The sequence below is a fragment of the Streptomyces sp. 3211.6 genome (assembly GCF_003634815.1).
Lineage (GTDB): Bacteria > Actinomycetota > Actinomycetes > Streptomycetales > Streptomycetaceae > Streptomyces > Streptomyces katrae_A.
On sequence record NZ_RBXC01000001.1, the window covers coordinates 778078 to 835184 of the forward strand.

At 73.9% G+C, this 57107-nt stretch carries 47 protein-coding genes and 2 pseudogenes (2 of these 49 only partly in view); 26 read left to right on the forward strand and 23 right to left on the reverse strand.

Annotation, left to right across the window (positions count from 1 at the left end):
* The 7 genes from BX286_RS03865 to BX286_RS03895 all read right to left on the reverse strand — a co-directional run.
* Positions 1-623: the 5' portion of a GDP-mannose 4,6-dehydratase gene (locus BX286_RS03865; protein WP_079430900.1), read on the reverse strand. The gene continues 379 nt to the left of window position 1, outside the view; only the first 623 of its 1002 coding nucleotides appear in the window; the start codon lies at positions 621-623; the stop codon falls past the left edge of the window.
* Positions 624-680: 57 nt separating this feature from the next.
* Positions 681-2087, reverse strand: a complete 1407-nt coding sequence (locus BX286_RS03870) for a hypothetical protein (protein WP_121014518.1) — start codon at positions 2085-2087, stop codon at positions 681-683.
* Positions 2084-3748 carry a GT4 family glycosyltransferase PelF gene (pelF, locus tag BX286_RS03875; protein ID WP_261993336.1) on the reverse strand — a complete coding sequence of 555 codons (1665 nt, stop codon included), beginning with the start codon at positions 3746-3748 and terminating at the stop codon, positions 2084-2086. Before pelF ends, BX286_RS03870 begins: the two co-directional genes overlap by 4 nt.
* A gap of 82 nt (positions 3749-3830) precedes the next feature.
* Positions 3831-6014 carry a hypothetical protein gene (locus BX286_RS03880; protein WP_121014519.1) on the reverse strand — a complete coding sequence of 728 codons (2184 nt, stop codon included), beginning with the start codon at positions 6012-6014 and terminating at the stop codon, positions 3831-3833.
* 407 nt (positions 6015-6421) lie between these two features.
* Positions 6422-6946, reverse strand: coding sequence for a hypothetical protein (locus BX286_RS03885; RefSeq protein WP_121014520.1), 525 nt, complete (start codon positions 6944-6946; stop codon positions 6422-6424).
* 555 nt (positions 6947-7501) lie between these two features.
* Positions 7502-8617: a DUF5954 family protein gene (locus tag BX286_RS03890; protein WP_187344076.1), complete on the reverse strand. Its 1116-nt coding sequence runs from the start codon at positions 8615-8617 to the stop codon at positions 7502-7504.
* 121 nt (positions 8618-8738) lie between these two features.
* Complete coding sequence (locus BX286_RS03895) at positions 8739-10577, reverse strand: glycoside hydrolase family 15 protein (RefSeq protein ID WP_079430895.1); 1839 nt, start codon at positions 10575-10577, stop codon at positions 8739-8741.
* Positions 10578-10728: 151 nt separating this feature from the next.
* Between BX286_RS03895 and BX286_RS03900 the strand changes: the two genes are divergently transcribed.
* The gene (locus BX286_RS03900; RefSeq protein WP_261993337.1) at positions 10729-11352 is read left to right on the forward strand and encodes a TetR/AcrR family transcriptional regulator; all 624 of its coding nucleotides are present in this window, start codon (positions 10729-10731) and stop codon (positions 11350-11352) included.
* A 190-nt stretch (positions 11353-11542) separates the two neighbouring features.
* Here the strand turns inward: BX286_RS03900 and BX286_RS03905 are convergent, their stop codons facing one another.
* Together BX286_RS03905 and BX286_RS03910 are read right to left on the reverse strand one after the other, a co-directional pair.
* Positions 11543-12655, reverse strand: a complete 1113-nt coding sequence (locus BX286_RS03905; protein ID WP_100862306.1) for an ABC transporter substrate-binding protein — start codon at positions 12653-12655, stop codon at positions 11543-11545.
* A 202-nt stretch (positions 12656-12857) separates the two neighbouring features.
* Complete coding sequence (locus BX286_RS03910; RefSeq protein ID WP_121014521.1) at positions 12858-14039, reverse strand: copper resistance D family protein; 1182 nt, start codon at positions 14037-14039, stop codon at positions 12858-12860.
* Positions 14040-14217: 178 nt separating this feature from the next.
* On the opposite strand from BX286_RS03910, the gene BX286_RS03915 reads away from it, so the two are divergent.
* The 3 genes from BX286_RS03915 to BX286_RS03925 all read left to right on the forward strand — a co-directional run bounded on the left by BX286_RS03915 (position 14218) and on the right by BX286_RS03925 (position 16143).
* Positions 14218-14586 carry a BlaI/MecI/CopY family transcriptional regulator gene (locus tag BX286_RS03915; RefSeq protein WP_079430891.1) on the forward strand — a complete coding sequence of 123 codons (369 nt, stop codon included), beginning with the start codon at positions 14218-14220 and terminating at the stop codon, positions 14584-14586.
* On the forward strand, positions 14583-15524 hold the full coding sequence (locus tag BX286_RS03920; protein ID WP_121014522.1) for a M48 family metalloprotease: 942 nt from the start codon (positions 14583-14585) through the stop codon (positions 15522-15524). Before BX286_RS03915 ends, BX286_RS03920 begins: the two co-directional genes overlap by 4 nt.
* Before the next feature lie 244 nt (positions 15525-15768).
* Positions 15769-16143 (forward strand): nuclear transport factor 2 family protein, encoded by a 375-nt coding sequence (locus tag BX286_RS03925; RefSeq protein ID WP_079430890.1) that lies wholly within the window; start codon positions 15769-15771, stop codon positions 16141-16143.
* A gap of 307 nt (positions 16144-16450) precedes the next feature.
* On the opposite strand, the gene BX286_RS03935 is transcribed toward BX286_RS03925, so the two are convergent.
* Positions 16451-17413 (reverse strand): GlxA family transcriptional regulator, encoded by a 963-nt coding sequence (locus BX286_RS03935; protein WP_100862311.1) that lies wholly within the window; start codon positions 17411-17413, stop codon positions 16451-16453.
* Positions 17414-17484: 71 nt separating this feature from the next.
* Here BX286_RS03935 and BX286_RS03940 point away from each other — a divergent pair, with 71 nt between their 5' ends.
* The 7 genes and pseudogenes from BX286_RS03940 to BX286_RS03970 all read left to right on the forward strand — a co-directional run bounded on the left by BX286_RS03940 (position 17485) and on the right by BX286_RS03970 (position 22081).
* Positions 17485-18132: an HD domain-containing protein gene (locus BX286_RS03940; RefSeq protein WP_100862312.1), complete on the forward strand. Its 648-nt coding sequence runs from the start codon at positions 17485-17487 to the stop codon at positions 18130-18132.
* Positions 18133-18270: 138 nt separating this feature from the next.
* A complete protein-coding gene (locus BX286_RS03945; RefSeq protein WP_121014523.1) occupies positions 18271-18951 on the forward strand; it encodes a TetR family transcriptional regulator in 681 nt (226 codons plus the stop codon).
* Between the two features lie 182 nt (positions 18952-19133).
* Positions 19134-19799, forward strand: a complete 666-nt coding sequence (locus tag BX286_RS03950; protein WP_121014524.1) for a DedA family protein — start codon at positions 19134-19136, stop codon at positions 19797-19799.
* Positions 19796-20401 carry a phosphatase PAP2 family protein gene (locus BX286_RS03955; protein ID WP_121014525.1) on the forward strand — a complete coding sequence of 202 codons (606 nt, stop codon included), beginning with the start codon at positions 19796-19798 and terminating at the stop codon, positions 20399-20401. The genes BX286_RS03950 and BX286_RS03955 overlap by 4 nt, the downstream gene beginning before the upstream one ends.
* 9 nt (positions 20402-20410) lie before the next feature.
* Positions 20411-20611: pseudogene (gene rpsN, locus BX286_RS03960) on the forward strand (30S ribosomal protein S14); the annotation flags it as partial.
* A 113-nt stretch (positions 20612-20724) separates the two neighbouring features.
* Positions 20725-20895 carry a 50S ribosomal protein L32 gene (rpmF, locus tag BX286_RS03965; protein WP_037929589.1) on the forward strand — a complete coding sequence of 57 codons (171 nt, stop codon included), beginning with the start codon at positions 20725-20727 and terminating at the stop codon, positions 20893-20895.
* A gap of 4 nt (positions 20896-20899) precedes the next feature.
* A complete protein-coding gene (locus BX286_RS03970; protein WP_100862316.1) occupies positions 20900-22081 on the forward strand; it encodes a GTP-binding protein in 1182 nt (393 codons plus the stop codon).
* A gap of 109 nt (positions 22082-22190) precedes the next feature.
* Here BX286_RS03970 and BX286_RS03975 read toward each other — a convergent pair whose 3' ends face one another.
* Positions 22191-22406 (reverse strand): hypothetical protein, encoded by a 216-nt coding sequence (locus BX286_RS03975; RefSeq protein ID WP_079430883.1) that lies wholly within the window; start codon positions 22404-22406, stop codon positions 22191-22193.
* Positions 22407-22577: 171 nt separating this feature from the next.
* Between BX286_RS03975 and BX286_RS03980 the strand changes: the two are divergent.
* Positions 22578-22888, forward strand: a pseudogene (locus BX286_RS03980) (ABC transporter ATP-binding protein); the annotation flags it as partial.
* Positions 22889-23119: 231 nt separating this feature from the next.
* Here the strand turns inward: BX286_RS03980 and BX286_RS03985 are convergent.
* The 5 genes from BX286_RS03985 to BX286_RS04005 form a co-directional block, all read right to left on the reverse strand.
* Complete coding sequence (locus tag BX286_RS03985) at positions 23120-24004, reverse strand: metal ABC transporter permease (protein ID WP_100862317.1); 885 nt, start codon at positions 24002-24004, stop codon at positions 23120-23122.
* Positions 24001-24864 carry a metal ABC transporter permease gene (locus BX286_RS03990; protein ID WP_261993338.1) on the reverse strand — a complete coding sequence of 288 codons (864 nt, stop codon included), beginning with the start codon at positions 24862-24864 and terminating at the stop codon, positions 24001-24003. The genes BX286_RS03985 and BX286_RS03990 overlap by 4 nt, the downstream gene beginning before the upstream one ends.
* On the reverse strand, positions 24861-25658 hold the full coding sequence (locus tag BX286_RS03995) for a metal ABC transporter ATP-binding protein (protein WP_187344077.1): 798 nt from the start codon (positions 25656-25658) through the stop codon (positions 24861-24863). Before BX286_RS03995 ends, BX286_RS03990 begins: the two co-directional genes overlap by 4 nt.
* On the reverse strand, positions 25655-26608 hold the full coding sequence (locus BX286_RS04000) for a metal ABC transporter substrate-binding protein (protein WP_121014526.1): 954 nt from the start codon (positions 26606-26608) through the stop codon (positions 25655-25657). Before BX286_RS04000 ends, BX286_RS03995 begins: the two co-directional genes overlap by 4 nt.
* Before the next feature lie 127 nt (positions 26609-26735).
* A complete protein-coding gene (locus BX286_RS04005; RefSeq protein WP_121014527.1) occupies positions 26736-27554 on the reverse strand; it encodes a TrmB family transcriptional regulator in 819 nt (272 codons plus the stop codon).
* A 240-nt stretch (positions 27555-27794) separates the two neighbouring features.
* Here BX286_RS04005 and BX286_RS04010 point away from each other — a divergent pair, with 240 nt between their 5' ends.
* Complete coding sequence (locus tag BX286_RS04010; protein ID WP_185117145.1) at positions 27795-29816, forward strand: putative Ig domain-containing protein; 2022 nt, start codon at positions 27795-27797, stop codon at positions 29814-29816.
* A 352-nt stretch (positions 29817-30168) separates the two neighbouring features.
* Here BX286_RS04010 and BX286_RS04015 read toward each other — a convergent pair whose 3' ends face one another.
* The 6 genes from BX286_RS04015 to BX286_RS04040 all read right to left on the reverse strand — a co-directional run bounded on the left by BX286_RS04015 (position 30169) and on the right by BX286_RS04040 (position 39597).
* Positions 30169-32070 carry an ABC transporter ATP-binding protein gene (locus tag BX286_RS04015; RefSeq protein ID WP_121014528.1) on the reverse strand — a complete coding sequence of 634 codons (1902 nt, stop codon included), beginning with the start codon at positions 32068-32070 and terminating at the stop codon, positions 30169-30171.
* Positions 32067-33758 carry an ABC transporter ATP-binding protein gene (locus BX286_RS04020; protein WP_121014529.1) on the reverse strand — a complete coding sequence of 564 codons (1692 nt, stop codon included), beginning with the start codon at positions 33756-33758 and terminating at the stop codon, positions 32067-32069. Before BX286_RS04020 ends, BX286_RS04015 begins: the two co-directional genes overlap by 4 nt.
* Positions 33755-35263, reverse strand: a complete 1509-nt coding sequence (locus tag BX286_RS04025) for an AMP-binding protein (RefSeq protein ID WP_121014530.1) — start codon at positions 35261-35263, stop codon at positions 33755-33757. The genes BX286_RS04020 and BX286_RS04025 overlap by 4 nt, the downstream gene beginning before the upstream one ends.
* A 32-nt stretch (positions 35264-35295) precedes the next feature.
* Positions 35296-37095, reverse strand: a complete 1800-nt coding sequence (locus tag BX286_RS04030) for a condensation domain-containing protein (protein ID WP_261993339.1) — start codon at positions 37093-37095, stop codon at positions 35296-35298.
* On the reverse strand, positions 37092-38825 hold the full coding sequence (locus BX286_RS04035) for a carbamoyltransferase C-terminal domain-containing protein (protein WP_121014531.1): 1734 nt from the start codon (positions 38823-38825) through the stop codon (positions 37092-37094). The genes BX286_RS04030 and BX286_RS04035 overlap by 4 nt, the downstream gene beginning before the upstream one ends.
* Before the next feature lie 70 nt (positions 38826-38895).
* Positions 38896-39597, reverse strand: a complete 702-nt coding sequence (locus BX286_RS04040; RefSeq protein WP_261993340.1) for a helix-turn-helix domain-containing protein — start codon at positions 39595-39597, stop codon at positions 38896-38898.
* 516 nt (positions 39598-40113) lie between these two features.
* On the opposite strand from BX286_RS04040, the gene BX286_RS04045 reads away from it, so the two are divergent.
* The 9 genes from BX286_RS04045 (at position 40114) to BX286_RS04085 (ending at position 51594) form a co-directional block, all read left to right on the forward strand.
* Positions 40114-41505, forward strand: a complete 1392-nt coding sequence (locus BX286_RS04045; RefSeq protein WP_079430872.1) for a KamA family radical SAM protein — start codon at positions 40114-40116, stop codon at positions 41503-41505.
* A 22-nt stretch (positions 41506-41527) separates the two neighbouring features.
* A complete protein-coding gene (gene vioD, locus BX286_RS04050) occupies positions 41528-42688 on the forward strand; it encodes a capreomycidine synthase (RefSeq protein ID WP_079430871.1) in 1161 nt (386 codons plus the stop codon).
* A gap of 5 nt (positions 42689-42693) precedes the next feature.
* Positions 42694-44547 (forward strand): amino acid adenylation domain-containing protein, encoded by a 1854-nt coding sequence (locus BX286_RS04055; RefSeq protein ID WP_261993341.1) that lies wholly within the window; start codon positions 42694-42696, stop codon positions 44545-44547.
* Between the two features lie 95 nt (positions 44548-44642).
* A complete protein-coding gene (vioC, locus tag BX286_RS04060; protein WP_100862325.1) occupies positions 44643-45677 on the forward strand; it encodes an arginine beta-hydroxylase, Fe(II)/alpha-ketoglutarate-dependent in 1035 nt (344 codons plus the stop codon).
* Between the two features lie 7 nt (positions 45678-45684).
* The gene (locus tag BX286_RS04065; protein ID WP_079430868.1) at positions 45685-46434 is read left to right on the forward strand and encodes a hypothetical protein; all 750 of its coding nucleotides are present in this window, start codon (positions 45685-45687) and stop codon (positions 46432-46434) included.
* 70 nt (positions 46435-46504) lie between these two features.
* Positions 46505-48535 (forward strand): NAD-dependent epimerase/dehydratase family protein, encoded by a 2031-nt coding sequence (locus BX286_RS04070; RefSeq protein ID WP_121014533.1) that lies wholly within the window; start codon positions 46505-46507, stop codon positions 48533-48535.
* Positions 48532-49233, forward strand: coding sequence for a PIG-L deacetylase family protein (locus BX286_RS04075; protein WP_079432093.1), 702 nt, complete (start codon positions 48532-48534; stop codon positions 49231-49233). The genes BX286_RS04070 and BX286_RS04075 overlap by 4 nt, the downstream gene beginning before the upstream one ends.
* On the forward strand, positions 49226-50458 hold the full coding sequence (locus BX286_RS04080; protein ID WP_079432092.1) for an ATP-grasp domain-containing protein: 1233 nt from the start codon (positions 49226-49228) through the stop codon (positions 50456-50458). Before BX286_RS04075 ends, BX286_RS04080 begins: the two co-directional genes overlap by 8 nt.
* 56 nt (positions 50459-50514) lie before the next feature.
* Positions 50515-51594 carry a glycosyltransferase family 2 protein gene (locus BX286_RS04085; RefSeq protein WP_079430866.1) on the forward strand — a complete coding sequence of 360 codons (1080 nt, stop codon included), beginning with the start codon at positions 50515-50517 and terminating at the stop codon, positions 51592-51594.
* Here the strand turns inward: BX286_RS04085 and BX286_RS04090 are convergent.
* Positions 51559-53175 carry a CocE/NonD family hydrolase gene (locus tag BX286_RS04090; RefSeq protein ID WP_237293181.1) on the reverse strand — a complete coding sequence of 539 codons (1617 nt, stop codon included), beginning with the start codon at positions 53173-53175 and terminating at the stop codon, positions 51559-51561. The genes BX286_RS04085 and BX286_RS04090 overlap by 36 nt on opposite strands.
* 34 nt (positions 53176-53209) lie before the next feature.
* On the opposite strand from BX286_RS04090, the gene BX286_RS04095 reads away from it, so the two are divergent.
* The 4 genes in view from BX286_RS04095 to BX286_RS04110 are tightly spaced (each overlapping or abutting the next) and all read left to right on the forward strand, a layout consistent with a single transcriptional unit that may run on beyond the window.
* Positions 53210-54730, forward strand: a complete 1521-nt coding sequence (locus tag BX286_RS04095; protein ID WP_121014534.1) for an AMP-binding protein — start codon at positions 53210-53212, stop codon at positions 54728-54730.
* Positions 54727-55761 (forward strand): macrolide 2'-phosphotransferase, encoded by a 1035-nt coding sequence (locus BX286_RS04100; protein ID WP_261993342.1) that lies wholly within the window; start codon positions 54727-54729, stop codon positions 55759-55761. The genes BX286_RS04095 and BX286_RS04100 overlap by 4 nt, the downstream gene beginning before the upstream one ends.
* Positions 55758-56645 carry an alpha/beta fold hydrolase gene (locus BX286_RS04105; protein ID WP_121014535.1) on the forward strand — a complete coding sequence of 296 codons (888 nt, stop codon included), beginning with the start codon at positions 55758-55760 and terminating at the stop codon, positions 56643-56645. Before BX286_RS04100 ends, BX286_RS04105 begins: the two co-directional genes overlap by 4 nt.
* A protein-coding gene (locus BX286_RS04110; RefSeq protein WP_261993343.1) for a nucleoside 2-deoxyribosyltransferase domain-containing protein crosses the window boundary here: on the forward strand, positions 56635-57107 show its 5' portion. It continues 325 nt past the right edge of the window; only the first 473 of its 798 coding nucleotides appear in the window; the start codon lies at positions 56635-56637; its stop codon lies beyond the right edge, outside the window. The genes BX286_RS04105 and BX286_RS04110 overlap by 11 nt, the downstream gene beginning before the upstream one ends.

Below are 57107 nucleotides of genomic sequence, written 5' to 3' on the forward strand. Positions count from 1 at the left end.
AGGGTGATGACGCGTTCCCCGGCGGCGACCTGGCCGATGACGGTGGGGATCACCGCGCGCATCGACTGGCGGGGTCCGTAGGTGTTGAACGGGCGCAGCGTGACCACCGGGGTCTCGAAGCTGGCGTGGTAGCTGTCGGCCAGCCGGTCGCCGCCGGCCTTGGAAGCGGCGTACGGGGACTGGGTGTTGATGGGGTGGTCCTCGGTGATCGGCACGGTCTGCGCGGTGCCGTACGTCTCGCTGGTGGAGGTGTGCACGAGGCGGGGGGTGCCCAGGGCCCGTACGGCTTCGAGGACGTTGAGGGTGCCGGTCACGTTGGTGTCGACGTAGCTGTGCGGGGCCCGGTAGGAGTACGGGATTGCGATGAGGGCGGCCAGGTGGTAGGCGGCTTCGGCGCCTTCGAGGAGACCGCGGACGGATCCGGGGTCGCGTACGTCGCCGAGGACGATCTCCACCTGGTCGAGGACGTCCGGGGCCAGGGTCTCCAGCCACCCGTACGAGGAGAAGGAGTTGTACTGGGCCATGGCGCGGACCCGGTGGCCGGCGGCGACGAGGGCCTCGGTGAGGTGGGAGCCGATGAAGCCCTCGGCTCCGGTGACGGCGGCGAGCGGTGCGGTGGTCAACTGGTGGACCTTTCAGGTGGGTCGGCTGGCGTACGGGGGTGAGCGGGCGTGCGGTGGTCAGGCGTGGCGGGCCGGGCGGCCGAGGATCCGCAGGGTGCAGACGGCCAGGGCCGCCGCGGCGAGGCCGCAGGCCAGGGTCAGGGCGGGCGGTCCCTGGGCCCGCCCCAGGAAGGTGGCGGTTCCCGCTCCGGCGGCCGCGGCCGTGCAGAGGGCGGCCGGGGGCCAGGCGACCCCGAAGGCCTGGAGCAGCAGGGCGGTCCACAGCGTGGCGGCGAGCAGCAGCAGGGCGGCCGGGGCGGCGCCGGTCAGCAGCGCCACGGGCAGCAGGAGCAGCAGGTAGCCCGCCAGGCACAGGCCCAGGACCCCGGTGGACCTCAGCAGGAACCCCGCGGGGGTGGAGGCCGAGCCGAGGGCGGTGACGGACAGCCCCCGGAAGCGGTAGAGCAGCCATTCGGCCGGGCCCATGCTGACGGTCAGCGCGATCACCGCGTACGGCTGGGACCGCCCTTCCAGCAGGACCAGTACGGCCGCCGCGAGGCCGAACAGCCCGTACGGCAGGGAGCGGAGCAGCGGGGGCCGGGCTCCGCCGCCGGGGGCGGCCGGGGCGGCGAACGCGCCGCGCAGCACCCGGGCGACCGCGGCCAGCGTCGCGAGGAGCGCGAGCGCCGGGAGCGCCGTGCGGACCAGGGGGCCGGGCTCCCACCAGGGCAGGACGGCGGCTCCCGCGACCAGCGGGGTGAGGGCCGCCAGCAGCAGCCGCTCACGGCCGAGGACGAGCAGGATCCCGGCGGCGGCCAGGTAGAGGGACTGCGCGGCCACCGCCCAGGTGACGGCGGAACCTCCGGCCGCCGCGGCCCCCGCCGCCGTGGCGGCGGCCGCGCCGAGGGGTGCCCCGGCCAGCAGGGTCCGGGCCGCCTCGCGCCGCCCGGCCACCATGCGCAGGTAGGCGCGGTGTCCGAGGGCCTGCCCCCACGCCCACGAGACGATCCCGGCGACGACCGGTCCGGCGGCGTGCCGGCCGGGGTGCCACAGCGGGGCCGTGAGCAGGTAGGCCAGCCCGGGAAGGGCGAAGAGCACCCCGCGCAGCAGGCACCGTACGGTGTCCGGGCGCCAGGGGTCCGGTGCCCGGGCGGGCTCCGGGAAGACGCGGGGCACCCGTTCGTAGAGGGCGGCGGCGAGGGCGAAGATGTCGGGGTGTCCGTACCGTTCCCGGATCACCTCGGCGGAGAGTCCCTCCGCCTCCAGCAGGGCGGCCACCTCGTACGGGTGGACGGCGGGCCCGACGCGGTCGGCCAGTTCGGCGGCGAGCCGGCTGACTTCCTCCTCGTTCGGGCCGGGGAGTCTGAGGGTGAGCGTGGTCTCGGTCCACGCCCGGCGGGGCGGGCGGGCGGCGGTGTCCGCCAGCCGCAGGGCCAGGGTGTCCTGGTGCGCCCCGCCGGGTTCGAGTGACATGGGGCCGCTCATCCGGCGAGGCTCCCCGTGCCGGTGGCCGCGGGGGCCTCGCTCTCGCGCGGCCGGCGCCCGTCGGCCGTGAGGGGCCGGACGGGCGCGGGCGGCCGGGCCCGCTCCTGTCTGCGGGCCCGCCCGGCGGCGACGGCCACGGGGGTGAGGCCTGCGGGGGCGGGGACGGGGGCGGCCTGCGCCGGGACCGGGGTCCGGCACGCTCCGGTGCGCGGGGTGCGGCCGAGGCCGGGCAGTTCCAGGTAGATGGACCGGAAGGTGTCGATGGTCTGGCGGAGGGTGAACTGCTCGATGACCCGCAGCCGGGCCGCCTCCCCCATCGCGGCGCGGCGGGGGGCGTCTCCGAGGAGTTCCAGGGCCGCTTCGGCCATGGCCCGCGGATCGCGGGGCGGCACGACGAGGCCGGCTTCGCCGACCGCCTCCCGTACCCCGCCCACGTCGGTGGAGACGGTGGCCCGCCCGCAGGACATGGCCTCGATCAGGGTGAAGGGGAAGCCCTCGCTGATGCTGGAGAGCATCACGACGTTCCCGGCCGCGTAGGCGTCCTTGATGTCGTCGACCCGGCCCTCGAAGGTGACCGCGTCGGCGTGGCCGAGGTCGCGGGCCAGGGCCTCGCAGCGTTCGCGGTAGGCCTCTCCGCCGCGCGGGGTGCCGCCGAACAGGCGCAGCCGGGCTTCGGGGACCCGTTCGCGGACCAGGGCGAAGGCCCGGATCAGGGTCTCCAGGTCCTTGATGGGGTCGACCCGGCCGGCCCAGCTGAGGGTGGGTGCGTCCGGCTCCGGCCCGGCGGGCGGGAAGGCGGCGGGGTCGACGCCGTTGTAGACGGTGCGGATGGCCTGCGGGTCGGCGCCGCCCTCTTCCTCCCACAGCCGGTTGTAGCGGTTGCCGGGGGTGACCAGGGCGGCCCGCCGGTAGCTCTCCTCGGCCAGCAGCCGGAAGAAGCCGAGGACGACGGCCTTGACGGGCCAGCGGTAGGGGGCCGTGCGGTAGCCGAGGTAGCGTTCGCGCAGGTAGACGCCGTGTTCGGTGAGTAGCAGCGGGACGCCGTGCCGTTCCAGTGCGGCCAGTCCGGGGAGTACGGCGACGCCGCCGCTGACGGCATGGGCGACGCCGTGTTGCGGGGGTGGGGCGGCGAGCGGGCGCAGGGCGTGCTCCAGCAGGGAGGTCGCGGTCAGGGCGTCGTGCAGGGTCGGCCGGGCCTCGCGCACGGTGAGCCCGGGGCGGTTCCAGACCGCCGCGAGCACCGCGATGGCGTGGTCTCCGCGCAGGTAGGGGCTCAGGGCGCCGTCGGAGGCCGCCCGGGCCATCGTGGAGAGGGCGGGGGCGAACCCGGCCTCGGCGCGGGGGTCGAGGAGTGCGGTGAGGAACTGTTCGTAGGCGCCGGAGAGCCTGCGGTGGCCGCGGCCGCGCGGGGCGCGGCCCTCGGGGGGAGCGCCCCACATGGGCACCGACCGGACTCCGAGGACATGGCCGGGCAGGTCCCAGGCCAGGGGTTCCCGGCCGGTTCCGGTGACGGCGATCACCTCGAAGTCGATGTCGGGCATGCCCTGGACGAGCTGGTCGCACCAGACGCTGACCCCGCCGTGACTGTGCGGATAGGTGCCTTCGGTGAGCAGGGTGACGTGCGGCGCGCCGGGGCGCCGCACGCCGGCTTGAGCGTGCATGGGTGTGCTCCACGGCCGGTGTGTGGGGGTGGTCGGGCCGGTCCGGGCCGCGCTGGGCGGCCCGGACCGGCGGGACGCCGGTTCAGCGCCGGTCGGTGCCCTTCGCGCCCTCGCGCACGGCGGGCGGGACGTTCGCTGCGGGTGCCGGTGCGGTGGCGGGCACCGGCCGGGGTACGGCTGCGGCGGACGGCGCGGCGGGCGCCGACGGGGGCAGGGTCAGCTCCAGGGCGGTGCCGTTCGAGGGGGTCCAGCCGGAGACCCGGCCCGCGTAGGGGCTGCCGAAGGCGGCGGTGCCCAGCCGGGTGCCGGAGGGCAGGGTCGCGGTGACGTCGAGCCCGGCGGGCGCCACGACGGTGACGGCGGTGCCGACGCGGTAGGCGGTGACCCGGCCGGCCTGGAGGGCGCTCTTCCAGGCGCCGCGGCGCCTCAGTTCGGTGCCGATGTCCTTCATCCGCTCGTTCACCAGCGGGGTGTTGGCGTCGAACAGGGCGTCGTAGCCGTCGATGACGCCGTTCAGCACCGGGTAGGCCAGGCGCTCCTCGGCCAGGTTCGACTGGTGGATGAAGTGCGGCTTGGGGTCGTTGGACAGCACGTGCCCGAGCGCGGTGCGGGTCTCGGCCGGCACGATCTTCTGCGCGTACCCGGTGGCGGTGTCCAGGGGTGCGGGCAGGCAGGTCGTGGTGTCCGCGTGGTCCTCGCAGATGCCGCTGCCGCCCTGGGCGCGGGAGGTGTAGATCCAGTTGTACTCGTCGGCCGCCTCGGTGGCCTTGCCGACGTTGTAGTAGACGTTCATCGGGTAGCGGGCGACGGTGGAGGCGGAGCCGACCTGGCGCAGTTCGGGGTCGCGGGAGTTGTCCGAGGCGACCCAGGTGACGCCGTTGCCCGTGAGGGAGGCGGCCAGGTTGGGGTTGTCCTGCGGCTGCTGGGGCAGGACGGCCATTCCGGAGTGCTCGCCGGTGACCAGTTCGCCGTTCTCCAGTGGCAGGCCGAAGCCCTGGCCCCACAGCCGGTTGAGGACGATCTCGTTGTCGATGGTGCTCCGGCTGACCCACTTGGTGCTGCCGTCGGGGTTGGTGGCGCACCGCCAGGGGACCACGCTGACGTCCTGTTCGCAGCCCAGGAAGGCGTGCGTGTAGGTGTGGTTGACCCAGCGGAACCGGGCGCGGTCGGCCTGGAGCTTGTCGGCGAGCAGGTCGACGCCGTTGTTGTCCTCGCGCTGGTCGAGGCTGCCGGCGCCGTTGTAGACCATGTCGAGGGTGAAGTTGCGGCCCACCTGCCAGTTCTTGGCGTACTCGGCGTCGTCGGCGGTCATGCGGATGGGGGTGGGCGTGCCCCCGCCGCCTCCGGCGCAGTCGACGTCGCCGGGCGTGCAGTTGAGCCGGGTGTCCCAGCGGTCGTCGGCGGCGAAGACGTCGTCCACGTGGACGGAGAAGTAGTTGCGGGAGGCGCCCAGGTGCACGCCGCCGGTCATCCACTCCACGATCCCGCGGGCGAGCAGCCGGTACTGCTGCTGGTAGCGGTTGTACACGAAGGTCACGACGAGTTCGCGGCGGCCGTCGTGCTTGTACTCGCCGACGAGCGACCCGCGGCGGGCGGTGCCGGGGATGGGCGCGTCGACGTAGGTGGTGAAGTCCGCGCCGGGGGCGGGCTGGGCCAGGTAGGCGTAACTCTCGCCGACGGTGGGCGAGTTGTCCTCGAACGGGACGGTGCCCTCGAGGTAGCCGAAGGGGCCGGAGCGGCCGGCGGCGGTCACGGCCCCCTGGGCGCCGTCGACACTGCCCGCGTAGCCGCCGGCGACGAAGTACTGGAGGCCGACCTGGGGGCGCGCGTAGGTGTAGGCGTCGACCTGGGGTATCTCGTAGGTCTGCTCATAGGCCGCGAGGGCGGCCATCTCGGCGGAACCCGCGGCGAACGGGTTGTCGTTGGGCAGGACGACCGCCTGGAACTTGGCGCGCGGCCGGCCGCCGGCGGTATCGGCGAGGAAGGCGGCGTCGATGGTGGGCCGGTCCGGCCGTGTGAGGTCCACCTGGGTGTAAGGCGTCCCCGCCGAGTCCAGCTCCGCCGTGATGGCCTGGACGGCCGGGCCTCCGTCGGCCACGACCAGCACCCGCAGGTCCACGCGGGGTGTGGTGGCGTCGGCGTGGGCCGCGCCGGCCGGCAGTCCGGCGGCCGCGATGAGCGCGCCCACCGATAAGACGGCGGTACGTATGCCGCGCCCGCCTCGACTGCTCCGCCGGCTACGCCTACTTCGCTCGCTTCGCTTCATGCGGTGAAATTCCCCTCCCCGGGCAGGGGTGAGCGAAGCGCGCACGAAGCGGCCGACGCCCCCCTTGCGCGACGCCGGTCTCCCCCTCAGAAACCGGTCGTCGCACATCCGTCGCGTCACATGGTGGTGCCTGTGTGTAGCTTTCGTGGGGGCGTTGCGAAAACCGACGGAAAAACGCAGGCGACCAACTGGGCGTGGTGTGGGGCGAGTTGCCCGGCCTGACGCCTTCGGGCCGTTTCCGGAACCCGGCGGGCGGGCGCGTCCGGCCGCCATGAGGGCCGGTCCGGAGCCGAGCGGGGTGCCGCCGGACCGGGTGGGTCCGGCGGCACTAGACCCTGGTGGTCTGGACCACTAGGGGTGGCGGGCGGGGGGCGATTTCAGGCCACCCCCGGCCGGGACGGGGGTCCTCAGGCGCAGAGGACGCGGGTCTCGGGCGTGTAGACCGGGCCGCCGCTGGTGTTCGTGCTGTCGCTGAACTCGGCGTAGTAGTACGAGTAGAAGCCGATGTTGCCGTTGCACCCGGAGTCGGCGGCGACCTGGAGGGTGAGCGTCACCGTGCGGCTCTGACCGGGGGGTATGGTCGCGCCGTAGTTGCCGCCGAGGTCGGAGGGGCCGACGCCGGAGCAGGCGGCGGCACCGGTCGGGGTGGCCACGCTGCAGCCGGTGAAGCTGTACTTGAGGTCGGCGCGCTGGGTGGTGAGCCAGGTCGGGGAGATGGTCTGGTAGACGAACCAGACGTCGTCGGTCTTGTTGTTGGTGAGCGTCATCGTGAGGTTCACCGTGCCGCCGGGGGTGACGGTGGCGGCGTTCGTGGCGAACGTCAGGGCGGCCGGGGCGGGGGCGGCCTGGGCCGCGGGGGCGAGACCGAACAGGGCCAGGACGAAGGCGAGGAACGCGGTGAGGCCGAGTCGGCTCTTCAGAGGTGATCGCATGGCCCGGGAGGCTAGGACGAGGCCTCGCGCGGCGTCTGCCCCCCCGGGGGAGCGCAGGGGCGCAGAGCGGCCGGAAGTGTGCGCCCCGTGAAGGCGCCCCGGCGCCCCGGGGGCGGATGATCACCCACCGTATAGGGGCAGTCCACGGAGGGTTCCCTGCCATCCGCCCCGAACCCCGCGGCCCGGACGGCCCCCGGACCCGCGAATGGCGCGTACCCGCCGCGCCCCAGCCCCGGAACCCCGTACCCCGCTTCCGGCCCTGCCCCGCCGCCGGCCACAAACGGAACCGCTTTCCGGACGACCGGCGGGCAGCGGTCACGCAAACGCGAGGCCAACACCGGCCGGACTCCCGAGGCTCCCCCGACCGCCCCCCGGCCCGAGACGGCCCGCGCGCCTCGGTGAGACCCCCCGAAGAACTCACTCAGCGTCACCCGCCCTCGCCCCTCAGGCGGCGGCCACCGCGGTGGATTCCGTGTTCATGCGGGCCACCGTGGCACCTCCAGCGCGGTCGAGGTCAAGGGCCGGCATCCCCTCGGGTGCCGGAGCCTGAAACGATCAGTCGGTCTCTTCGCCTGCGCCTGCGCGTTCTCCTTCGTCCCTCTCGGGCAGGACGTTGCCGTCTTCGTCGAGCCCGAGGTGGATGCGGCCGGGCTCGTGGCCGTTGACGTCGCTGGGGCGTGGCCCCTCGGGGCCGTCGGGCCCCCAGCGCACCAGGCGACGGGTGCGGGCGATCAGGTAGAGGGTGTCGTCGACTTCGAGGCGGTTGACGCGGCCGGCCCGCAGCCTGTCGGCGGCCGCGGCGTACTCGGCCAGCTGCTCGGCCTCGCTGCCGGAGCCGCCGGCCGCGGTGAGGGTGCGGGCGTCGGCGGTGGGGTCGGACTCGATGGGGATCAGGCCGTACATCCGGGGCCACGCCCAGGTGAGGGTGAAGTCCAGGGACCGGCGGGCGGCGTGTGCGCTGACGTGCGGGCCGCTCACCGGCTTCCAGCCGGTGCCGGTCCTCTCCATCACGGTGAACGCCGCGGGCAGGAGCAGGACGTCCGGGTGGGTCTGCAGGGCCCGCCGCGAGTCGGCGAGGACCGCGGCGGGGTAGCGGGCACCGGCGTAGGACAGCCCGCGCAGCGCCAGCCGTTCCGCGGCCTGCATCGGTGTGACCGGCGCGTCGGGATGCAGCACCAGACCGTCATCGATCTCCGGGTGCCGGGAGCTGTGCGTCCAGTCGGGAACGGCCGGCTCCGGGTCCGTCGGCCGGGGCTCCTCGATGCCGGCGGGGCCCGTGGCGGCGTATTCCTCGGCGCGCACGACGCGGTACCGGGTGCAGCCCACGGTGAGATCGTCGACGCACTCGCTCTCCAGCCGGGCGACCGCCGCCAGCAGCTCGCGCCGCTCCGCCCGGTCGCGCGCGTCGTCCTTCGCCCGGTACCACAGCAGCGAGTTGAGGCTGTCCCGTGCCTGCTGCGGGCAGCCGAGCGTCACGGCGCTCACCACGGACCAGGCCGGTCCGCCGCGGTCGTCCTGCGCGGCCACTCCGAACAGCGGCCCCCTCACGGCCACCTTGGCCAGCTGCTTGGCAGCATCGGCGGCATCCGCCTCCACGACGGCCTCCACCGGATCCACCGGCACCCGTACCACCATCGGCCGGGCGGTGCCCGGTCCCGGTCCCGATCCCATGTCCCGCTGCTCCATGGCCACATCCTGCCGACCGGCCGGCACCGCCGCGACGCGTTCGGGGATTTCCAACCCCCAGGGGTTGTTCCTGCCCCTTCCTGCCGGCCGGGAGGGGGCGACGGGGTCAGCCCAGCGCGCGGTCGAGGTTGAAGGCGGCGCTGATCAGCGAGAGGTGGGTGAAGGCCTGCGGGAAGTTGCCCAGTTGTTCGCCGGTCGGGCCGATCTCCTCCGCGAACAGACCGACGTGGTTGGCGTAGGTGAGCATCTTCTCGAAGGCGAGCCGGGCCTCCTCCAGCCGGCCCGCGCGGGCCAGCGCCTCCACGTACCAGAAGGAGCAGATCGAGAAGGTGCCCTCGCGGCCGTGCAGGCCGTCCGGACTGGCGGTCGGGTCGTAGCGGTACACCAGCGAGTCGGAGACCAGGTCCGCGGTGAGCGCGTCCAGGGTGGAGAGCCACTTGGGGTCGGTCGGCGAGACGAACTTCGCCATCGGCATCATCAGCAGCGAGGCGTCCAGCACGTGGCCGTCCAGCCCCTGGACGAACGCCCCCCGTTCGGCCGACCAGCCGCGCCGCATGATCTGCCGGTAGATCGCGTCCCGGGACTCCCGCCAGCGGAGCAGGTCCGCCGGCAGACCGCGGCGGTTCGCCATGCGTATCGCGCGCTCCAGCGCCACCCAGCACATCAGCCTCGAGTACACGAAGTTCCGCCGGCCGCCCCGCGTCTCCCACACCCCCTCGTCGGGCTGGTCCCAGTGCTCGCACAGCCAGTCCACCACACCGCCGACCTCGTCCCAGCGGTCGCTGCTGATCGGCTGCCCCCACTTGTCGTAGAGGTAGATCGAGTCGATCAGCGCACCGTAGATGTCCAGCTGGAGCTGGCCGGTGGCGGCGTTGCCCACCCGTACCGGTGCGGAGCCGAGGTATCCCTCCAGGTGCGGAAGCTCGTATTCGGGCAGGTCGACGCGGCCGTCGATGCCGTACATGATCTGCAACGGACCGCTGTCCCCCTTGGCCCGCAGGATGCCCCGCTCGGAGAGGAAGCCCATGAACGCCTCGGCCTCCGAGGTGAACCCCAGGCGCAGCATCGCGTAGACGCAGAAGGCGGCGTCGCGGACCCAGACGTAGCGGTAGTCCCAGTTGCGCTCGCCGCCGATCTGTTCGGGCAGGCTGGTGGTGGGTGCGGCGACGATCGCACCGGTCGGCGCGTACGTGAGCAGCTTCAGCAACAGCGCCGAGCGGTTCACCATCTCGCGCCACCGCCCGTGGTAGCGCGAGCCGGCCAGCCAGTGGCGCCAGAACCGGACCGTTGCGTCGGCCTGCTCCTGCGCTTCGGCGCGCGGGCACGACCGGGGCGGGACGTCGTCACCGATCTGGTCGAGGGCGAACACGTTGGACTCGCCCTCGAGGAGCTTGAAGTGCGACCACACGTCCCGGCCGTCGGTCTCCAGGGGTGCGGTGGCGGTGAGTGCGAGCGTCAGTGACGGGGAGCGGAACACGGCCGTGTGGCCTTCGAGCTGCGTGGTGTGCGCTTCGGTGCCGTAGCCGAAGCGGGGGGCGATCCGCGCCCTGAAGGGCAGCGCTCCGCGGACGCAGACCACCCGCCGGATCAGCCGGTGGCGGGTGGCCTCGCGCGACTCGTCGACCACGGGCATGAAGTCCTGGATCTCCGCCACACCGTCCGCGGCGAAGAACCGCGTGATCAGGACGTTCGTGTCGGGGAAGTAGAACTGCCTGGTGCGCGTCGGGAGCTCGGCGGCCAACTCGAACGACCCTCCCCGGTCGGCGTCGAGGATGGCCCCGAAGACGCTGGGTGCGTCGAAGCGCGGGCAGCAGTACCAGTCGATGGTGCCGTTCGTGCCGACCAGTGCGGCCGTACGAAGATCTCCGATCAGGCCGTGATCGGAGATCGGGATGTACCGGCTGCCGTCAGCCTGCCCGAAACCAGTCGTATCGAACGCCGCCATACCGGCCTCCGGCCTCCCTGGCGCTGCGGCCCGGGCCTGGGGATGAAACCTCGCATTTCATGCTAGACCGCTACGGGAGGCGGCGTTGTGACGGAGCCGCGCGGACAGGGCCGCCTTGACAATGAAGTCAAGCAGTCGCTTGATTTCTAGCGTGAGGCCAGAGAAGACGGACCTTCGCCGCGAGGCCGGTCAGCGAACACGGGACGACCTGCTGTCGGCCGCTCTCGAGCTGCTCGCGCAACGGGGGCAGGAAGGGGTGACCCTCCGCGAGATCACCCAGAACGCCGGAGCCAACGTCGCCGCGGTGAGTTACCACTTCGGCTCGCTGAAGGCACTGTGCGAGGTGGCGATCGAGCACGCGCTGGAGCGATACCTGGACGCGCAGATCCGGGAGCTGGACGCTCTGGCGGGGGACGCGACGCTGAGCGAGCTGGCCGAGGCCTTCGCGCGGCCGATGGTGAACGCCCTCGTGGCCGGCGGGCGGGAGCTGGCCGTGATGCGGACCGTGGCGCGGGTGGGGATCGATCCGCCCGAAGGGTGGGAGAGGCTGGCGGGGAAGTTCGAGCAGGCCCGACGGCAGGCGGTGCGGGTGCTGGCGGCGAACCTTCCCGGGGTCGACGAGCGGGAGCTGGTCTTCCGTGTCCGCTGTGCGGCCGGGATGCTGAACTGGCTCGCGGTGGCACCCATCGGGTCCGAGCTGGGCGCGGAGCCCGCCGAGCGGGTGGAGCGGATGCTCGTCCCCGTGGTGGCCGGGGCCTTCCGGGGAGCCCGGTAAGCGGCGGCCAGCGGTGAAACGAATGCACGCAGTGACGCACTCGGCCGGGGGCCCGGGCGCCCTACGAACAGCCTCCGCAGGCGGATGGCGGGCTCCAGCGGCACGGGCCGCCGTCATCACCCGGGCCGCACGCGCCACCGCCTGACCGAGGCGGCCTTCCTTGTGGGCCGCCCCGTCATCGCAGGAGGCCTCAGCCGGCGTGGAGGATCCGGAAGCGGTCGGGCTCTGCCGTGTCCCGGTCGACGACTTGGACCGGTGTCCAAGCCCATTGCCACACGCTGATGCCCGGTGTGCGGGAGAACCGGATCGGCCCGCGGGTGCCCTCGACCGCCACGCTCGGCCATGACCCGGCGATGGCCGCCCGGTCCGTGCCGTGGGAACGCAGCACGTCGGCGAGGACGGTGACGGTGTCCCAGCCCTCGAAAGCGACGAAGGAGGGCGCTTCGCCCAGCCGCTCGCGGAGCTCCTTCCCGACGCGTTCGCCGAGCGGGCCGGGGTGCTCGGGCAGGTAGCGCAGGAACGGGATCCCGGCGCCGTCCTCGCCCAGCACCTCGGCCCATTCGGCGAACTCCGGTTGTCCGGCCGGAGCGCCGATCAGGAGGTCCGCGAGCCGCCGGTCGCCCCGGACGGCCCTGACGATCGGCACGGCCGGCTCCGGGTGGCCGACCAGCAGGAGGAGCGCCGTCGCGCCGTGGTCGACGAGCGCGTCGCACAGGGCTTCGGGGGTGAGCGCGTTCGTGTCGAGTTCGACGACGGTGCCGCCGCGCGGAGCGAGGTGGTCCCGCAGGACGCGGGTCCCGGCCGTCCAGTAGACGCTCGGCTGGGCCGCCACGGCGATCCGGCGCCGGCCCGCACCGAGGAGAAAGTCCGCGTAGATCCTCCAGCCGTGGGACTGGGCCGGGGCCAGGCGCGCGACCCAGTCCGTCGGCTCCTCGGTGAGCGTGTCGAGCACGGCCGACGAGCAGAGGAACGGCACGCCGAGGGCGGCGGCCCGGGCGGCGGCCGCGCGGGCGACGACGCTGTGGTACTCGCCCGCCACGGCGGCCACGCCCAGGCCGGCCAGTTCGTCCACGGCCGCCGCGGCCCGCTCCGGATCGGCGGCAGTGTCCCGGACCACCAGCTCCAGGGGTCTGCCGTCGATCCCGCCGGCATCGTTGACCTCGCGAACGGCCAGTTCGAGTCCTGCGAGCAGGTGCCGGCCCGCCTCGGCCCAGCCGGGCCGCGTCAGCGGTACGAGAGCGCCCAGGCGGACGGACGGCCCGTCGGTGTGCTCCGCTCCGGACGGCGATGGCGGCGTGTTCATCGGATGGCTTCTCCTTTGGGACGTGCGGTCGCAGTCCGCCCGGACCGTGCTCCGGCCAGGGCCGGCGGTCTGCGCTCATCACACCTCTCCCCGGCGGGCGCTACCGGGTGATCATGCCGGTCATTGGATCCACCGCCGCCGCCAGGGGCAACCGATTATCCGTTCAGGCCATCCCGCGTGTCCGAACCAGTGGCTGTGCCGGTCAGGCTGTTGCCGGGATCGCCGGTGAGCGGCGGGCCAGCGCCTCGGAGGCCTTGGCCGTGGCGTAGAGGGACACGGCCAGGGCGAGGGCCATGGCGGCTCCGGCAGCGAAGAGGCTGCCGGAGGACACGGCCTTCGCACTGCCGGCCTCGGAACGGGCGGAGCCCGTGATGAACGGGACGACCGCCAAGACCGCGACCCCGAGGGCGACCTCGCCCCAGACCACCAGGGGGAAATGACGCAGCGTGAGGTGGCGCAGCGAGGCGGTGTCGTCGGCGCGGCGGGCCCGGGCGATGCGGGGCATGAGCCAGAACTGGTTGAAGGCGCCGGCGGTGATCAGGCCCAGCACCAGGAGGATCTTGACGAGGAGGGCGATGCCGTAGCCGGTGGTCCACAGCTGGGAGACCGCACCGACGTGCTTCCAGCTGAGCCACAGGCCGGAGAGGACGACGGCGCCGACGCAGACCAAGGCGACCAGGCTGAACCGCCGCCAGATCTCCGCCCACAGCACGCCGGCTCCCGCTCCGAGGCCTGCGCGGGCACCGGCGAGGGCGACGAGCAGGGCGAGGCCGCCGAGCCAGACGGTGCCCGAGACGATGTGGGTCTGGTTCAGGAAGAGGTCGAGCCAACGGTCGAGATCGGCCGGGGCGGTGGCCGGTACCGCGGCGATGAGGGTAACGGCGAGGGCGGCCGGGAGCACGGCGAGGACGATGCGGTCCAGATGCCTGCGCGCGGCCGGGAGGAACAGGGCGATCATCGCCGCCGCCGCGGCGAGCAGGACGAGGTTCTGGACGAGGTAGACGGTTCCCTGGGCGATCCAGGCGCCCTTGGCGGCCGGTGCCTGCAGGAAGTCCCACATCCTGCCGGGTGCGAGCGCGTCGCCGAAGGCCATGCCCTTGCCCGCCCGGGCGACGCGGCCGGCCAGCTGGAAGTAGCCGGCCAGGAGGAGCACCACCCCCGCCCAGGCCGCGTAGCTCGCCGATCTGGATCTCAGGACCACGGCATCACCGGGGTCTCCGGCCTCCTGGGCGTGCTTGAGGGAGGGGCGGACGGTGGTGGCGTAGGTGACGGTGGTGCCGATGGCGCCGCTGAGGCCGATGAAGTATCCGGCCTTCGTCAGGACCCGCCAGGTCTGGGGCATGGTGTATCCGGCCGTGTCCGTGGCCAGCAGCAGGGAGTTCATGAGGGCAGGCTAGCCTTACTAAAGTAAGCCTTCCCTTATTTTTAATGACCGATCGTCCTACCTTCATCAATCCGTGACGTCAGGTGCGGAAACGTTCCTCGGACCGATGCCACTACGCTGTCTACAGCGAAGTAGTCGACCTGCATCAGCGCAGGACTTCACCGGTCAAGGGGGATCCATGGCGGACGAGGGCGAGCGAAGGGCCGCCGGCGAGCTGGAGTCCAGCGTGCTCGCCGCGTTGTGGGCGGCCGGCACGGCGCAGTCGGCGGCCCAGGTCAGGGCCGCCCTGCCGCAGGACCTGGCGCGCACCACGGTGGCGACCCTGCTCGGACGCCTGTGCGAGAAGGGGCTCGTGGGACGCAGACCCGGGGGGCGCGGCTTCGTCTACTTCGCCGTGCAGGACACCCATGGCCTGGCCGCCCGTCGCATGCACCGCGAACTCGACGGGGGCAGCGACCGGAGCATGGTGCTGGCGCGGTTCGTCGAGGGCCTCGACCCACACGACGAGGCCGAACTGAGGCGGCTCTTGCAGGAGGACCGCCCATGATCACGCTCCTGGTGGTACCCCTGCTGCTGCCCTGGCTCCTGCCTCCGCTCGCACGGCGGACTTCCCGGCGGGTCCGACCGGACATCGCCCTGTGGGCCGTTACCGCCGGCACGGCCGCGCTGGCGCTCGGCGCCGTCGCCTGCCTGGGCGCCCTGCTGCTCCCGCTCACCCTCCGCCTGCGCGCACTCGCCGACCTCGCGCACCTGCTCCACCCCCTCCAGGCCGGCCCGGCGGCACTGGTGTTCGGCGCCGCCACGCTCGCCGGCGGAGCGCTCGCCGTGAGCGCGACCGCCGCAGTCCGCGGCGCGAAGGCAGAACTGGCGCGGCTGCGTGCGGCCAAGGACCTCGTGGCCGGACTGCCCGAGGCCGGCGGCCTGTGCGTACTCGACGACGAGCGACCCGACGCGTTCGCCCTGCCCGGAGGGAGGCGCCGGACGGGCCGGGTCGTGGTCACCGCGGGCATGCTCCGGGCCCTTGACCCGAGCGAGCGGGAAGCGCTCCTCGGACACGAACGCGCCCACCTGGCCGGGCGCCACCACCTGTTCCTGGCCGTGGCGCAGCTCGCCGGATGGTGCCACCCGGCGCTGGCCTCCGTCATCCCCGCCGTCTCCTTCGCCGCCGAGCGCGCAGCGGACGAAGCCGCCGCCCGCGCATGCGGGGACAGGCGGCTGGCGGCCCGCGCCATCGGACGGGCCGCCCTGGCCACGACGTCCCGACGCGGCGGCCAGCAGGTGCCGGCCGTCGTGGCACGGGGCACCACCGGCCCGGTACCGGCGCGGGTCAAAGCCCTCTTCGCGCAGGCTCCGGTACGCCGCACCGCCCCCGCCCTCCTGGCCATCGCCCTTCTCTGCGGGGCGGCGGGCGCCTCGTCCCTCGGCGGCGCGGTCTGGCTGCACCGCGGGGTGGAAGTGGCACAGGGCGAGCGCCCCTCCGAGTAACCCCGTGGCCGCCATGTCCGCAGCCCCCGGCATCTGCTCCTCTGCGGCGGACCCGGCGCCGCGATGACCCGTCGGCACCATCCAACCGGCCGGCGCCTACCAGGTCATCGCCTGGACCTCGGCTCTAGCCCCTCTACGGACGGCCCCAGCCGTCACGAACTGACCCACTGGGCCGCGCGGACCGGCGGCCCCCTGCCAACCCGACCGGCCGGCCGACCAACCGGCCCACACGAACGGACTCACCATGCCCAGATCCGCCGCCGATCTGATGCAGGTCAACCTCCTCCAGGTCTTCAACGAACCCGACCCGGATCGCCGGGCCGCGGTCATCGCCGAGAACTACGCCGAAGACGTGGTGTGGCACGAACCGGACCGCATCAACCACGGGCGCACGGCCCTCACGCGCCGCGCCACGGAATTGCGCGCCGAGCACCCGGACTGGGTCTTCCGACCCACAGGCACCCCGTCGGAGCTCGACGACATCGGCCACCTCGGTTTCCGGTGGGGCCCGCCCGACGATCAACCGCCGGTGGTCAGCGGCATGGACATCGCCCGCACCAACGGGGGCGTCATCATCGAGCTCTACACGATCGTCACGGAGATCAGCCAGCCGTCGTAGGCGTCCGTCGCGGACAGGCCGCCGCGACTGCGCAACGGGGTCAGCCGCCACGAACGCGGGGGCGGTGGCGGGCAGAAGCCCTGCGCCACTACCTCCTGACCGCACCCACGACATCGCACCCGACGCCTGGTACCGCTACGCCGAAGTCCTGATGATCGGCTTCGGCCTGGAAAAGGGCCCGGCAGCACACACGACCGCCATGACCGGCGGCCAGGTGCCCGCACCTGGCCCAGGCCAACCAGCTGAGCAGGCCCACCGGCGCACCACATCTCGCCGGACCGAGCGAGGCCGCCGGGCCGCCGTTACGTCACGGCCGGAAGGTTTCGCGGTAGACGCTGGGGGCCACGCCGACGTGGGCCTTGAACAGCGTCCGGAAGTTGGCCGGGGTGCCCAGGCCGCAGTGCCGTGCCACGGCCTGTACCGTGAGTTCGCCCGCTTCCAGCAGTTCCCTCGCCCGGCCCAGCCTGGCATCGAGCAGCCATCGCATGGGCGGCCGGCCCGTCTCGGCGTGGAAATGGCGGATGAGGGTCCGGCGGGACATGCCGGCCCGGTGGGCCAACTGGTCGACGGTGAGCGGCTGGTGCAGGTTGCACAGGGCCCACTCGTACACCTGCGCCAGCCCGTCGGAGCCGGAACGGTCCGGGCGTACCGGGAGGTCGATGTACTGGGCCTGGCCACCCGTGCGGTGCGGGGCGGCGACCAGCATGCGCGCCAGCTGGTTGGCCACGCGGGCGCCGTGGTCGCGGCGGATGAGGTGCAGGCACAGGTCCAGGCCCGCGGCGACACCGGCCGAGGTCAGGACCTGGCCCTCGTCGACGTACAGCACTTCCGGCAGCACCGACACCCGGGGGAAACGGCCGGCCAGCGCCGCAGCGTACTGCCAGTGCGTGGTGGCCCGGCGCCCGTCGAGCACTCCGGCGGCGGCGAGGGCGAAGGCACCGGTGCAGATGGACACCATGCGGGCCCCGCGGGCCGCCGCCCGCGCCAGGGCGGCCGCGACCGCGGCCGACGGCTGCTCCGGCTCCAGGTACCCCGGGACGATGACGGTGTCGGCGGATTCCAGGCAGTCCAGCCCGTGCTCGACGGAGAGCGCCGGGCCGCCGTGCATCGGAACGGATCCGGGCGCTTCCGCGCACACGGTGAGCCGGTACGGTCCGTCTCTCCAACTCCCGAAGATCTGCAGGGGGATGCCGATATCGAGGGCGAGGACGTTCTCCAGGGCCACCACGACGACGTGGTGCGCGCTACCGGACTCCCCGTTCCCCTCCATGGCACGATCCTATCGCCACATGGCATCCGTGCCACTCACGTGGTCGTCCGGGCCGCGCCTACGTTCGTGCCATGAAAGATTCCCTCCTGCTCCCGGCCCTGCCGGACACCCCTGTGGCCGTCAGCGCCGTCGCGTACGTACGGTCCTGCGAGAGCGAGCCCACCGCCAACCACAGCATCCGCAGCTACGTGTTCGCCGCCCTGCTCGCCGAACACGAAGGGCTCAAGCCCGGCGCCGACTTCGACCCCGACCTCCTCTTCCACGCCTGTGTGCTGCACGACCTCGGCACCTCGTCCGCGGCCCCCGGCGCGGAGCGCTTCGAGGTCGAGGGTGCGGACATGGCCGCCCGGTTCCTCACCGGGCACGGATACGACGCACAGGCGGTCGACCTGGTGTGGGAGGCGATCGCGCTGCACGCCACGCCCGGCATCGCCGAGCGCCGCGGGGTGCTGGCGTACCTCACCCGCCGGGGCATCGGGGTGGACTTCGGCATCGGCGCCGAGTTCATGACGGACGCCCAGGGCGCGGCCGTCCACCACGAGCACCCGAGGCTGGACATGGTCACCGCGCTGGTCGACGAGATCGTGCGGCACGCCGCCCGCTCCCCGCAGGCCGGCGCCCGCTACACGCTCGGCGGCGAGTTCCTTCGCGAACGTGCCGAACCCGGAGCCACGACCTTCCTCGAACGCGTGGCCTCGACCTCCCGCTGGGGTGCGTGAACACCGCTCCTTGACCTTGCCGCAGCGTCACCGTCGGTACGTGGGAGAGATCAGGGGCGGGACCGGTCACCGGGCCCGCCCCGCGCCCCCTGAGACGCACTCCCCCCGGACAGCCCTGCGCCCCCGGGGCCGTGGCGCATGTCGGAGGGCCCGGAACTGGCGGTGGACCTGGTCCATGGTGGCGGCCCCGAGCGGGCCGGAGTGGAAGTAGCCCGCGTTGTTGATCAGGGCGTCGACGCGGCCGAACTGGGCCTTGGCGAGTGCGCTCCGGGCTGCCCCGGGGCCACCCACAAGCAGCAACGGGCCGACGATCTGCTGGCCGCCGCGCGTCGGCTGGCCACGGCCGAAGGCGTGCACGCCGTGCCCCTCACCCAGATCGCGGCGCAGGCCGGCGTGCACCTCTCCGGCGTCCGCCGCTCCTTCGCCTCGCGCGAGGAGATCCACCTCCGCCTCGCCGCCGAAGGCTGGCCCGATTGGGCCGAGGCACTGACGGCAGCCCTCGCCGACCTGCGGGGCACCGCAACCGCCACACCGGAGACGGTTGCCGACGCCTTCGCACGCACCCTCGCCGAACGCCCCCTGTTCTGCGACCTGCTCGGGCACGTCCCGGTGAGCCTGGAACGCGGCGCGGCACCCGAGACGCTGCGCGAGTTCAAGCTCTCCGCCCTGGACCCGGTCGACGCGGCCACCGCCCACCCGGGCCCGGGCCTGGAATCGCTCTACGCCGAGGACCCGCGGCCGGCCCACTCGGTCACGGACTTCAAGCCCCGCCTCACGCACCTCTTGCGCGCCACCGCCCGCGGGCTCACCGGGCGGTGACGCGGCCGGAAGGGGGATCCGGGGTCAGGGGGCGGGGACGGGTCCGCCGGGGCGGAACCGCTGCACCTCGTCTCCAGGCACTCGATCGTCTACAGTTCAGTAGACCGTCTACTTGACTGTAGTCAACGGGGTCCTTCGGGCTGCCCCCGTCTCCGAACCAGTGAGAGAGGCCGACCTGATCCATGGCCACATCCGCTTCCGCCGCCCTCGCGGTGAATCTCCTCGATGCCCATTCACTCCTTGCGACGTTCGGCGTGATCGGCATCGCGGTGGTGATGTTCGCCGAGACCGGCCTCCTGGTCGGCTTCTTCCTGCCCGGTGACTCGCTCCTGTTCACTGCAGGCCTGCTGTGCGCGGGAACGGCTGACGGGGACGCGAAGCTGTCCCTGCCTGCGGTACTCGCCGCCTCCGTGACCGGCGCGCTGGCCGGTGCCCAGTGCGGCTACCTGATCGGCCGCAAGGCGGGCCCCGCCCTCCTGGCCCGCAGTCGCTCCAAGAAGCTCCATGAGGGCGCCGCACGGGCCGAAGAGCTCCTTGCGAAGTACGGACACGCCAAGGCGATCGTGCTGGCCCGGTTCATTCCCGTGGTGCGCACCGTCCTGAATCCCCTCGCGGGGGCCCTGAACATCCCGGCGCGCGCCTTCACCCTCTGGCAGGTCGCGGGCGGCCTGCTGTGGACGGTGGGCCTGGTCCTGGCCGGCTACGCCCTCGGCTCGTCCATCCCCAGCGTCGACACGTACCTCCTGCCGATCGTGGGCCTGATCGTGGCGGTCTCGCTGCTGCCCGTGGCGATCGAACTCCTCCGCTCCCGCAGGGGCGGCAAGCACCAGAACGGAACAGCGCAGTGACCTCCGGCTACAACGGCTCCGGCTTCGACGGCAACGCCTACATCGACGTCACCGACCTCGCCCACCGGACCCCGGGCTGGCTCAACGACGCCATCGCCGCCTGGTCCCTCTACGGCCTGCTGCTGTTCGCCGTGCTGATGCTCGCCGCGTGGTGGCAGGCTCGTCGCACCGGATCGCCGTCCGCCGTCACCGCGCTGGCCGTGCCGCTGATCACGCTCGTGGGCTTCGCCGTCGATCTGCTGCTCAAGCTCGTGGTCCGCGAGGACCGGCCCTGCCAGAGCCTGCACGTGGCCGTGCTGGAAGCCTGCCCCGCCCCCGGGGACTGGTCCTTCCCCAGCAACCACGCCGCCATCGCCTCCGCGGCCGCTGTTGCCCTGCTCTTCGTCTCCCGCCGTCTGGGCGCCGTCGCCGTGGTGGCGGCGGTGCTGATGGCCGCCTCCCGGGTATGGGTCGGTGTGCACTACCCCCACGACGCCCTTGCCGGACTCGCCGTCGGCGCCCTGGCGGCCGCCATCTGCGCCCGGGCCGTCAAGCGGCGCCAGAACGCACTGGCCGAGCGGCTCGGCCGAGGCCGCCTGCGCCCGCTGCTGACCGCCGCGTGAGTCACCCCCGCCACCCCGGCCGAACGGGAGGCCGCCCTCGCGGAGCTGCGCCGGCAACCGCGCAACGCCAGCGCCACCCGCGTCCGCAACCGCGACAGCGTGGACGGCCGCCCTCGCGGCTACCTGCGCAAGTTCGGGCTCTCCCGCGTACGGGCCCGACAGCAGGCGCACGCCGGCTTCCTGCCGGGAGTGACCAAGTCCTCCTGGTAGTCGGCATCCACACGCACGCGTGCGACCGCACCTGCGGGCATCACCTACACACTTGGTAATGGGATCCGTTTTCATATAGCCTCCTGGCAATCCCTAGACCGAGGAGTGCCACCATGGCCGTCCCCAAGCGGAAGATGTCCCGCAGCAACACCCGCCACCGCCGCGCCCAGTGGAAGGCGACCACGCCCCAGCTGGTGCCGGTCACCGTCGACGGCTCCGTCTATCAGGTCCCGCAGCGCCTGGTGAAGGCGTACGAGCGCGGCCTCATCCACCCCGAAGGCTGATCGCGTGGCCCCGCACGACCGCCTGCCGGTGACCGTTCTGTCCGGTTTCCTCGGCGCGGGAAAGACCACCCTGCTCAACCATGTGCTGAGCAACCGCGAGGGCCTGCGGGTCGCGGTGATCGTCAACGACATGAGCGAGGTCAACATCGACGCCGCGCTCGTGCGCGGTGGCGAGGCGGCGCTCTCGCGCACCGAGGAGCGGCTGGTCGAGATGACCAACGGGTGCATCTGCTGCACTCTGCGCGACGACCTGCTGGAGGAGGTCGACCGGCTCGCCCGCGAAGGCCGCTTCGACTACCTGCTCATCGAGTCCAGCGGCATCTCCGAGCCGATGCCGGTCGCCGCCACCTTCTCCTTCCCCCGGGACGACGGCGCCACCCTCGGTGACCTCGCTCGCCTGGACACCATGGTCACCGTCGTCGACGCCTCGAACTTCCTGCGCGAACTCGCCTGCGGGGACGAACTCGTGGCGCGCGGCCTGGACCAGTACGAGGACGACGAGCGGACCGTCAGCGATCTCCTCATGGACCAGGTCGAGTTCGCGGACGTCATCGTCCTCAACAAGCTCGACCTGGTCGGGCCGGGCGACGCGGCGCGACTGCGCGCCACCCTCGCGCGGCTCAATCCCGAGGCCCGGATCGTGCCCGCCGTACGCGGCCGCGTCGCGCTCGAACAGGTCCTGGGCACCGGACTGTTCGACGTGGAGCGGGCCCAGCAGGCCCCGGGCTGGGTCAAGGAGCTCAACGGCGACCATGTCCCGGAGACGGAGGAGTACGGCATCTCCTCGCTGGTGTTCCGCGCCGACGCGGCCTTCCACCCCGGCAGGCTGTGGACGTTCGTCACCAAGGGCCTCGACAGCGGCACCTTCGGCAGGATCCTGCGCTCCAAGGGGTTCTTCTGGCTCGCCAGCCGCCCCCGGGTGACCGGTCTGTGGTCCCAGGCCGGCGCGGTGGCCCGCTTCGAGCCCTCGGGGGCCCGCGGCACAGAGACAGCCCAGGGCCAGGAGCTGGTCTTCATCGGCACCGGGCTGCGCACCGAAGCCCTCCGGGCGGCGCTCGAAGCCTGCCTGCTCAGCCCCGGCGAGCCGGTCCCCGCCGAGGACGAGTTCCCGGCATGGGAGACGTACGGCATCGACGAAGCCTGCGAGCACGAGCCCGCCGCCACACCTGTGACGGCGGCGGCCTGAGACTCCGGGCCGGGCGGTGGTCGCAGCCACGGCACCGCCCGGCCCGGCCCCTCCGGGGGCCACCGAACCAGCACTCGGCTTCTTCTCGGTGACCGCAAGGCCCAGCGGGTCAGGCAGTCGCCACGGAGTCGAGCCTGCCGGCCTTCGCGTCCTCGATGAGGGAACCGAATTGATCGGCGCTCATCTGCACTCGCTGCCCGAAGTCGTCGGTGATCACGACGCGGCGCTCCGCCGGAGCGGACTCGTCGACGAACAGCTGCGGGCAGCCGCAGTCACACTTGCCGCAGAACGTCGCCACGGGTTCCAGGGAACTGGTGTCGGTCATCTCAGGTGCCTTCCGTAGTCGCGTCCGCCCACGGAACGGCATCCCGCGCCCCGCATCCCGGACGTGGTGGGAATGCCCGTGCGGCGACGCGGGCAAGCGCCGGCCGCGCCCCGGATCGAAACACGGCCGGCTGTCGCTGTGCTCCCGCTGCTCCCTGCCGTCGGGGGGCTGGCCTGTGCCTGGATCCCCCAGAGGCCCGCCGCAGGGCGTTTCCCGCTGCTCGGCGAGGAGTTGCCGGCCAGTAGCCGTGCACCGGACGATGCGGCCGACGCGGCGGACGGCTCGGGGTGGGCCGGCTGACCCGGCGGCCGCTGCACACGCTGTCCGGGGGCCAGTTGCAGCGCAGGTACCTGGCCCGGGCCATCGGCTGCGTGGCCGCGGGCGCGGAAGTGCCGCCGGCCGACGAACCGACCGCCGCCCTCGACTTCGACGGGCAGGCCGAGGCAGCCGACGTCCTCACCTCCCTGTCGGTGACGCTCGTCGGCACGGGCGTAATCCTCACAGCGGGGCGGCCGCCATACGCATCGCACCGGCACACCGAGACGGCCCGGGCCACGAGCTGGGCCGCCTCGGTGCGGCGGTCCGGTGAAGCAGGCACGCACCCGCCGACGGCGGCCCCGAGCACGAAGCCTCCGGGGCCCTGACCGCATTCGCCTCCCGATCCGGCCCCCCCCGTCATCGCCGGAGCCCACCGCCGCGCATCCCGGGAACACCTACCGGAACGGATGCGCGACGCGCTCGCACACCTCGGCCTCCTTCGCCCGGCGGCCAACCCCTCCGGCGACCCGACGCATGCCGCCGTGCGGTGAGACGAGGAGCGAGACGAGGAAGGCCGCGGCGACGACCAGGGTGATGGTGCCGCCGGCCGCCAGGTTCCACCGCGTGGAAAGTTCCAGGCCGAGGACGCAGGAGCCGGTGCCGGTACCCACCGCGATGAGGATCGTCGTACGGATGCGGTCGCTCCACAGGCGGGCGGTTGTGGCTGGGCCGACGATCAGGGCCATGGCCAGCATGACGCCGACGGCCGGGGCGGTGACGACGATCACCGCTTCGACCAGGAGCAGCATCAGCAGGTCGAGGGCGGCCACCGGATAGCCGGCCGCGCGCTGCCCGTCGGGGTCGAACGCCCCGTACAGCAGCTCCTTGTGCAGCACGCCGAGGGCCAGGAGCACTGCGGCGCCCACGCATGCCGTGGTGGCCAGTTCCCGGCCGGTGACGGTGACGATCGAGCCGGTCATGAAGGCTTCGAGGTTTCTGTTGAAGCCGCTGGTGGCGGAGAGCAGGGCCACACCGAGGGCGAAGCCGGTGGCCAGGACTATGCCGGTCGAGGTGGCGGCCCCTTGTGCGTGGTGGTCGCGTCGGCGGGACAGGGCGAGGACGCACAGGCAGACGAGCAGGCCCATGGCGGCGCCCCCCAGGTAGATGTCGATGCCGAGTACGGCTGCCAGGACGACGCCGGGGAAGGTGGCATGGGTCATGGCCATCGCGAAGAAGCTCATCCGGCGCAGGACCACGTGCAGCCCGATCGCCCCGCACAGGGCGCCCACCATGGCCGCTTCCAGGAGAGCCCTGTGGGTGTAGGAGTCGAGCCAGCTCATGCGCGTCGGGCCTTTCGAAGGAGTCCGGCTCCGGCGAGCAGAGTCGCGTACGCCGTGGTCATCAGCAGGACGACGGCGGGCCCGGCCGCCAGTTGGAGGCCGTGGAAGACGGATGCCTGGTAGCTTGCCGCGAGGCCGAGCCAACCGCAGAGCCCGCCGAAGGCCGCTCCGACGGCGGTGATCACCGGGATGCGGTGCGACAGGACGCGGCCGAACGCGGCGGGGGTGATCACCAGTGCGATGACCAGCACCGTCCCCACCGACCGGACGGCTGCTACCACCACCAGCGCGATGACGACGTTCAGGGCCAGGTCCAGTAGCCCGATGCGGTAGCCCATGGCTCTGGCTCCCTCGGGGTCGAAGGCGCGCAGCGTCAGGTGGCGGCCGAGGACCGCGAGCGCGGCCAGGCAGCCGGCGGCCACCAGCGCGCTCTGCACCACCTCCGTCCGGGTCACTGTCAGGACCTGGCCGAAGAGGAAGGCCGTCAGGTCGTGCCGGTAGCCGTGCTGCCGGGAGACCAGGACCACTCCGAGGCCGAAGAAGGCCGTGAGGAGGACGGTCAGGGCCGAGTCCTCGCTGATGCGCGGGGCCCGGGTGAGCAGCGTCAGGAGTACCGCGGTGACGAGTCCGGCAGCCAGCGCGCCCCAGAAGACCCCGTCCGCCGCGCCGGCGGTGAAGCCCACGACGACGCCGGGGAAGACGGTGTGGGTGAGTGCGTCGGCGACGTAGGCGAGGCGGCGTACGAGGACGAACACGCCCACCACTGCGCCCAGGACGCCGAGGATCACCAGCTCGGTCAGTGCCCGCGCCATGTACGGCACGTGGAACGGCTCCACCAGGAGAGCCCCCACACCGCTCACGTCCCGGCCACGATGGCGGAGCCGTCCACCTCGAAGGCGTGCGACCCGTAGCAGCACCGCAGGTTGTCGGCGGTGAGGGTCTGCTCCAGCGGGCCGAAGGCGAACTGACGCCCGTTGAGGAGGCACACCTGCGCGCACAGGTCGCGGGCGACGGTCAGGTCGTGGGTGGAGACCAGGACTGCGGCGCCGCCCGAGAGCAGTTCGCGCAGCGCGCCCAGCAGGGCGTCCCGGCTGACCGCGTCCACACCGTTGAACGGCTCGTCCAGCAGCAGTACATCGGCCTGCTGGGCGATGGCGCGGGCCAGCAGGACGCGCTGCCGCTGCCCGCCCGAGAGGGTGCCGAAGCGGTCGTCGGTCCGGGCGGCGAGGCCTACGAGCTCCAGCGCGTCGGCGGCGATGGCCCGGTCCCGCCGGCCGGGCCGGCGCAGCCACCCGGCGGCCCGGTAGCGGCCCATGAGGACCACCTGGCCCACGGTGACGGGGAATTCGGGGTCGAGGGTGTCGGCTTGGGGGACGTAGGCCGTACGGGAGCGGGCGGCGGCCGGGCGCTGGCCGTACACGGAGACCGTCCCGGAGCCCACCCGCACCAGGCCGAGTGCGGACTTGATGAGGGTTGACTTGCCGGCGCCGTTGGGGCCGACGAGCGCGACGGCCTGGCCGGGGAGGACGGTGCCGTGCACGCCGTCGAGGACGGTGGTGGAGCCGTAGCACAGGCAGGCGTGGTCGAATGCGATCGCCGGGAGCGGGCCGGGGCCGGCTTCCGTACGCGGTGAGGGCAGGGCGAGGGCGCTCACTTCAGGGCGTCCACGATGGTCTTGGTGTTGAATTCCTCGCTCTTGAGGTAGGTGTCGCCTGCTGAGCCCTCGGGCCCGAGCGAATCCCCGTACAGCGAGCCGTCGCCCGCGACGACCTTGACCCCGGCCTGGTCGGCGATGGTCTGCGCGGTCTTGGGCGGCAGCGAGGACTCGCCGAAGACGGCCTTCACCTGCTCGGCCTTGATCTTCTTGACCAGGTTGTCCAGCTGGGTGCCGGACAGCTCCGCCTGGTCGCTGAAGTCGGGGATGACCGAGCCGACGAAGGTGAGGTGGTAGCGGTCGATGTAGTAGCCGAAGGCGTCGTGGTTGGTGACGAGCTTGCGGCTGTCCTCCGGGAGGGAGTTGATCTGGCTGTCGATGTCCTTGTCGAGGGCGTCGAGCTTGGCCGCGTAGTCCGTGAAGCGCTGCTCGTAGTCGGCCGTGTGGGCCGGGTCGGCCTTGGTCAGGGCCTTCTCGATGGCGGCGCACATGATCTTGGCGTTCTGAGGGTTGTGCCAGATGTGCGGGTCCTCGGCCGGCTTGCCGGTTTCCTCGTCTTCGCCGTGGCGGAGGGCGATGTCCGCGCTGGTGTCGACGGTCTGCCCGTGGAAGCCAGAGGTCTGGACCGTCTTGGGGAGCCACGCGTCTTCGAGACCGACACCGTTCTTGACCAGCAGCTCGGCCTGGCCTATCGCCTGGATGGCGGCGGGGGTGGGCTCGTACTCGTGGGGCGAGGTGTTGGGCTTCACCAGCTGGGTGACCGCGACGCGGTCGCCGCCGACGGTGCGGACGAAGTCTGCGATCTGTGTGGTGGTGGCGACCACCTTCAGGTTGCCGCCCTCGCCGGAGGCACCGTTGCCGGCAGCGGAGCCGGAGCCGCAGGCGGTAACGGACGCGAGGGCGATCCCGACGGAGGCGAGCCCGACGGCGCGGCGCTTGGGGTGGTGCATGGGTCCTCCAGGTGTGGGCTCGGGCACTGCACGAGCCCACACCTTATCAACATGAAAATCGTGTTCATTTAGAGTACCGTCTGGAACCGCCCGCCCCGCGCCCAGCGGAAGGCGACCACCGCGTGCGTCAGGGGCGGCGTGCGCCGGAGGCCGCCTCGGCCTGGGCCCAGACCGACAGGAATGACAGCCTCAGACAGCCTGCGAGTGCCGGGTGTTCGATGAACAGCGCTGTGGTAGCCCGGGTGTCGGCCATCGGGTCGGGCATGTCGCACAGGACCAGCGCGGCATCGGCGATGATCAGCTTCAGCGGGAGCTCCCGGGTGAAGCGGGCCTCCTCGCCGGCCTCGCCGAACCGGCGCACGTTCTCCAGCACCTCCCCGTCGCCGAGGGCGTCGTGGGTGTAGACGGCGCGGGCCGAGCCCCCGGCCCGGCGCAGCCTGCGGACGGCCTTGATGCCTTCGTCGTTGGCCGCGGGGGCGACGAAGGGGGGCTTGCAGAAGCTCAGCAGCTCGCGCGTGGCCTGCTCCTGGATGCTCGCGAACCGCTCGGCGATCGCCTTGGGATCGCGCAGCACCTCGATGTAGTCGAGCGGATCCGTATGCGTCTGCCCGGCCGACCAGACCGGCGTCAGCGCCGTCGCCAGCACGGCCGCCGCCTGGTCCAGCCTTTCCAGCGACTCCCGCTGAAGGGCCATCAGCCGGGCGAGCGCCAACTCGGGGGAGACGGCGGAGAAGGCGGCCACCCGTCCGGGACGCGGGATGGCGAGACGCCGCCGCACCAGTGCGTCGAGCACGTCGTACACCCGCTGGCGAGGGACGTCGGCCGCGCGGGCCACCTCCGCCGCGGTGTACGACTCGCGCCTGACCAGCGTGAGGTAGACCCGCGCCTCGTAGCGCGAAAGGCCCAGCGCAACAAGGTCGTTGACCGCACCGTCGTCCAACTCCATGGCAGCACACCGTATACCCGTAGATCACCGGCCGAAAGCAATCCTTTGCACTTCGCGGGTATCTTCTTGGGGCTGATTCTCATTACGTTCTGCGGTGGCCACCACTGAACGTGGTGACAGTTGGTCAGATCAATGAACCGTGCCACGCGCACCCCGCGGCGCCCCTCCCTCCGCGCTTGACATGTCATGAACCTGACATGTCTGGGAGGCCAATCCCACGCCGCGGGGATTCAACCCCCCATGGAGGGCAGTTCATTGCAATCGAGCCCCACCAGCCGCGCCAGAACACTGACGCGCCGCGCCGCGACCGCCGTACTCTCGACGGCGGCCCTGATATCCGGCGGCCTGCTCGCGGTCGCTTCCCCGGCGGCGGCCTCCCCGGCGCCCGCCACGCCCGCCGCCTCCGCCGCGCACACCCAGCGGCTCTGCTCGGAGCCGACGAAGCCCGGCTTCATGGCCTGCCACGCGCTGGCCCGCACCGACCTCGAGCAGCAGCTCAGCCTCGCGCCGAACCTCGTTCCCTCCGGCTACGGACCCACCGACCTCCAGAGCGCCTACGCCCTCCCGGCCTCGGCCGGCGCCGGGGCCACGGTCGCCATCATCGACGCCTACGACGACCCGAACGCCGAGTCCGACCTGGCGACATACCGCTCCCAGTACGGCCTGCCACCCTGCACCACCGCCAACGGCTGCTTCAAGAAGGTCGACCAGAACGGCGGCACCTCCTACCCGACCGCCGACTCCGGCTGGGCCGGCGAGATCTCCCTCGACGTGGACATGGTCAGCGCCGTCTGCCCGTCGTGCCACATCCTGCTCGTCGAAGCGAACCAGCCGTCGATGGCCGACCTGGGCACCGCCGTCAACCGCGCGGTGACCATGGGGGCGAAGTACGTCTCCAACAGCTACGGCGGCGGCGAGGACTCCACCGACCCGAGCTCCGACGCCTCCTACTTCAACCACCCGGGTGTCGCGATCACCGTCAGCTCCGGTGACAGCGGCTACGGGGTCGAGTACCCGGCGGCCTCCCAGTACGTCACCTCCGTCGGCGGCACGTCGCTGAACCGCGCGGGTGGCACCACGCGCGGCTGGTCGGAATCCGTCTGGGGCACAAGCTCCGGCGGCAACGGCGCGGGCTCCGGCTGCTCCTCGTACACCACCAAGCCGTCCTGGCAGAGCGACAGCGGCTGCGCCAAGCGCACCGTCGCCGACGTTTCGGCGGTCGCCGACCCGGCCACCGGCCTCGCCGTCTACGACAGCTACCAGGCGAGCGGCTGGAACGTCTACGGCGGCACCAGCGCCTCCGCGCCGATCATCGCCGCCGTCTACGCCCTCGCCGGCACCCCGGCCGCGGGCAGCTACCCGTCCTCGTACCCGTACGCCCACACCTCCTCGCTCAACGACGTCACCAGCGGCGCCAACGGCTCCTGCGGCAGCAGCTACCTCTGCACCGCCAAGTCCGGCTACGACGGCCCGACCGGTCTCGGCACGCCCAACGGGACCGCCGCCTTCACCGGCGGCTCCACCGGCGGGAACACCGTCACCGTGACCAACCCCGGCAGCCGGACCAGCACCGTCGGCACGGCCGCCTCCCTGCAGATCCAGGCCACCGACTCAGCCAGCGGCCAGACCCTCACCTACAGCGCCACCGGACTCCCGCCGGGCCTCGCGATCAACGCCTCGACGGGCTTGATCAGCGGCACCCCGACCACCGCGGGCACCTACAACGTCACGGTCACCGCCAAGGACACCACCAACGCCGCCGGCAGCGCCTCCTTCACCTGGACCGTCAGCCCGACCGGCGGCGGCTGCGTCCCCGCGCAGCTCCTGGGGAACGCAGGCTTCGAAACCGGCAGCGCCAGCCCCTGGACCGCCACCACCGGCGTGGTCGACAACGGCAGCGGCGAGGCCGCGCACTCCGGCTCCTGGAAGGCATGGCTCAACGGCTACGGATCCACGCACACCGACTCGCTCTCCCAGTCGGTGACGCTCCCGGCCGGCTGCCACGCCACCCTCAGCTTCTACCTGCACGTCGACACCGCGGAGACGACCACCGCCACCGCCTACGACAAGCTGACGGTCCAGGCCAACTCCACCACCCTGGCGAGCTACTCCAACCTCAACAAGAACACCGGCTACGTCCAGAAGACCTTCGACCTGTCCTCGTTCGCGGGGCAGACGGTGACCATCAAGTTCAACGGCACCGAGGACTCCAGCCTGCAGACCTCCTTCGTGATCGACGACACCGCGGTCAACGTCGGCTGACCCGAACATGAAGAAGGACGGGCCCGGACCGCAGGCATCGGTCCGGGCCCGCCCGGCTGTACGGCCGCCCGCCCGTCCCGGCTCAGCGGACCTCCACGGTGACCTGCCACGTCATCATCGCGAGGCAGCTCACCGAGCCGGGCGCAGCCGGCCCGGGCCGGCTCGGCGCCGCAACCGGCCGTGAGCAGCAGAGCCGCGAGAACCATTCCCGTCCGTACACGCATCCCAAGGCCTCCCCGCACCGGAGCATCGGTCGGTCGGCGATGGGACGTAATCCCTACGATCCGGGTTCCATCGACCTCATGGGCGACGGTACCGCGCCCCCTCGGGAGTGCTCGCCTGCCGCTGCGGCTCAGGCGGGGGGCGGTGTCCCGGGCGAGCCGGGGCGGGGGCGGCGGGCCGTGTCCCAGGCGTGCCAGAGGGCGGCGTACGCGCCGTCCGCGGCGAGGAGTTCGTCGTGGCTGCCGAGCTCGACGATACGGCCGCCGTCCATGACGGCGATCCGGTCCGCGTCGCGTACGGAGTCCAGGCGGTGCACGATGGAGACGACCGTGCGGCCCTCGATCAGCGCCGCCAGCGAGCGTTCGACGCGGCGGGACGCGGTGGAGTCCATCATCGCGGTGGCCTCGTCCAGGACCAGCGCGTACGGGTCCGACAACAGCAGCCGGGCCAGCGCCAGTTGCTGGGCGTGGGAGGGGGAGACCAGAACCGCGCCGGGGCCGATCTCGCTGTCCAGTCCCTCGGGCAGGGAGCGCACCCAGTCCGCGAGGAGGACGCTCTCCAGCGCCTGCCACAGCGGGGCGTCGCCCGTGCCGGCCCCGCCCGCGACCTCGGCGGTGTCCGTCACGGGTTCGCGGTCGCCGGCCAGGAGGAGGTTGTCGCGCACTGTCCCGGTGAAGACGTGCTGTTCCTGAGTGACGAGAACGATCTCGCGCCGCAGCTGTCCCACCGGCAGGTCGGTGATGTCGGCGCCACCGATCCGCACGGTCCCGCGCGTCGGATGGTGCACGCCCGCGAGCAGCTTGCCCAGGGTGGACTTGCCGGCGCCCGAGGCCCCGACGACCACCAGCCGTTCGCCGGCGGCGATGTCGAGGTCGATGCCGGTGAGCACCTCGCGGCCCGTTCCGTAGCCGAACCCGACCCCTTCGATGCGCACGGCGTGGCCGTCGGTGGGGGCCGGCGGCCGCGGCTCCTCGCGGGGCAGCCGCTCGACGCCGAGGATCCGGCGCAGCGCGGCATTGCCGATCTGGAGTTCGTCGGTCCAGGTCAGCAGGTCGTTCAGGGGCTCGCCGAGGGCCTGGACGTAGAGGACCACGGCGGTCAGCTCCGCCAGTCCCACCTCGCCCCGCTGGTAGGCGAGTCCGCCGATGAGGAGGGTGAGCGCCATCGGGACCATGGTGGCCAGGTCCAGGCTCGGGAACCAGATGGTCTGGAGCCAGGTGGTGCGCTGGCGGGTGCGGACCACCCGGTCGACGGCCGCGCCGTGGCGGGCCGCCTGGCGTGGGCCGAGCCCGAGGGCCTCGGCGGTGGCGGCGCCGCGGGCGGTCTCGTGCGTGACGGCCAGCACGTCGGCCTCGTGCGCGAGGAGCCGCTCGTACGCGCGGGTGGCGCGCGGCCGGTACCACCACGTGGACAGCACGGCGAACGGCACTCCGGCCAGCAGGCCGAGGGCCAGCAGGGGCGAGGTGAGCAGGATGGCCGCGAAGGTGAACACGAGGGTGACGGCGGCCAGCGCGATGCGGGGGACGGCCTGGCGGATGCTCTCGCTCAGCCGGTCGGCGTCGGTCGTGGCGCGGCTGAGGAGGTCGCCGGTGCCGACCGCCTCGACCTCGGACAGCGGCAGTGCGAGGACGCGCCGCACGAAGTTCTCGCGGGTACGGGCGAGGACCCGTTCGCCGAGCAGGGTGGCCTGGGTGCGGGCGGCCCGGGCGAGGAGGGCCTGGCACAGGAGGACGGCGACGAAGGCGAGGGCGAGCAGGTCGACCCGGTCGGCGGTGGTTCCGTCCTTGACGGATTCGACCAGGTGGCCCAGCAGTCGGGGGCCGATCAGGCTCGCGACCAGGGCCGCGGCGAACATCCCGAACGTGAGGGCCACTCGGGGTCCCTCGCCGCGCAGGAAGGCGACGGTCCAGGTGCGGACGTCGGACCGGTCGGCCAGCGGCAGCCGGCCGGCGCCGCCGGGGGCGGGGTCCGCGGCGGCGGCCGGGGCGGTGTCCGCGCCGGCCGCGGCGGACCGGGTGGGGGTGGTGGTCATGAGGGCACTCCTGCGGAGCGGTGGGTGCTGCCGGGGACGGACGGTCCGTCGAGGCGGACCACGTGGTCGGCGGCGCCCTGCCACAGGGGGCTGTCGGTGAGGACCACAGTGGTGAGGCCGGCGCGCAGGGCGGCCACGCGGGCGACGATGCGGGCTTCGGTGTGGGCGTCGACGGAGGCGGTCGGGTCCTCCAGGACCAGGACGTCGGGCGCCGCGAGGAGGGCGCGGGCGAGGATCAGCCGCTGGCGCTGTCCGCCGGACAAGGCGCGGCCGCCCTCGTCGAGGCGGGCGTCCAGGCAGCCGGGCAGCGCGTCGACGACATCGACGGCGTCGGCGGCGAACAGGGCCTGTTCCAGCGCCTGCCCGGACGGGTCGGTTCCGGCGGTCAGCTCCTCCCGTACGGTGCCGCTGAAGAGGATGTCGGCGGGGCCGGAGCGCAGCAGCCGGGTGGCGACCTCGGCGGGATCGGTCCGGTCCAGGGGGACGCCGCCGAGCCGGACCTGCCCCGCGGCGCCGTGGGCGCCGGGGCGGCTGAGGCGGTCGGCGAGGTCGCCGGCCCGGTCGGCGGGGGCGGTGACCACGGTGAGGCGGCCCGCCCCGGCGGTGATGCCGGTGCCGGCGTCGGCCAGGTCGAGCGGGCCGGCCGGGAGCGGTTCGGGGTGGCCGGGCCGGACCGCTGCGGGGGTGAGCCGCAGGAGGGTGCAGACCCGGCCGGCGGCCACCTTGGCGAGGCTGAGCGTCTCGGCGGCCTCGGTGGCGGTGCTGACGGGCAGGGTGAGGAAGGCGGAGGCACCGTAGAACGCGATGAGTTCGCCCGCGGTGATGGTGCCGTCCAGCGCGAGGCGGGCGCCGAACCAGACGATGCCGACGGTGACCAGTCCGGGCAGGAAGACGCCGGCCGCCTGGAGCCAGGCCTCCATCCGGCCCGCGGACTCGCCGGCCCGGCGCACCTGTTGGCTGGTGCGCCGGAACCGCTCGGCGAAGCCGGCCTCACCGCCGATGCCGCGCAGGATGCGCAGGCCGGCCACGATGTCGCCGGCCTGGGAGGTGGCGATGCCCATCTGCTCGCGCTGCTCCTCGTCACGTGCCTGGAGGGGCCGCAGCAGGGGTCCGATGCCGAGGACGGCGGCGGGTACGCCGATGAGGACGGCGAGGCCCAGCACGGGTGAGGTGACGGTGAGGGCCACGGCCACCAGGACGGCGGCGACCACCGCCCCGACGGTGCGGCCGACGACCTCGAAGGCGTTGCCGATGCTCTCCACGTCGGCGGCGGCGGAGGCGGCGACGTCCCCGTAACGGGCCTTGCCGCGCAGGGCGGCGCCGAGCCGGACGACCTGCCGCATCAGCACCCGGTGGGTGACCGACAGGGCGTGGGCCTCCGCGCCGACGGCGGCCTGGATCAGCCCGGCGCCGGCGAGGGCCTGCAGGACACCGAGGCCGAGGGCGAGCAGCGACCACAGGAACAGCCCGGACGGGCCGGTGCCCTGCCCGGCTTCGTCGATGGCCCATCCGATGACCAGGGGGATCAGCGCGAGGGGGATCATCCACAGGGCGCCGAGCACGGCGGCGAGGACCAGCGGCAGGGGCCGGATCCGCACCAGCCACCACAGGTAGGCCCACGGGCCGCGGGCGTCGGCCTCGGGGACGGCGGCGGGTGCGACCGAGGCGTCGAAGAGTCGGTTGCTCACAGGTACCGGTCCCGGGTCGCGGCGCGGTCGACCTTGCCCGTGCGGGTGTGCAGCAGGGCGGGTACGGCCACGATCCGGTCGGGGACGAGCGGCCCGGGGACGGCTGCGGACAGCCGCTCGCGCAGCGCGGCCGCGGATTCCTGCGCGGCGCCGCGTCCACTCGCCCCGGGGGTGAGGACCACGAAGGCGACCAGGACGGTGTGGTCGCCCTTGGTGTGCGCGGCGGCGGCGGCCGCGGCCACGCCGGGGAGCCGGCCGACGGCCTCCTCGACGTCGAGGAGGTCCACGCGGTGGCCGCGGATCTTGACCTGGTGGTCGATGCGGCCGTGGAAGACGAGTGCGCCGTCGCCGCCCTCGGTGACGAGGTCACCCGTGCGGTACCAGCGGTCGGTGCCGTCCGGGTCGGTCCCGGTGAACCGGGCGGCCGTGCGCACGGGGTCGTCGACGTACCCGGTGGCCAGCTGGGGTCCGGCCACGAGGAGTTCGCCGGGGCCGTCCGGGTCCTCGGCCGCGGGGGCCACCGCCTGGCGTACGGAGGGCAGCGGGCGGCCGATCGGCACCCCGTCGGGGAAGTCCGCGGGCGCTCCGGGGCCGGCGAGGACGGCGCTGTGGGTGACCAGGGCGGTCTCGGTGGAGCCGTAGGTGTTGAGCAGGACGACGTCGTGGGCGCCCAGCCGGCGCCAGCGCTCCAGCATGTCGGCGCGGACGGCCTCACCCCCGATGACCACCGTCTCCAGGGAGCGGGGCAGGGCGCGTCCGGTGTCCAGCAGGTGGCCGGTGTAGAGGTGCCAGTAGTCCACGGGCAGGTTGACGAGGGTGACCTCGTTGTCGGTCAGGACGCGGTCGAGGTCCGCCTCGCCGTCCTCGTCGAGGACCACGAGCCCGCCGGTCAGCAGGGCCGGGAGGATCTCCTCCAGGCTGGTGTCGCCGTCCAGCCGGTGGAAGTTGAGGGCGATGGTGCCGGGTCCGGCGCCGTACCGGCGGATCAGGTGGGGCAGCACGGCGTGCAGGGCCCGGTGCGGGACGGCGGCCGCCCTGGGTGCTCCGGTGGAGCCCGAGGTGAACAGGACGTACGCCGGGTCCAGCGCCCGTACGGGCTGGCCGGCCTCGCGCAGCGGCGCGCGGGACGGGCCCCAGTGGGGGCGCAGGACGCGGTCGACGGCGGGCAGCCGGCCGGTCTCGGCGGTGGCGACGAGCTCGCGGCAGCCGAGGGCGTGCAGGGCCCGGTCGGCGTGGCCTTCCGGTCCGTCGGCGACCGGGACGTAGCCGCGGCCGGCGGCGAGGATGCCGAGGACGGCCGCGATGTCGCGGACGCTGTGGTGCACGTGGACGGCCACCGGCGGTGCGCCCGCCGTGCTGCGGACGGCGACCAGGTCGGCCACCGCCCCTGCCCAGCGGGCCAGTTGGCCGTAGCCGACGGTCACCCCGTTGTCGACCACCGCGGGCCGGTCGGGGTCCGAGCGGGCGATGGCGAAGAAGGGGTCCAGCACGCTGGGCAGGATCATGGCAGGGGTCTTCCGGTCCGTCCGTGGGGCGTTCAGCGGGTGGGGGCCTGGGGTGCGCCGGGCGCGCCGGGCCCGGACAGGGCGTCGAGGAGGGCGGTGAGGGCGGCCCGGTGGCGGTCGGCCAGCGCGCGTACGGTCGCCTCCTCGTGCAGGGCGGTGGAGTACCACCACTCGACGCGCAGGACGCCGTCGTCGGTGGTGGCGATCACCTCGACCGGGTGCGGGCGGGTCCAGTGGCCGGCGGTGATGTCACCGACCGGTTCCGGGGCCACGTCCGGCAGGAGGGTGCCCAGGGGCAGGGTGTCGGCGTCGTCGCCCTCGAAGTCGAAGGAGACGTCGCTGGGCGCGACGGCGCGCAGGGCGGCGGCGATCCGGGGCCGGCCGTGCCGGGCGAGCGCGCCGAAGCCGACCCCGCCGCCGGGGAGGGCCGCGAGGTGGCCGACGGTCCGGGCCAGACGTTCGGCGGGGGTGCCGGGGGCGAAGTCCAGGCGGACCGGGACGGTGGTGGTGAACCAGCCGGTGGTGCGGGACAGCCGGGTGTCCCCGACGGTCTCCTCCCGGCCGTGGCGCAGGACGTCCAGGCGTACGGCAGGCTCGCCGAGCCGATCGGCGAGGACCTGCCCGAGGGCGTGCAGGACGAGGTCGCCGGGGTGGGCCCGGTGGGTGCGGGCCACCGTGTGGAGGCGGGCGGTGAGGTCCCCGGGGAACTCCTCGCGGTGGGTGGCGGCGGTGGCGGCGGTGTTCACCGCGCGCGGGTCGGCCACCGGGTGGTCCGGCGGGAGGCCGGCGGGGGTGCGGGCCACTTCCGTCCACCACTCGGCCTGCTCCTCCGCCTCGGGGGTGCGGGCGTGGGCGGCGAGCGCCCGGGCCCACTCCGGGTAGGAGGTGCCCTCGGTCGGCCACACGTCGCGGCGGCCCGCCTCCAGCGCCGTGTACACCTCCTCCAGGTCGGCGAGCAGCACGGACCAGGACACCATGTCGACGGCCATCTGGTGCACGGTGATCAGCAGTCGGCCGGGGCGGCGGGGTCCGGCGTCGAAGCGGACGAAACGCGCCACGCGTCCGGCGCCGGGGTCCAGGGAGCGCTGCTCCACCGCGCACCGCAGGGTGATCGCGGCCGACAGGGCCGCGTCGGCGAGTTCGCTGACGTCGACGGTGTCGAGGACCGCGCCGAGGGCCGCCTCCGGCGGGCCGTCGGTGGCGAGGGCGGCGGCCAGCTGCCGTGGCCGGCGGGCGGGGCGCTCCTCGACGGCCAGGCGCAGCGAGGCGTGGCCGGCCACGAGCCGCCGGACGGCCTCGGCGAACAGCCCGGGTTCGATGCCCGGCCGGGTGGTGAACAGCATGGCCTGGTTCCAGTGGCCGCGGTCGCCCGTCTGCTCCTCCCAGGCGTGTTCCTGGGCGGGGGTGAGGACGACGGGGCCGTGGGCGGCGCCGGGCGGGGCGGCCGCGGCGCCGCCGCGCCCGGCGGCCCGCTCGGCGACGAGCTCGGCGAGGCGGGCGGCGGTCAGCTCGGGTCCGAACAGCTCGCGCAGCTGCACCTGGACGCCGAAGCCGGCTTCGATGCGGCGGGCGGTGCGGATCAGGTCGAGGGAGTCCACGCCGAGGTCGCGCAGCGGGGCGGTGAGGTCGGCGTCGGGGGCCAGGACCGCTTCGCCGAGCCAGCCGGCGAGCCGCTCGTACACCTCCGCAGCCGTCGGCCCGTCGCCGGCCGTCCGCCCCTCGCCGGCCGTCGGGCCGTCGCCACCGCCCGGCGGCCGGGGGTCCGGGGCGGTGGCGGGATCGGGGGCCGCGGGGTGCTCGCCGGGGTACGCCTGTCGTACGGGGGTGGTCACGCGCCGGCCTCCCCGAGGGATCCGGCGGGGCGGCGGACGAGGAAGGGGCCGAGGGCGAGGGCGTCCAGGGGGAGCCGGTGGAAGGTGGCGAGCGCGTCGCCGGGGCTGCACACGACCGGCTCGTCACGGCCGTTGAAGGAGGTGTTCATGATGACCGGGGTGCCGGTGTGCCGGGAGACTTCGCCGATGAGGCGGTGGTAGAGCGGGTCGACGGCGGCGGAGACGGTCTGCGGGCGCGTGGTGCGGTCGCTGTGGACGACGGCCGGCATGGCCGCGGCCCCGGCCTCGGTCACGGGGGTGGTGACGATCATGTAGGGCAGCGGGGTCGCGGTGCCGATGAGGGCTTCGGCGGCCTCCTCCTGCATGCTCGGGGCGAAGGGGCGCCACGCCTCGCGGTCCTTGATGCGGACGTTGACCCGGTCGCGGGTGGACTCGGGGTCGGGTACGGCGACCAGGCTGCGGTGGCCCAGGGCCCGGGGTCCGCCCTCGGCGCGGCCCTGGAACCAGCCGGCGACCCCGCCGGCGGCCAGCACTTCGGCGGTGGCCGCGGTGATGTCCGAGGGTTCGGTGTACGCGGTCCCGGAGGCCTCCAGCACGTGGCGGATGCGGTCCGGTGACCACTGCGGGCCCCAGACCACGGAGCCGTTCATGGGCTTGATCCGGTCGCCCTCCTGGGCGGCGGCCCAGACCGCGGCGCCGAGCGAGACGCCCTGGTCGCCGGCGAGGGGCTGGACGAAGAGGTCCCGGACCTCCGGCATCCGCATGATCTTGCCGTTGAGGGTGGCGTTGAACCCGACCCCGCCGGCGATCATCAGGGTGGTCTCGCCGGTCTCCCGGAGCAGACCCCGGACCAGGCCCATGACGGCACGTTCCAGGGCGGCCTGGGCCGTGGCGGCGACGTCGCGGTACGCGAAGGGGTCCCGGGCGGTGGCCTTGGCGAAGCGGCCGGTGACCGGGTCGAAGCGGCGCGTGCTGCGGTTGGGGGCGTCGGGGAGGGCCCTCTCCAGGTGCTCCAGCCAGTGCCGGATGGTGGCGGCCTCCTCGTCGGTGCTGCCCGTGCAGCGCAGGTCGGGCGGGACCACGCCGATGGTGAAGTCCTCGTCGGTGAAGTCGAAGGCGCCGCCGAAGGTGAGGTCGCCGGGGGTGCCGTAGGAGGCCAGGCCCATCATCTTGCCGGCGTTGTCGGCGCCGAGGCCGGCGTAGGCGCAGACGGCGGCGTAGAAGTAGCCCAGCGACCAGCCGGGGGTGTGCGCGCGCAGTTTCTTGATCTCGCCGTCGATGCCGACGGCGAGGGTGGTGCTCTCGTTCTCGCCCTGGCCGTCCAGGACGAGGATCGCGCCGCGGTCGCGGCCGGAGAGGTGGTAGGCGCTCGCGGCGTGGGCGATGTGGTGGCCGACGAAGGTCAGCCGGGGGTCGGCGCTGCGCGGGAACAGCTTCTTGGGCAGCAGGTGTTCCAGGGCCTCGGCGTCGCTGCCGAACCACTCCAGGCCCCGGTCGGCGAAGAGGGCGGGCAGGTCCCACCCGTGGGCGACCACGTCGATGTCGTCCAGGGTGAGACCGCCCTCGGCGAGGCAGTAGGCGGCGGCGTTGAGGGGTGCCTCCCCGTAGGCGTGCTTGTGACGGGTGAAGCGTTCCTCCTCGGCCAGGGCGATGACGTCGCCGTCCACGACGAGGCAGGCGGCACCGTCGTGGCTGGCGCCGGGCCATCCGTTGACTCCGAGCACACGCATGGTCAGTCCCCAAAGGTCGGTCGGATCCTCCGGTTCCGCCTCGGGCCCTGTCGGGGCGCTCGGCGTCCGGTCACGGCAACGGATCTTGTCGGTCCGCCGGGTTGTACACGACCTGGGACTTTGTGCGGAGATCCGCGGCGAAGATCGCGGAGGCCGCTTTCAGCACCTCGTTCGCGTGCCGGAGTTCCTCGACCTCGTCGCGCAGCCGGCGCAGTTCCGCCCGTTCGTCGGCGGTCAGCGCGTCCCCGGCCGGGCGGCGCGCGGCGGCGCCGGCCGGGGCGGCGGTACGGGTGCCGGTGCCGGTCCGGCGGGGACCGCCGGAGCGCGGCCCGGCCGCGGGCGGCGCGGGCCGGCGGGGCACCGCGCCGGGCGGGGGCGGCGCGGCCGGAAGGAAGGCGGCGGCTGCCCGGGGGGCGGGGGCCGGTTCGCCCTGCAGGGGACCGCGTCCGGCGCCGGGCCGGGCGGCCGCCGGGCCGGTGTCGGATGCCGGGCCGGTGTCGGATGCCGGGCGGCCTCCGGAGGGTCTGCCGCTTTCCGCCAGTTCGCTGCTGAGGCGGTTCCAGCGGCGGGTCCAGGGTTCCGGATCGCCGCCGCACGCCACCACGTAGGCGAGGGTCACCTTCAAGGAGGGTTTGTGCAGTCCGCGGGCCGCCTCGGAGAGGGTGGCCACGGAGTAGTGGGCCCGCTTCGCCATCGTCCGGTACGAGGGGTTGCCCGCCTGCCTGCGTAAGCCGCGCAGTTCGTGGGCGAATTCCTCCAGCGGTCCTGCCATGGGGTCCAACAACCGCTCTGGCCTGGGCATGCTTCTCCCCTGGTGGTGGATGGTGTCGAGCGAAGCGCGGGTCTTCGTCGCGCCGTACAACCTGCTGGCCGGCGGACGCACCCGGCGTGACGGCCGGTTGCCGGGCCCCCGGGCGACCGGGGCCGCCGCACCGGGACCTCTCGGACATTGGTACATGCCCCCGGCATATCGATCAATCGCCATCCGAGGAATCCGGCCACCATTCGGCCGGGTTCGTCCGAATAAGGCTGCCCTTACCCGCACCCGGGGCCGGGGCGTCCAAAGAGGTTCGCCGCGTGTTCCGCTTGTCGGCACGCGACGCCGTGCCGCACAAGGCGCCCGCGGTCCAATGCTCAGTACAACTATCCGCCTTCGGCGTGATGTTGTACAGGGCCGAACCCGCCGAGCGCCCCGTACAACCGGCCCTCGTGTACAACTCCGGGGCTCTGCAAGATCGGTTGCCGTCAGGCGATACGGCCGAAAGCGACGGGAATGGGTGGCGGGTTGGTGGACACAGCACGCAGCCAGACGGAATCAGCGGCGATCGAAGGCGTCTACACGTACCGGAGAAGCCCCCTCGTGGAACCGGACTGGCGGCGCTTCCCCGGATGGCGGGATGTCACCGAAGCCCAGTGGGCGGACCCCCAGTGGCAGCGCGCCCACTGCGTCAAGGACGCGAGAGGACTGCGCGCCGTCGTCGGCGACCTGCTCGACGAGGAGTTCTACGAGGACTGGGAACAGGACCGCCGGCACCGGGCGACCATGTCGGTGCTGCTGCCGCCCCAGATGGTCAACACCATGGCCCCGGACGCGGCCGCGGCCCGCCCCGGCGAGCTGACCAAGGCCTTCTACGACGACCCGGTGCGCCGCTACATGCTGCCGGTCTTCTCCGACCGGCACCCGCAGTGGCCCTCGCACCCGATGGCCAGCCGGGACTCGCTGCACGAACAGGACATGTGGGTGGTGGAGGGGCTCACCCACCGCTATCCCACCAAGGTGCTGGCGGAACTGCTCTCGACCTGCCCCCAGTACTGCGGGCACTGCACGCGGATGGACCTGGTGGGCAACTCCACTCCCCAGGTCACCAAGAACCGGCTCCTGCTCAAGCCGGCCGACCGGGCCGAGCGGATCCTGGAGCACCTGCGCGCCTCCCCCGGCATCCGGGACGTGGTGGTCTCCGGCGGCGACCTGGCCAACCTGCCGTGGCCGCGGCTGGAGCGGTTCGTGGCCGGCCTGCTGGAGATCGACTCCGTCCGCGACATCCGGCTGGCGAGCAAGGGGCTGGTCGGGCTGCCGCAGCACTGGAGTTCCGGCCCGGTGCTGGAGGGCGTGGAGCGCCTCGCACGTACGGCCCGCTCGCGCGGCGTGCGGATCGCGCTGCACACCCACGCCAACGCGGCCCAGCAGGTGACGCCCGGGGTGGCGCGAGCCGCCTGGGCGCTGCTGGGCGCCGGCCTGCACGACGTGCGCAACCAGGGCGTGCTCATGCGCGGGGTCAACGACAGCGCGCACGACCTGCTGGACCTGTGCTTCGCGCTCGCCGACCACGCCGGCGTCACTCCGTACTACTTCTACATGTGCGACATGATCCCGAACGCCGAGCACTGGCGGGTGCCGCTGCACCGGGCGCAGGTGATCCAGCGTCAGATCATGGGCTACCTGCCGGGGTTCGCCACCCCGCGCATCGTCTGCGACGTGCCGATGGCCGGCAAGCGATGGGTGGACCAAGCCGACTCCTACGACCGCGAGCTCGGGGTGTCGCACTGGAGCAAGAGCTATCTCACCCCGCTGGAGGCGGCGGATCCGGACGCCCACAGCGGCTCGTACCACTACTACGACCCCATCGACACGCTCCCGCTCTCCGGGCAGCGGTGGTGGCGGGACACCCGCCAGGGGTAGAAGAAGGGACAGTTGCACAGCCATGAGCAGTCTCCGTCCACGGCGTGAAGACCCTCCGGTGCTGGAGGAGTGGTACCGCCGGCACCTCGGCCCCGACGTCCATGACATCAGCTCCAGCGGGGTCCATCCGTACACCTTCGCCGAAGTGCGCGAACTCTGCGGCATCCCGGCCGCGGACCTCGACGCCGTCGTCATGGACGACAGCGTCTCCCAGGGCGGGGCGGGCATCCGCCAGGCCATCGCCGACCGCTACGCCGGCGGCGACGCCGACCGGGTGCTGGTCACCCACGGCTCCAGCGAGGCCATCGCGCTGACGCTGGGCGCCCTGCTGCGCCCGGGGGACCGGGTGGTCGTCCAGGAGGGCATCTACCACTCTCTGGGCCACTACCCCCGGGCCGCCGGCTGCGAGGTGGCACGGCTGCCGGGCGGGGCCGTGCGCGACGGGGAGATCGACCCCGACGTGCTCAGCGCCCTGGTCACGCCCGGCACCGCGGCCGTCGTCGTGAACTTCCCGCACAACCCCACCGGCGCCACCCTGTCCCCGCAGGGGCTGAAGGCCCTCAAGGAGCAGACCGCGCAGGCCGGCGCCGTGCTGGTCTGGGACGCCGCCACCGCCGAGATCACCCACCGCTGGGAGGTGCTCGACGACCCCGGGGCGGACGGCGGCCCCACGGTGTCCTACGGCACCTTCTCCAAGACCTTCGGCCTGCCGGGCCTGCGGGTGGGCTGGGCCGTCGCGCCGCAAGAGCTGATCACCGCCACCTTCCCGCTGCGCGACCGGACCACGCTGTTCCTCTCGCCGCTGGTCGAGCTGATCGCGGAACGGGCCATGCGGCACGCCGACGCGCTGATCGCCCCCCGGGCCGCCGAGGCGCGCGGCAACCTCGCGTACCTGACGCAGTGGATGGCCGAGCACGAGGACCTGGTCCGCTGGACCCCGCCGGAGGGCGGTGTGTGCGCGCTGCCGGTCTTCCGCGAACTGGAGCGGGCGGCGGCGGGGCCCGAGGCAGTGGAACGTTTCTGCCTGGAGCTGCTCGACCGCCACCGCACCCTGCTCGTGCCCGGTACGGCCTTCGGCGCGCCGCACGGCGCCCGGCTCGGCTTCGGCGGCCCCCAGGAGGGCTTCCGGGCCGGACTCGCGGGGCTGTCGGCGTTCCTGCGCTCGCGCGGGGGAGGCCGGTGACCGCCGTGGCCGGACCCGACGTCCTCGGCCTGTGGGACCGCTCGGTGCGCGAGCACGCCGCCGGTCCCGCGCTCGTGACCCCCCGCCGGGTGCTGTCCTACCAGGACGCGGACCGGCTCACCGACGCCTGGGCGGCCGCCCTCACGACGCGCGGGGCCGGGCCCGGGAAGCTGGTGGGCCTGGCCTTCGGCGACCCCGCCCGCACCGTGCTCGGCATGCTGGCGGCGCTCAAGGCCGGGGCGGGGTTCACCGTCCTCGACGACCGGCTGCCGCCCGCGGCCCGGGCGGCGCTGGTGGAGCGCACGGCGGCCGCGGTGTGGCTGGGCGACGGAGCGCACGCGCCCGAGGGGGCGTTCGTACCGGCCTCCTCGGACGCCGACGGCGGCGCGGCGACGGCGGCCCGGCCCGGGCGGCCGGCCGACGGGTCCGACGTGGCGTACGTGCTGTTCACCTCCGGGTCCACCGGCCGGCCCAAGGGCACGGTCGTCGGGCGGGACGCCCTGGGCCGGTTCGCGTCGGCGGTCGCCGAACGGCTCGGGCTGACCCCGCGCGACCGCTGGCTGCAGGTGGCCTCGCTGGGCTTCGACGTACTGATCGAGGAGGTGTTCCCGGCCTTCGCCGCCGGGGCGGCCGTGGTGTGCCGGGAGGACACCCGGGCCCTGGACGCCGAGGAGCTGCACCTCGCCCTGGCCCGGACCCGGACCACCGTGGTCGAACTGTCCACCCAGTACTGGCTGGAGTACGCCCGCTGGCTCACCGCGAACGGTACGACCACCCCGGCGGAGCTGCGCACGGTGGTGGTGGGCGGCGAGCGGATGGATCCGGGGCCCTACCGCGCGTGGCAGGCACGGCAGTCGGCCGGCCTCGCCCACGTCTACGGGCTGACCGAATGCACCGTCAGCTCCACCTTCTACACCGGGCTGCTGCCGGCCGACGCGCAGGAGGTGCCGCTGGGCACCCCGCTGCGGGACGTGCGGATCAGCGTCCGGCGCGACGGCCGCCCGGTGCCGGACGGCGAGACGGGGGAGATCCACATCGGCGGACCGCTCCTGGCCCGCGGCTTCCTCGACGACGAGGCCGCCACCGCCCGCCGCTTCGTCCCCGACCCGTACGCCGCCGAGCCCGGGGCCCGGCTGTACGTCACGGGCGACCTGGGGCGGATCGACGCCGACGGGCAGCTGGTCTTCCTCGGCCGGGCCGACGACCAGGTCAAGATCCGCGGGCACCGGCTGGAGCCGGCCCGGGTGGAGCGCGCCCTGTGCGAGCTGCCCGGGGTGGAACAGGCGGTGGTCTTCCCCGACCCGGCGACCGGTACCGCCCTGTGGGCCTTCACCGTTGCCGCGGACCCGGCGGCCGCTCCCCTGCCCGGCGAGGCCGTCCGGCTGACGGGCCGTGACCGGGACGCGCTCGTGACGCCCCTGGAGGCGCAGCTGCCGGACTGGGCGGTGCCGCGGGTGCTGTACCGGGTGTCCGTCCTGCCGAAGAACCCGCACGGCAAGGTGGACAAGCGCCTGCTGTCCGCCTGGGCCGCCCCGGCTCCGGCCGGCGCACCGGCCCGCGCTCGGTCCGGCGCCCGGGCAGGTGAGCCGGTCCAGGACCGGCCCGTCGACGCCGCCCGGGAGCCGCTGGAGCCCGTCCTCACTCTCTTCCGCGAGGTCCTGGGCGCCCCCGCGCTCGGCCCCGACGACAACTTCTTCGACCACGGCGGCCAGTCGCTGCTCGCCATGCGCCTGCTGGCGCGGCTGCGGGAGTCGGACCCCGCCGCCGCCGGACTGCGGGCGAGCACCCTCTTCGCCTCACCGACCCCCCGGCTGCTCACGGGAGCGCTCGCCGAGCGCCGGGCCGCCGCCCGGACCTGATCACCCGTCCGACACCGCACCACCGAGGGCCCGCGGCCCCGGCCCCGGCCGTCCGCGGGCAGCACCCGTCCCCCGACCACTCAGCGAGAGTTGGCATGTCGAACCTCACCGACCAGTCCACGCCCGGCTACACCCTGACGGCCGCCGAGGCCTCCGTCATCGCGGAACTGAGCCTCGAACTGGCCGCCGCCTACCCGTCCTTCGGCGACCCCGGCCTGCTGCGCGACCTGCCGCGGCTGGCGGCCCGGCTGCCCGAGGGCGTGCAGGACTTCCTGCGCGAGTTCAAACTGGCCGACCGCCACGGCCACACCGTGATCCGCGGCCACGACTTCGACCAGCGGCGCATCGGCCCCACCCCCGGCCACTGGCGGGGCCGCGGCCGGCCCGGCCCGGAGTTCCCCGAGGAACTGCTGCTCATGCTGTACTCGGCGCTGCTCGGGGAGCCCTTCGGCTGGGCCACACAGCAGGACGGCCACCTCGTGCACGACATCTTCCCGATCCGCCAGCACGAGAACGACCAGCTGGGGATGGGCAGCAAGGAGCTGCTGACCTGGCACACCGAGGACGCCTTCCACCCGTACCGCAGCGACTACCTGATCCTCGGCGCGCTGCGCAATCCCGACCACGTGCCCACGACGGTGGGCGAGCTGGACCTGTCGTCGCTGTCCGACGAGGACATCGACATCCTCTTCGAGCCGCGCTTCCACATCGCCCCCGACGAGTCGCACCTGCCGAAGAACAACACGATCGCGTCCGAGGAGGAGGCGGCCCGGTTCGCCACCATCCAGCGGATGATCGACGAGCGGCCGCTCGGCCCGCTGCTCTACGGCTCGCGCCTGGACCCGTACATGCGCCTCGACCCGTACTTCACCTCCGTGCCCGACGAGGACACCGAGGCGCGGCGGGCCTACGACGCGCTGTTCAAGGTGGTGGACGCCGGGATGCGGGAGGTCGTCGCCGACCAGGGCGACGTGCTGTTCATCGACAACCACCGGGCGGTGCACGGCCGGCTGCCCTTCCAGGCCCGCTACGACGGCACCGACCGCTGGCTGAAGCGGGTGTGCGTGACGTCCGACCTGCGGCGCTCGCGCGAGATGCGGGCCACGGCCCGGACCCGGCTGCTGGGCTGACGCGCCGGTGTCCCCGACCCTCACCGACCTGTCCCGCGACCCGTGGCTGCTGCCCGCGGTGGACGACCTGATCGCCGCCAACATGCCCGCGTTCATGAGCTGGGAGTCCCCCGGGAACTGGCGCTGGCACGGCATGTACGAGCGCTACCCCGCCCACCAGCTGTGCCTGGTGGACGAGGACGGCGTTCTGGTCGCGGCGGCCAACGGGCTGCCGGTCCGCTGGGACGGCAGCGCCTCGTCGCTGCCGTCCGGCAGCGACGAGGTCTTGGTGGAAGCCGTCGACCACGGCCCGCCGGAGCGTCCCGACGCCGTGTGCATGCTGTCGGTGTCCGTGCACCCCGGGCACCGGGCGGCAGGCCACGCCGAGCGGCTGCTGACCGAGGTGCGGCGGCGGTCCGCGAAGGACGCGCCCCGCGGGGTGGTCATCCCGGTCCGGCCCACCCGCAAGCACCGCTACCCGCTGATCCCGATCGGCGCGTACGCCGCCTGGGTGCGGCCCGACGGACGCTGCTTCGACCCGTGGCTGCGCACCCATCTCGAACTCGGCGCCGCCCTGCTGGGCACGGCCGAGCGGTCCCTGGTGATCCGTCAGCCCGTGTCCCGCTGGGAGGAGTTCCTCGGCCATCCGCTGCCCGGCCCGGGGGACCACCTGCTGCCCGGCGCGCTGGCGCCGCTGCGCGTCGGCGAGGACGGCCACGCCACGTACACCGAGCCCAACGTGTGGGTGCACCACCCCGCCGGACCGCCCACGCCGTGACACCGGGGCGGGACCACAGGCCCGTCCCTCCCCGCGCCATCCCCTTCCTGAAACGACCCCTGGAGCACACATGCCTCCCGTACGCCTCGCGATCATCGGGTGCGGCGCCGCCGCCCGCGGCTGCCACCTGCCCGCACTGCCCCCGCTCAAGGGCGACGTCCAGCTGACGGCGCTCGTCGACCGCGACCCGCGCCAGACCGAGGCCGCCCTGGCCCTCTACCGGGAGCTGGGCGGCACCGACGCCGACCGGGTGGTGCTCGCCACCGATCCGGCGGAGGCCGCCGACGCCTTCGACGCCGCCGTGGTCGTCGCCCCGCACACCCTGCACGCGCCGATCGTGCGGGAGCTGCTGGCAGCCGGCAAGCACGTCCTGCTGGAGAAGCCGATGACCACCTCGGTGGAGGACGCCGAGGCGCTGGCCCGGGCCGCCGCCGCCGAGGGCGCTCCGGTGCTCGCCATGGCCCACCCGCGGCGCCTGTTCCCCGCCTATGCCTGGATCAAGCGGCTCATCGACGCCGGCGACCTCGGCGAGGTGGTACGGGTCGACTGGTCGGAGGGCCACCCGTACGCCCACGAGCCGGTGTCCTGGTCGATGTTCGACCGGCGGCTGGCCGGCGGCGGGGTGCTCACCGACACCGCCTCGCACGTCTTCGACACCCTGCTGTGGTGGCTCGGCCCCGACGTCGAGGTGGTCCGCTACGAGGACAACTCCCTCGGCGGGGTGGAGACCGACGCCCGCGCCGAGCTGCGCTTCGGCGCCACCGACGTGCGGTGCGACTTCAGCCGGCTGCGCGACCTCGGGATCAGCTGCACGGTCACCGGCACCCGGGCGACCGCCACCATCGGCACCGACTTCCCGGCCGGGGAGTGCACCCTGGTCACCGCGGACGGAGTGGAGCTGCACCGCGGCGACGTGGACGCCGTCGCCCCGGCCCAGGACGAGTGGGAGCTGCTCTTCACCGAGCAGCTGGCCAACTTCGCCGCCGCCGTGCGCGGCGCCGCACCCGCGCACTCCGGCGCCGAGGACGGGGTACGCGTGGTGAAGCTGATCCAGGAGTGCTACGGCGGCCCGGCCCGCGAGGCTTCCGCGCAGCCGTGGACCACCCGCGGCGGCGACGCGGCCGCCGGTGGCCCGGCGCTCGCCGGCCGTACGGTGGCGGTCACCGGCGCGAGCGGGTTCATCGGTGGCAGGCTGGTCGAGCGGCTCGTCCTCGGCACCGCGGCCCGGGTCCGGCCGGTGGTCCGCGGTTTCGGCCGGGCCGCACGGCTGTCCGTGCTGCCGCAGGACCGGCTGGAGTTCCACCGGGCCGACCTGCTGGACGCCGGCACGCTCCGGGCGGCGTTCGAAGGCTGCGACACCGTGGTCCACTGCGCGTTCGGCAGCTCCGGCGACGAGGCCGGCCGCTGGGCCGCCTCCGTGGAGGGCACGGCGAACGTGCTGGCGGCGGCGCGCGCCGCCGGTGTGCGCCGCGTGGTGCACCTGAGCACGATCGACGTCTACGACCCCGCCGTCACGGGCGTCCTGACCGAGGACTCCCCCGCCCGGCCGGGTGACCCGGCCGACCGTGAGTACGAGCAGCAGAAGCTCGCCGCCGAGCGGCTGGTCGTGGAGGCCCACGGCGACGGCCTGGAGACGGTGGTGCTCCAGCCGGGCGTCGTCCACGGCCCCTGGGGCGGCCAGTGGACCACCGCCCAGCTGCGGCGTCCCGAGGGCGACTTCACGCAGCTTCCGGCGGACGGCGGCGGAGGCGTGTGCAACGCCGTGTACGTCGACGACCTCGCCGAGGCCGTGCTGCTGGCCGTCGACAGCGCGGCGGCCGCCGGCGAACGGTTCCTCGTCGGGCACGCCGAGGAACTGCGCTGGGGCTCCTTCTTCGACGCGGTCCGCGCACTGCGGGGCCTGGGCGGGCCCGCGACGGTGGCGGCGGGCGAGCCGGTTGCCGACTGGGAGCTCGACCTGTACCGCTCGACGGCCCGCGCCGACGTGGGCAAGGCCCGCCGGGTCCTGGGCTACACGGCGCGCACCCCGTTCACCGAGGCCGCGGAACTGACCGGGCAGTGGGCGCGCTGGGCCGGGGAAGCCCCGGAGGCGGGCGCATGACCGGGGTGAGTGACGTCCTGGTGGTCGCGCCGCATCCCGACGACGACGTCATCGGCTGCGGCGGGTCCATCGCCAAGCACGTGCGCGACGGCGCCCGGGTGACGGTGGTCATCGTCATCGGCCGGGAGCGCAGCGCCCTCGACGACGCGGTGAGCGACGCCGAGTTCGCCGCCGAGACGGAGGCCGCCGCCAAGGCCCTGGGCGTGCACCGCTGCATCCGCCTGGACGAGCCCTCACGGGACTTCGCCCTCTCCCGCCGGGTGCACCTGGACCTGGTGCGCGTCCTGCGGCAGGTGCGGCCGCAGGTGGTGTACCTGCCGCACGACAACGACGACGACGTCGAGCACCGCATGGTCCACCAGCTGACCGTCGAGGCGCTGTGGATGGCGCAGTCGGAGTTCTTCCAGGAGACGGGCGGCCGCCCCATGCCGGCGCCGCGGCTGGTGCTCGGCTACGAGGTGTGGGCGCCGATGGCCCGCTTCCAGTACGCCGAGGACATCGACGGGCAGATCGAGACCAAGGTCGAGGCGATGCGCGCGTACGCCTCCCAGCTGCGGCACGCCGCGTGGGACGAGGGCATCCGCGGGCTGGCCCGCTACCGCGGGGCGGTGTCGTCCGGGTCGGGGCACGCGGAGGTGTTCCAGGTGCTCTCCCTGGGTGCCGTACCCGCCGGTCCGGCGGGGGGCGGCCGTGACTGACCGGCTGCTGGTCTGCGGGCTGGGCTCCGGGATGGACCGCTCCCTGACCGAACTGCGTTCGCCCCGCTGGGAACTGGTGGTGGCCACCGACCGGCCCACGGACCGGGCCCGCGCCGCCGCCGACGTCCTGCTCGCCGTCGATCCGAACGACGCGGTGGCGGTGCTCGCGGAGCTGTCGGCGGCCGGCATCGACCGGATCGACGGGGTGTTCTCCCTGGGCGCGGACAACCCGCCGGTGATCAGCACCCTGGCACGGCGCTTCGGCTGCCCGGGGCTGCCGCTGGAGACGGCCCTGGACTGCACGCTCAAGGACCGGCGGCTGCGGATCCTGCGCGCCGCCGGGCTCGACCTGCCGCGGTTCGCCACCGCCGAGAGTGTCGGCGAGGCGGTGCGGGCGGCCGCGGACATCGGGCTGCCGGTGGTCCTCAAGCCCAGCGACCAGACCGGCTCGCTGGGCGTGCTGAAGGCGGAGTCCGCCGGCCAGGTGCGCGCGCTCGCCCAGGAGGCGCTGCGGCTGAGTCCCGGCGGCCGGATCGTGGTCGAGGAGTTCCTGGAGGGCACCGAGCACACGCTGGCGGCCTTCATGGTCGACGGCGCGCTGCACCGCTTCGGGTTCGCCGACCGGGAGTACGGGAACAAGGAGCGGTTCGCCCCGCACTTCTTCGAAGGCGGCGACACCCTGCCCAGCCGGCTGACCGACGAGCAGATCGAGGAGGTCACCGAGACCGTACGGCGCGGCGCCACGGCGCTGCGCCTGGACCCGGCGGTGGTCAACACCGACATCCTGCGCACCCGCGACGGCCGGGTGGTCCTCCTGGAGATCACCTGCCGGCTGACCGGCGCCCGCATCGCCACCGAGGTGATGCGGCTGGCGACGGGGGTGGACCCGCTGCCCAACGTGGTCCGCCTCGCCCTGGGCCGGCCGCTGGACCTGGCGGAGCTCAGGCCCCGGCACAGCCGCGCCGCGGTGCAGCGGTTCCTGCCGGCGGACGGCGGGGTGGTCGAGTGGGCCGGCGACCCGCGGGACGTCGCCCGCCGGGCCGGGGTGCACGACGTGTTCTGGGGCCTGGACCTGCGGCCGGGCACCGTGGTGCCGCCCTACCGCGGCGGGGCCGAGGTCCTGGCCGGGGTGATCGCCCACGCCGAACGCCCGCAGGAGGCCGAGGCCATCGCCGAACGCACCCTGAACTCCCTGCCGCTGCGCTTCAAGGCGGGGACGCAGTGACCGGGCCCGGACCGCGGGCCCACCGTACGCACACGAGCCTGCCGAGGGAGAACGACATGGCCACCGACCTGGTGGACGAGGCGGAGGTCGACAAGGGCATCGCCCGGACCAGTGTGGTCATCGCCCTGCGCGACGACCTGCGCATCGCCGACTGCATCGCCTCGATCGACGAGGACGTCGAGATCGTCCTGGCGCTCAACGGACCGAGCGACGCGGTCCTGAAGCTGATCGCCGAGCACCCCCGCCCGCTGACCGTCACCGAGATCGAGGACGTCGGCAACCTGGGCGCCGCCTACAACGCGGGGGCCGCCGCCACGGACCGCCGGTACCTGCTGCTGATGGACTCCGACTGCACCTTCGCCCCCGGCGTGGTCCGCGCCATGGTCCGCGCGGTGCTCACCGCCCCCGTGGTCAAGGGCCAGGTGGTGTACGGCGAGTCGGAGGGGCTGCTGAGCCGGCTGACCGCGCGGGTACGGGAGTTCGACGAGGGCGACTACGTCAGTGCGCTGTCCCCGCCGCTGATCTACAACCGCGACATCGTCGAGCACATCGGCGGCTACCACTTCGACGAGCTGATCCACTGGTGCGAGGACCGGGAGTTCGACTTCCGGCTCCAGCTGGCGGGCATCCCGGTGGTGTACCTGCCCGAGGCGCGGATCTTCCACGACGCCCAGCACGGCTTCGCCAACATGCGCAGCTACTTCCGCTACGGCGTCGGCGAGGGCATCGCCCAGGAGACCGGCGTCTTCACCACACCGGCGGTGCCGGTGGTGTGGCGGCTGTGGGAGGCGTCGCGGACGCTCCTGCACTGCGCCCGCGCCAAGGGGGTGGGGGCGGCCGCGTACTACGCGCTGCTGAAGGCGGCCTTCCACGTGGGGACCGCCCACCACCTGCTCAACGACCCCTACCGGGTGCGCGAGCGGTACCCCGCCTCCGCCAAGCGGGCGCGGATGGTCCGGTCCATCCCGCAGCACAGCACCAGGCTGACCGGTGCCCAGCTGCGCCGGCTGCGGCGGGCGCACTGGGAGGCGGGCCGGCGGATCGAGAAGGTGGCCGACCTCTCGGTCTTCCACCCGGACGCCGCCGGCCCGCCCGGCCCGTCAGCCGCCGGCCAGGTGCGGCAGCAGCAGGCGTGAGGGGTGGTCGCCGCCGTGGTGGACGGTGTGGCGGGCGGGGACCGGCGGGTGGACGTCGAAGCGCGGTGCGTTGCTGGCCGCGATCTCCAGGCGGATCCGGTGGCCCGCGCGGAACACGTGGCCGACCGCGCCCAGCGCGACGGTGACCTCGACCGGTGCGCCGGGGGCGGGTGCGGTGTCCGCCCCCGGCGCGAGGCGGCGCACGCCGTCGCACAGCAGCTCGGCCCGGCCGTCGGGATGGACGTCGACGAGCTTGCCCGCCACGTCGGCGCCCGCGGCGTCCGGGGTGAGGTACACCGTCAGGACGGTGTCGCCGACGACGGTCAGCGGCTCGGTGAGCTCCTCGCCGGTGAAGCACAGGACGTCGGCGCGGCGTTCGACCTCGCGCTGGTCCAGCGGGCCGCAGTCACCTCCGGTGAACTGGCCGGGCTGGGCGGTGGCGCCGCCCGTGGTGGGCACCGGGTCGGCCGGGTCGTGGCGGAGCCGGTGGGCGCCGGCGGCCGTGGAGGGGCCGGCGGCCGTCAGGCGGTCGCCGGCCAGGTGCAGCACGAGGTCCCGGGTACCGGGGACGGGCCAGTCGGGGACGGTGCGCCAGGTGTCGGCGCCGGTGAGGAACAGCCGCACCGGCTCCGCCACCGTGCCGGACCGCCCGCGCAGATGCCGGTCGAAATGGTCCAGGTGCAGCCCGGTGACGTCGATGCTGCGTTCGTCGGCGGCCAGCCCGTAACGGCGCTGCGGGAAAATGCCGCCCGTGACGCAGTGGGACCAGGGACCGACCACCAGCCGCGAGGATCGTCCGCAGTCCCGAATTCCCCGGTAATTCTCCAGGGCGCCGGCCAGGAATATGTCGTACCAGCCGGTGAGGTGGAGGACCGGGACGTCGATCGCCGGATACGCATCGCGCGGTGCGGCGCGCCGCCAGTACGGGTGGCCGCCCGGGTGCTCACGCCACTGCCGGTAGTACGGGGCCAGCCGGTCGAGCAGGTCCGAGGCGGCGTCCGGGTCGCGGTAGAGCTCGTCGATGCGGTCGACCGCCCGGGCCACCTCCTCCCGCTCGGCTCCCTCCAGTCCGGCCCCGTCCAGCAGCAGGTCGTAGAGCACCCAGTACAGGACGAAGCCCAGCTGGAAGGCGCCGCCCTGGCGGGTCCAGCCCTCGTCGAAGCCCGACCCGGCCACGTGGGGGACGATCGCGCCCAGTCCCGGCGGCTGTTCGGCGGCGGCCAGGAGCGCGGCCATCGCCTCGTAGGAGCGGCCGAACATCCCCGCGGAGCCGTCGCACCACGGCTGGCGCACCGCCCACGCGACGGTGTCGGCCCCGTCCGCGGCCTCGTGCCAGTACGGCTCGAAGGCGCCGCCGGAGCCGAACCGGCCGCGGACGTCCTGCACCAACAGCGCGTAGCCGGCGCGGACCAGGCGCATGCCGTCGACGGAGGCGCCGCCCGGAGCGCCTGATTTCCCGTACGGAGTCCGGCGCACCAGTACCGGGACCGGATCGGCGGTGTCGGGGCGGTAGAGGTCGGCAGTCAATAAGGTGCCGTCGCGCAGGGGTATTTCCAGATCGCATTCCACAAGAATTCGCACCCGCCCATATTCCATCAGGACGAGGAAGTTCACAATGCATCCCGGCAATTCCGGAATTGATTTCCTGGAACCGTTCTTCGAGACGGCCCGTACCGATCCGGCGCGGCCGGCCGTGGTCGACAACGGGCTCGTCGTCGGCTACGGCACGCTCGCCGCCTGGGTGCTGGAGGTGGCCGGCTCCCTCACGCCGCGCACGGACGGGCCCCAGCCGCCGGTCGGGGTGGTCGTGCACCACTCGGTCCGCGACGTGGCCGCCCTGCTGGGCGTCCTCGCGGCGGGCCGCGCGTACGTGCCGCTGGAGGCCGCGCATCCCCGGGCCCGGCTGGAGTCGGTCCTGTCCCGGCTCGGCGTCGAGGAGGCCGTGGCGACGGCCGGCACCGGCTGGCAGCCGCCACTCGCGCGGGTGGTCCGCCCGCGCTGGGCTCCCGCGGCGGCGACGCCCGCCGCCACCGCCGTACGGCCCGACCGCGGCGTCCGGCCCGAGGACCCGGCGTACGTCCTGTTCACCTCGGGCTCCACCGGCGAACCCAAGGGGGTCGTGGTGCCGCACCGGGCGCTGGCCGCCGTGGTGCCGCCGCTGCGCACCCTGTACGGCATCGGGCCGGACGCGACCGTGCTGCACTTCCACGGCGCCGGCGGCGACACGAGCCTGGAGGAGATCCTGCCGGCCCTGACCGGGGGTGCCACCCTGATCCTCGACGAGGCGGCACGCGAGCGCTTCGCCCAGGTCGCCGAGGACCAGGAGGTCACGGTCGCGGTGCTGCCGACCGGCTTCTGGCACGCCCTGGCCGGTGACCTGCTGCACCAGGGGGCCACCCTGCCGCCGTCCCTGCGCACGGTGGTCATCGGCGGCGAGGCGGTGCGCGCCGACATGCTGGAGCGCTGGCACCGGCTCGGCACGGACGGGGTGCGGCTGCTCAACACCTATGGCTCCACCGAGACGGCCCTGGTCACCCACGCCGTGCAGCTCGCCGGACCGGGCGCGCCCGAACTGCCGGACACCGGCGGCGACCTGCCCATCGGGCTGCCCCTGCCGCACGTCGGCCAGCGCGTCGACGACAGCGGCGAGCTGCTGGTGTCCGGGCCCGGCCTGGCCCTCGGCTACCACTCCGCCGCACAGGCCACGGCGGCCCGGTTCCGCGAGGAGGGCGGCGTCCGCTGGTACCGGACCGGGGACCTGGTCACGGTGGCGCCCTCGGGCGCACTGGTCTTCCGCGGCCGCTCCGACCACCAGGTCAAGATCCGGGGCCACCGGGTGGACCTCGTCGAGGTGGAGGGCCTGGTCGGCGGCTGCTCCGGTGTGCTGGAGGCGGCAGCCGTACGGGTCGACCGCGGCGAGCACAGCACCCTCGCTGCCTTCTTCGTCCCGCTGCCGGACCACGACCCCGCCGAGGTGGCCTCCGGTGTGCGGGCCCGGCTCGCGGAGTCGACGGCCCCGCACCTGGTGCCCAGCCTGCTGGTACCGGTCGCGGAGCTGGAGCGCACCCACACCGGCAAGGTCGACCGGACCGCCACGCGGGACCGGTACCTGGCCGCGACGGGAGCGGCCCGGTGAGCCGGCCGGCGGGCGCGCCGACCGGGCGGGGACGGGGCGGGACAGCCGCAGCCGGGGCGGCGGATCCGGCCGTCACGGCGGAAAGGGCGGCCCCGGCTGACCTGACCGGCCTGGGGGGTTCGGCGGACCCGGCGGCCGTGGCCGCGTACGCCTCGCGACGGCTGGGGGTGGCCCTGGACCCGGCGACCGCCCGCGCCGACGACTCGGGCTGGGACTTCCGGGTCCTGCACGTCCGGGCGGCTGACGGCACCTGGTGGATCCTGCGCCGGCCGCGCCGGGCCGAGGCCTCGGCCCGGCTGGCCTTCGAGGGGGCCGTGCTGGCCGCCGCACGCGACCGGATCCCCGTGCCCGTGCCCTACTGGCGCCTGCACACCCCCGGCCTGGTGGCCTACCCGCGCCTGTCCGGTGCCCCGGCCGGCACGGAGGATCCCGAAACCCTGGTCTACAGCTGGTCGGTGGACCCGCTGGCCCACCCCGCCCATTACCTGGAGCCCCTCGCCCGGGCGCTCGTCGCGGTGCACACCACCGCGCTGGAGGGCTCCCCGGCCCTGGCGGCCCGCGCCGGGGCGGACCCCGGCTCCGTCCGCGCGCGCATCGCGGACCGGCTCGACCGCGCCCGCGCCGAACTGCCCCTGCCCGCGGCCGGGGTGCGCCGCTGGCAGGCCTGGCTGGACGACGAACGGCTGTGGCCGGACCGGCTGACGCTCGTCCACGGCGACGTACACCCCGGACACACCCTGGTGGTGCGTCCCCCGTCCGGCCCGCCGGTCCTCTCCGGGCTGCTGGACTGGGCCAACGCCGATGTCGGCGACCCCGCGGCCGACTTCGTGGACATGCTGTACGCGGGCGGGACCGCCGTCCTCGACCGCCTCCTGGCGGCCTACCGGGTGGCGGGCGGCGAGGTGCGTCCCGGCCTGCGGGCGCACGTGCTGGCGCGGGCCTCCTTCCTGTGGGTCCACGTGGCGCTGCGCGGCCTGGACACCGGCCGCCCGGCGTGGACAGAGACGGCGCTGCGCAGGATGACGCCGTGAGGGCCGCGCCGCAGCGGCCCGGGAGGCACGGGCGCAGGACGGGACACACGCCCGCAGGGACGGCGTACACCCTCCACTGTCCGGAGCACGTCCCGCCGGGGACGGCGTACGCCGCGCCGGGGGAAGCGCCGCCGGTGGTCCTGGTCGCGGGCGCCGCAGGCTCCGGGCGGATCTGGGAGCACCATCAGGTGCCCGCGCTGACCTCGGCGGGCCACCGGGTGGTCACCTTCGACCACGGACCGGCGGCCGGAGGTCTGGCGGACCTGGCCGAGCGGCTGCGGGAGCTGCTGGCGTCGCTCGGCGCGCCGCCCTGCCCCCTGGTCGGCCATTCCCTCGGCGCGCTCGCCGTACAGGAACTGCTCCTGACCGAACCGCACCTGGCGGGCGGCGCCCTGCTCGCGGCGACCCGGGGCCGGCCCGACGCGGTGGGCGAGGCGCTGGCGCGCGCCGAGGCCGCGACCGCCGCCGCCGGGACCCGGCTGCCCGCCGAGTACGAGGCCTTCGTACGCCTGGTGCAGAACCTCTCCCCCAGGACCCTCGCCGACGAGGGCGCCGCGGCAGAATGGCTCGACCTGTTCGAAGTCGCCGCGCTGACGGGCCCGTCGGCCGCAGGCCGCACCCCGGCCGGGCCGATCCCCGACCGGCTGGCCGCCTACGGCGGGATCGGCGTGCCCGTCCTGGTCCTGGGCTTCGCCGACGACGTGCTGGCGCCCGCCCCGCTGGGCAGGGAGGTCGCCGCCGCGATCCCCGGCGCCCGCTACGCGCAGCTGCCGGACGCCGGCCACCTCGGGTTCCTGGAACGCCCCGAGGCCTTCAACTCCCTCCTGCTCGACTTCCTCGCCGCCCTGGCCCCGACCGACCCCGGAGCGTCCCGTGTCCCCTGACTCCCCCGCGCCCGCCCCCGCCTCCGCCCCCGTCTCCGTCTCCGTCCCCGTCTCCGTCCCCCCGGAGGTCGTGGTGGTCCATGTCGGAGAGGAACCTCCGCGGTCGTGGACCGCCGCCGTGTACCTGTGCGGCCCGACCCCTGCCGACCCCGCCGAGCCGTCGTGGCGGCCGGACGCCGTCGCCGCCCTGCGGTCCCTGTGGTCCGGCGCCGGGCGCCTGGCCGTGTTCCTGCCCGAGCCGGTGTCCGGCGGCTCCTACCCGGCGTACGCCGACCAGATCGCCTGGGAGGAGGAGGCGATGCGCCGTTGCGACGTCGTCCTGTTCTGGATCCCCCGCGACATGGCGCGGCTGCCGGGCCTGGTGTCGAACGTCAAATGGGGCGCGTGGTGCGGCTCCGGGCGAGCGGTGCTCGGGGCGCCGCCCCGGGCTGAGCGCATGGACTACCTGCTCCACTTCGCCGA

What these genes read in the sequence shown, in the direction of transcription:
- BX286_RS03870 (WP_121014518.1), bottom strand. Translation starts at nt 2,087, where the DNA reads ATGAGCGGCCCCATGTCACTCGAACCCGGCGGGGCGCACCAGGACACC.
- pelF (WP_261993336.1), bottom strand. Translation starts at nt 3,748, where the DNA reads ATGCACGCTCAAGCCGGCGTGCGGCGCCCCGGCGCGCCGCACGTCACC.
- BX286_RS03880 (WP_121014519.1), bottom strand. Translation starts at nt 6,014, where the DNA reads ATGAAGCGAAGCGAGCGAAGTAGGCGTAGCCGGCGGAGCAGTCGAGGC.
- BX286_RS03885 (WP_121014520.1), bottom strand. Translation starts at nt 6,946, where the DNA reads ATGCGATCACCTCTGAAGAGCCGACTCGGCCTCACCGCGTTCCTCGCC.
- BX286_RS03890 (WP_187344076.1), bottom strand. Translation starts at nt 8,617, where the DNA reads ATGGGATCGGGACCGGGACCGGGCACCGCCCGGCCGATGGTGGTACGG.
- BX286_RS03895 (WP_079430895.1), bottom strand. Translation starts at nt 10,577, where the DNA reads ATGGCGGCGTTCGATACGACTGGTTTCGGGCAGGCTGACGGCAGCCGG.
- BX286_RS03905 (WP_100862306.1), bottom strand. Translation starts at nt 12,655, where the DNA reads ATGAACACGCCGCCATCGCCGTCCGGAGCGGAGCACACCGACGGGCCG.
- BX286_RS03910 (WP_121014521.1), bottom strand. Translation starts at nt 14,039, where the DNA reads ATGAACTCCCTGCTGCTGGCCACGGACACGGCCGGATACACCATGCCC.
- BX286_RS03915 (WP_079430891.1), top strand. Translation starts at nt 14,218, where the DNA reads ATGGCGGACGAGGGCGAGCGAAGGGCCGCCGGCGAGCTGGAGTCCAGC.
- BX286_RS03920 (WP_121014522.1), top strand. Translation starts at nt 14,583, where the DNA reads ATGATCACGCTCCTGGTGGTACCCCTGCTGCTGCCCTGGCTCCTGCCT.
- BX286_RS03925 (WP_079430890.1), top strand. Translation starts at nt 15,769, where the DNA reads ATGCCCAGATCCGCCGCCGATCTGATGCAGGTCAACCTCCTCCAGGTC.
- BX286_RS03935 (WP_100862311.1), bottom strand. Translation starts at nt 17,413, where the DNA reads ATGGAGGGGAACGGGGAGTCCGGTAGCGCGCACCACGTCGTCGTGGTG.
- BX286_RS03940 (WP_100862312.1), top strand. Translation starts at nt 17,485, where the DNA reads ATGAAAGATTCCCTCCTGCTCCCGGCCCTGCCGGACACCCCTGTGGCC.
- BX286_RS03945 (WP_121014523.1), top strand. Translation starts at nt 18,271, where the DNA reads ATGTCGGAGGGCCCGGAACTGGCGGTGGACCTGGTCCATGGTGGCGGC.
- BX286_RS03950 (WP_121014524.1), top strand. Translation starts at nt 19,134, where the DNA reads ATGGCCACATCCGCTTCCGCCGCCCTCGCGGTGAATCTCCTCGATGCC.
- rpmF (WP_037929589.1), top strand. Translation starts at nt 20,725, where the DNA reads ATGGCCGTCCCCAAGCGGAAGATGTCCCGCAGCAACACCCGCCACCGC.
- BX286_RS03975 (WP_079430883.1), bottom strand. Translation starts at nt 22,406, where the DNA reads ATGACCGACACCAGTTCCCTGGAACCCGTGGCGACGTTCTGCGGCAAG.
- BX286_RS03985 (WP_100862317.1), bottom strand. Translation starts at nt 24,004, where the DNA reads ATGAGCTGGCTCGACTCCTACACCCACAGGGCTCTCCTGGAAGCGGCC.
- BX286_RS04000 (WP_121014526.1), bottom strand. Translation starts at nt 26,608, where the DNA reads ATGCACCACCCCAAGCGCCGCGCCGTCGGGCTCGCCTCCGTCGGGATC.
- BX286_RS04005 (WP_121014527.1), bottom strand. Translation starts at nt 27,554, where the DNA reads ATGGAGTTGGACGACGGTGCGGTCAACGACCTTGTTGCGCTGGGCCTT.
- BX286_RS04010 (WP_185117145.1), top strand. Translation starts at nt 27,795, where the DNA reads ATGGAGGGCAGTTCATTGCAATCGAGCCCCACCAGCCGCGCCAGAACA.
- BX286_RS04015 (WP_121014528.1), bottom strand. Translation starts at nt 32,070, where the DNA reads ATGACCACCACCCCCACCCGGTCCGCCGCGGCCGGCGCGGACACCGCC.
- BX286_RS04025 (WP_121014530.1), bottom strand. Translation starts at nt 35,263, where the DNA reads ATGATCCTGCCCAGCGTGCTGGACCCCTTCTTCGCCATCGCCCGCTCG.
- BX286_RS04035 (WP_121014531.1), bottom strand. Translation starts at nt 38,825, where the DNA reads ATGCGTGTGCTCGGAGTCAACGGATGGCCCGGCGCCAGCCACGACGGT.
- BX286_RS04040 (WP_261993340.1), bottom strand. Translation starts at nt 39,597, where the DNA reads ATGGCAGGACCGCTGGAGGAATTCGCCCACGAACTGCGCGGCTTACGC.
- vioD (WP_079430871.1), top strand. Translation starts at nt 41,528, where the DNA reads ATGAGCAGTCTCCGTCCACGGCGTGAAGACCCTCCGGTGCTGGAGGAG.
- vioC (WP_100862325.1), top strand. Translation starts at nt 44,643, where the DNA reads ATGTCGAACCTCACCGACCAGTCCACGCCCGGCTACACCCTGACGGCC.
- BX286_RS04070 (WP_121014533.1), top strand. Translation starts at nt 46,505, where the DNA reads ATGCCTCCCGTACGCCTCGCGATCATCGGGTGCGGCGCCGCCGCCCGC.
- BX286_RS04075 (WP_079432093.1), top strand. Translation starts at nt 48,532, where the DNA reads ATGACCGGGGTGAGTGACGTCCTGGTGGTCGCGCCGCATCCCGACGAC.
- BX286_RS04085 (WP_079430866.1), top strand. Translation starts at nt 50,515, where the DNA reads ATGGCCACCGACCTGGTGGACGAGGCGGAGGTCGACAAGGGCATCGCC.
- BX286_RS04095 (WP_121014534.1), top strand. Translation starts at nt 53,210, where the DNA reads ATGCATCCCGGCAATTCCGGAATTGATTTCCTGGAACCGTTCTTCGAG.